This window comes from Enterobacter sp. FW301-JW81 (genome assembly GCF_058788735.1).
Genome location: NZ_JBYTBA010000008.1, coordinates 57,672 through 114,634, shown reverse-complemented (window position 1 = coordinate 114,634; position 56,963 = coordinate 57,672). Strand labels below are relative to the sequence as shown.

Genomic DNA, 56,963 nt, shown 5'->3' with positions numbered 1-56,963 from the left:
ATGAAGAAAGGGATGTTCTCCGTTATGAACTACCTGCTGCCGCTGCGGGGCATCGCCTCTATGCACTGCTCGGCGAACGTCGGGGAAAAAGGCGACGTGGCGGTGTTCTTTGGCCTTTCCGGCACCGGGAAAACTACGCTGTCCACCGATCCAAAACGTCGTCTGATTGGCGATGACGAACACGGCTGGGATGACGACGGCGTATTCAACTTTGAAGGCGGCTGCTACGCGAAGACCATTCGCCTGTCCGAAGAGGCCGAGCCGGATATCTTCCACGCCATCCGTCGCGACGCGCTGCTGGAAAACGTCACCGTGCGTGCCGACGGCTCTATCGACTTCGACGATGCGTCGAAAACGGAAAACACCCGCGTCTCTTACCCGATCTACCACATCGACAATATCGTCAAGCCGGTGTCAAAAGCGGGCCATGCCACGAAGGTCATTTTCCTGACGGCAGATGCGTTCGGCGTGCTGCCTCCGGTATCTCGCCTGACCGCCAGCCAGACGCAGTACCACTTCCTCTCCGGCTTCACCGCGAAGCTGGCGGGTACCGAGCGCGGCGTGACGGAGCCAACTCCGACCTTCTCCGCCTGCTTCGGTGCGGCCTTCCTGTCGCTGCACCCGACGCAGTACGCTGAAGTACTGGTGAAACGCATGCAGGCATCCGGCGCGCAGGCATACCTGGTGAACACCGGCTGGAACGGCACTGGCAAACGTATCTCCATCAAAGATACCCGCGCGATTATCGACGCCATTCTGGATGGTTCTCTGGACGACGCCGAAACCTTCACGCTGCCGATGTTTGACCTGGCCATCCCAACGTCGCTGCCGGGCGTGGATACGCATATCCTCGACCCGCGCAATACGTACGGTTCGCCGGAGCAGTGGCGCGAGAAAGCGGAATCGCTGGCGAAGCTGTTTATTGAAAACTTCGAGAAGTATACCGATACCCCGGCAGGTGAAGCGCTGGTGAGTGCTGGACCGAAGCTGTAGCCCTTCTCCCTCTCCCTGTGGGAGAGGGTCGGGGTGAGGGCATCAGGCCGCAAAGACCGTACCTTGTCGGGTGGCGGCTTCGCCTTACCCGACCTACGAAAAAGGGTGGCAAAAGCCACCCTTTTTTAACCCTCTTTCACCTGCCCCCGCGTGACCGGCACCGGCAACCAGGCGCGTATGCTCAAACCACCCCGCTCGCTGGTACCAATCTCCAGCAACCCGTTATGGTTATCCACAATACGCTGCACAATCGCCAGGCCTAAGCCTGTACCGCTGGTGCTACGCGCGCTGTCGCCGCGCACAAACGGCTGGAACAGATGCTTACGCTGCTCGGGCTTAATCCCCGGGCCATCGTCTTCCACCTGGAACCAGGCGCGGTTGAGTTCAGACCCGCTGCTGACCTTAATCCAGCCATTGCCGTAGCGCGCCGCGTTGACCACCATGTTCGCCACCGCGCGCTTAATGGAGAGCGGGTGCATGCGCACCTGAATTTCGCCCGCCTGAAGGTCAGTATCAATTTCACGTTCATAGCCACTTTCCGCAGCCACCACTTCGCCCAGCACCGCGTTCAGATCGGCCATCTCCATCGGCATCTCCTGCCCGGTGCGCAGGTAGTCAATAAACTGCTCGATGATGGCGTTACACTCTTCGATGTCCTTGTTAATGGACTCGGCAAGGTAACCGTCCTCTTCCCCCATCATCTCCGTCGCCAGGCGAATACGCGTGAGCGGCGTGCGCAGGTCATGGCTAACCCCCGCCATCAGCAGCGTACGGTCATCCGCCAGCTGCTTCACACCTGCCGCCATATGGTTAAACGCACGCGTTACCGAACGGACCTCCGAGGCGCCATACTCGCGCAGCGGAGGAGGTATAATCCCTTTACCGACCTGCAGCGCAGCGTGCTCCAGGTCGACCAGCGGTCGGTTCTGTATACGAATAAACAGCCAGGCGCCGCCTATCGCCAGCAGCATAATCGCCAGGGTATAGCGGAACAGCGGCGAGAAATCGCCCTGATGGATCTCGGTCAGCGGGACGCGCACCCAGATGTTGGGTGACAGCCAGGTTTTCAGCCAGACGACAGGCGAGCTTTTGTTTACCTCAACGCGCACTTCCGTTGGGCCGCCCAGCTGCTGCGCCATCTGCTGGCTGAGAAATTCGTAGTGCTGCGCCCAGCGCAGCCCCGCGTCTTCTGCCGCTTCATTGGAGTAGAGCGAGATGCCGAGCTCACGGTAGATTTCACGACGAAACGCCGGGGGAACAACCAGCTGCGTGCCGTCTTCCAGCTGCAGCTTATCGGTCATCAGCATACGGACTTCGTATGCCAGGACCTTATTAAACTGCTGGAGGCTCGGCAGAATCGCAAAGTTCAACACGACCAGGTAGGTCGTCACCAGGCTGACGAACAGCAAGGTGACGATCAGTAACAGGGTACGGGCAAACGAGCTTCGCGGCGAGAAGCGCATTCGCCTCATGCTTTAGAGCCGTCCGGGACGAATACGTAGCCCAGACCCCAAACGGTCTGAATATAACGAGGATGCGCCGGATCTTCTTCCACCATGCGGCGCAGACGGGAGATCTGCACGTCGATGGAGCGCTCCATTGCGGAATATTCGCGGCCACGCGCCAGATTCATCAGCTTGTCACGGGAAAGCGGTTCACGCGGGTGGCTGACCAGCGCCTTCAGTACCGCAAACTCGCCGCTGGTGAGCGGCATAGGCTCGTCTTCACGGAACATCTCGCGCGTGCCGAGGTTCAGCTTGAACTTACCGAATGCGATAACGGCTTCTTCCTGCGACGGTGCGCCAGGCAGTTCGTTCGCCTGACGACGCAGCACGGCGCGAATACGCGCCAGCAGTTCACGCGGGTTAAACGGTTTTGGAATGTAGTCATCCGCGCCGATTTCGAGGCCAACGATACGGTCAACTTCCTCGCCCTTCGCCGTCACCATGATGATCGGCATCGGGTTGCTCTGGCTGCGCAGACGGCGACAGATAGAGAGCCCGTCTTCGCCAGGCAGCATCAGGTCGAGAACCATCAGGTGGAAAGATTCACGGGTCAGCAGACGGTCCATCTGCTCAGCGTTCGCGACGCTACGAACCTGGAAGCCCTGCTCGGTCAGATAACGCTCCAGCAGCGCACGCAGGCGCATGTCGTCATCCACGACCAGAATTTTGTAGTTCTCTTGCATTGTGTGTACTCCCAAAGGTTCGGATAGTCTAATAACAGCGTATTCTAAAAAAGTGCACGTGTTCGACCAGCTAATTCTGGTATAAATTCTAGTCGAAATTGTTACAAAGCATATTTAACAGCAGCTTATCTGCACATTTCATCACATAAATCATTATTAACGCTGTCTGTTACGCTATGTGATACGTAATGTGCGCAAGGTTTGCAATGATGTCGAGTCTGAAGGTCACCCAATGAAAACGCCCCTGATCACCCGCGAAGGGTACGAAAAACTCAAAAAAGAGATGGATTACCTGTGGCGCGAAGAGCGTCCTGAAGTGACCAAAAAGGTTACCTGGGCGGCAAGCCTGGGCGATCGCAGCGAAAATGCTGACTACCAGTACAACAAAAAGCGGCTGCGCGAAATTGACCGCCGGGTTCGCTATCTGACGAAATGCCTGGAGAACCTTAAAATTGTCGATTACTCCCCGCAGCAGGAGGGCAAAGTGTTCTTCGGCGCATGGGTTGAGATTGAAAACGACAACGGCGACACCCTGCGTTTTCGCATTGTCGGCTACGATGAAATTTTTGGCCGTAAGGATTACATCTCCATTGACTCCCCGATGGCCCGCGCGCTGCTGAAAAAGGAAGTGGGCGACCTGGCCGTCGTTCAGACCCCTTCCGGTGAAGCCAGCTGGTACGTGAACGAAATCGAGTACGTTAAATAGTCCGAGAGCGCCCTCCCCGGCTGGCATTTTGCCGTGTCAGCCCGTATAACTATCCCCTGATTTTTTCGACTCAACAGATGATAAAGCCATGATGAAAGATTCGCTCTGCCGCATTATTGCGGGTGATATTCAGGCCAGAGCCGAACAGGTAGAAGCTGCCGTTCGCCTGCTTGATGAAGGGAACACCGTGCCGTTTATTGCGCGCTATCGTAAGGAAGTCACCGGCGGTCTGGATGACACGCAGCTGCGTAACCTGGAGACCCGTCTGGGTTATTTGCGCGAGCTGGAAGAACGTCGTCAGGCGATCCTCAAATCCATCGGCGAACAGGGCAAGCTGACCGGCGAGCTGGAAAGCGCCATTAACGGCACCCTGAGCAAAACCGAACTCGAAGACCTCTATCTGCCATACAAGCCGAAGCGCCGCACGCGCGGGCAGATTGCGATTGAAGCGGGTCTTGAGCCGCTGGCAGACCTGCTGTGGAACGCGCCGTCGCACGATCCGGAAACCGAAGCGGCGAAATTTATCGACGCCGACAAAGGCGTTGCGGACACGAAGGCCGCACTCGATGGCGCACGCTACATTCTGATGGAGCGCTTCGCCGAAGACGCTGCCCTGCTCGCCAAAGTGCGTGATTACCTGTGGAAGAACGCACACATCGTCTCTACCGTCGTTGCGGGCAAAGAGGAAGAGGGCGCGAAATTCCGCGACTACTTCGATCACCACGAACCGATTTCTACCACCCCTTCTCACCGCGCGCTGGCGATGTTCCGCGGCCGCAACGAAGGCGTGCTGCAGCTCTCCCTGAACGCCGACCCGCAGTTTGACGAGCCGCCGAAAGAGAGCCACTGCGAGCAGATCATCATCGACCATCTTGGCCTGCGCCTGAACAACGCCCCGGCAGACAGCTGGCGCAAAGGCGTGGTGAGCTGGACCTGGCGCATCAAGGTGCTGATGCACCTGGAAACCGAGCTGATGGGTACCGTGCGCGAGCGCGCCGAAGATGAAGCCATCAACGTCTTCGCCCGTAACCTGCACGACCTGCTGATGGCCGCCCCTGCCGGCCTGCGCGCGACCATGGGTCTCGATCCGGGCCTGCGCACCGGCGTGAAGGTGGCCGTGGTTGACGGCACCGGCAAGCTGGTGGCTACCGATACCATCTATCCGCACACCGGACAGGCAGCGAAAGCGGCCGTCGTGGTGGCGGCGCTGTGCGAGAAGTATAACGTGGAGCTGGTCGCCATTGGCAACGGCACGGCGTCCCGCGAAACCGAACGTTTCTACCTCGACGTGCAGAAGCAGTTCCCGAAAGTGACGGCGCAGAAAGTGATCGTCAGCGAAGCGGGGGCGTCCGTCTATTCCGCGTCTGAGCTGGCGGCGCAGGAGTTCCCGGACCTGGACGTTTCCCTGCGCGGTGCGGTCTCTATCGCTCGCCGCCTGCAGGATCCGCTGGCGGAACTGGTGAAGATCGACCCGAAATCCATCGGTGTGGGCCAGTATCAGCACGACGTGAGCCAGACTCAGCTGGCGCGCAAGCTGGATGCGGTTGTGGAAGACTGCGTAAACGCCGTCGGCGTTGACCTGAACACCGCTTCCGTTCCTCTGCTGACCCGCGTGGCGGGCTTAACGCGCATGATGGCGCAGAACATCGTCGCCTGGCGCGATGAGAACGGCCAGTTCCAGAACCGCCAGCAGTTGCTGAAGGTAAGCCGTCTCGGACCAAAAGCGTTTGAGCAGTGCGCGGGTTTCCTGCGCATCAACCACGGCGATAACCCGCTCGATGCCTCCACCGTTCACCCGGAAGCGTACCCGGTGGTGGAACGCATTCTGGCCGCCACCCAGCAGGCGCTGAAAGACCTGATGGGCGACAACAGCGCCCTGCGCAACCTGAAAGCCGTGGATTTCACCGACGATAAATTTGGCGTGCCAACCGTCACCGACATTATCAAAGAGCTGGAAAAACCAGGTCGCGATCCGCGTCCTGAGTTCAAAACGGCGACCTTTGCCGACGGCATCGAAACCATGAACGATCTGCTGCCGGGCATGGTTCTGGAAGGCGCGGTAACGAACGTTACCAACTTTGGCGCGTTTGTGGATATCGGCGTGCATCAGGATGGTCTGGTGCATATATCATCCCTTGCCGACAAGTTCGTTGAAGACCCACACACCGTGGTCAAAGCGGGCGACATCGTGAAGGTTAAAGTGCTGGAAGTGGATCTGCAGCGCAAGCGTATCGCCCTGACCATGCGTCTGGACGAGCAGCCAGGCGACACCAACGCGCGCCGTGGCGGCAATGGCGGTGGCCGCGAGCAGCAGCGCCCGGCCGCTAAAGCCGCGAAACCGCGCGGACGCGATGCCCAGCCAGCAGGTAACAGCGCGATGATGGATGCGCTGGCGGCAGCGATGGGTAAGAAACGCTAAACCCTCACCCTAACCCTCTCCCCACAGGGGAGAGGGAATATTATTGTGCCGTAATATATGAAACCGATTGCACAGCCATATTTAAACCACTAATTATCACCCCGTTAACAAATAATCCCCTTTTCGTTTTCCCTTCATTTCAGCAAATATTGAGCAAGGTCAAACAGGCCGTAAATTAATACCGCAAACAACATTCCGTCACAGTTTTAATATTGCTGATAAAAACTATTCTCATTATCATCCCATAGTAGATAATTTAACCTTTCGTGGAATCAGGCATTATGCAATTCACTCCAGACAGTGCATGGAAGATTACCGGTTTTACCCGCGAAATTAGCCCTGCCTATCGGCAGAAGCTGCTGTCACTGGGCATGCTGCCCGGCTCGTCATTCCAGGTGGTACGCGTGGCGCCGCTCGGCGATCCGGTTCATATCGAAACCCGCCGCGTGAATCTGGTACTGCGTAAGAAAGACCTCGCATTAATAGAAGTCGAAGCCTTATCCCGATAACAAGCCAGCGGTTTCAGTGAGTCTAAAAAAATGAAAAAGTTAACTATTGGCTTAATTGGCAATCCTAATTCCGGCAAGACTACGCTTTTTAACCAGCTGACGGGAGCTCGCCAGCGCGTAGGAAACTGGGCCGGCGTGACGGTCGAACGTAAAGAAGGCCAGTTCACGACAACCGACAACCAGGTCACGCTGGTTGACCTCCCCGGCACCTATTCCTTAACCACCATTTCGTCGCAAACCTCGCTTGATGAGCAAATTGCCTGTCACTATATTCTTGGCGGCGACGCGGACCTGCTGATCAACGTGGTCGATGCCTCCAACCTCGAGCGTAACCTTTATCTCACGCTGCAGCTGCTGGAGCTGGGGATCCCCTGCATCGTGGCGCTCAACATGCTCGACATTGCGGAAAAGCAAAAGCTGCGCATCGACGTCGATGCCCTCTCCGCGCGCCTCGGGTGCCCGGTCGTTCCGCTGGTTTCGACGCGCGCTCGCGGGATTGATGCGCTGAAGCTGGCCATCGATCGCCACGCGGGCAACCGCGACGTTGAGCTGGTGCATTACGCAAAGCCCCTCCTGCGCGAAGCCAATATGCTGGCGCAGAAGATGGACAACAGCATGCCTGCGAAACAGCGCCTGTGGCTCGGTCTGCAGATGCTGGAAGGCGATATCTACAGCCGCGCTTACGCCGGACATGCGGCTGATAAACTGGACGTAACGATAGCCCGTCTTCGCGACGAGCTGGACGACCCGGCGCTGCACATCGCCGATGCGCGTTACCAGGCCATCGCCTCGATCTGCGACGTGGTCAGTAACGCCCTCACGGCGGAACCCAGCCGCTTTACGGCTGCGGTGGATAAGGTCGTGCTTAACCGCTTCCTCGGCCTGCCCGTCTTCCTGCTGGTAATGTACGTGATGTTCCTGCTCGCCATTAACATCGGTGGCGCACTGCAGCCCATTTTCGATGCCGGTTCCGTGGCGGTCTTCGTGCACGGAATTCAGTGGGTGGGTTACACCCTGCACTTCCCGGAATGGCTAACCATCTTCCTCGCACAAGGGCTCGGCGGCGGTATCAACACCGTTCTGCCGCTGGTGCCACAGATCGGCATGATGTATCTGTTCCTCTCGTTCCTGGAAGACTCCGGCTACATGGCGCGCGCCGCGTTCGTGATGGACCGTCTGATGCAGGCGCTGGGCCTGCCGGGTAAATCCTTCGTCCCGCTGATTGTCGGCTTCGGCTGTAACGTCCCGTCGGTGATGGGCGCACGCACGCTTGATGCGCCGCGCGAGCGTCTGATGACCATCATGATGGCGCCATTTATGTCCTGCGGCGCCCGTCTGGCAATCTTTGCCGTCTTTGCGGCAGCCTTCTTTGGTCAGCAGGGCGCGCTGGCGGTCTTCTCGCTGTATGTGCTGGGCATCGTGATGGCGATCCTGACCGGCTTAATGCTGAAACACACGATCATGCGCGGTGAAGCCTCGCCGTTTGTGATGGAGCTGCCGGTGTATCACGTGCCGCATCTGAAAAGCCTGGTGATCCAGACCTGGCAGCGCCTGAAAGGCTTTGTGCTGCGCGCCGGTAAGGTGATTGTCATCGTCAGTATTTTCCTGAGCGCGCTGAACAGCTTCACCCTCAGCGGGCAGGCGGCAGACAACATCAACGACTCGGCCCTTGCCTCCGTCAGCCGCGTCATCACCCCGGTCTTCAAACCGATTGGCGTGCATGAGGATAACTGGCAGGCAACCGTCGGGCTGTTCACCGGCGCGATGGCGAAAGAGGTGGTTGTCGGCACTCTGAACACGCTCTACACCGCAGAGAACATTCAGGAGCAGGAGTTTAATCCAGCAGAGTTTCATCTCGGTCATGAACTGCTGGGTGCCGTAGAGGAAACCTGGCAGAGCCTGAAAGAGACCTTCAGCCTGAGCGTGCTGGCCAACCCGATTGAAGCCAGCAAAGGCGACGGTGAAATGGCGACGGGTGCCATGGGCGTGATGAGCGAGAAATTTGGCAGCGCGTCCGCGGCCTATAGCTACCTCATCTTTGTTCTGCTCTACATTCCGTGCATCTCCGTGATGGGGGCGATTGCCCGCGAGTCCAGCCGCGGCTGGATGGGCTTCTCCATCCTGTGGGGGTTAAACATTGCGTACTCGCTGGCGACGCTCTTCTATCAGACCGTTAACTTCAGCCAACACCCGCGCTACAGCCTGGTCTGCATCCTCGCGGTGGTTCTGTTTAACGCGATCGTTCTCGGCCTGCTGCGGCGCGCGCGCAGCCGCGTCGATATCGACCTGCTGGCTAATCGTAAAACCGCCGCGACCTGCTGCAGCAGCCCGGCGGGCGACTGTCACTAAGGAGCACACGATGGCATCGTTGATTCAGGTTCGTGACCTGCTGGCGCTACAGGGGCGGATGGAGGCCAAACAATTAAGCCTCACCCTGCATACGCCGCAGCCGATGATCGATGCCATGCTGGAAAGGCTTGAAGCGATGGGGAAAGCCGTGCGGATTCAGGAAGACGCGGACGGTTGCCTCTCCGGCAGTTGTAAAAGCTGTCCGGAAGGCAAAGCCTGCCTCAGGGAGTGGTGGGCACTGCGCTAATAGAGCCGGGCATCGCTGCCCGGCTTTATCGTATTACTTATACACGTCCGCCGTTGCGCGCACGTTTTTGGTCTGCTTTTCAGCACTGGTAACAACGTAGTACGTCCCACCCAGCTCATCCGCTTTCTTCGACAGCTCTGCTCTTGCATCCATCGGCGCGGTGGTGTCAGACGTAGAAATCTCACCAACTTTGGTCAGATTCATTCCTGCAACTTTATCTTTTTCCAGCTCTTTTGCCGCAAAGGCGCCAAATGAAAGTGACCCAATAACCAGAGAAGTGACAATACCTGTAACAAGTTTCATAGCCTGACTCTCCATAGGATTGTTGTTTTGATTATCGTAGGCAGAACAACCGCAACGACAACTGGAGTATGGTTGCGGTGTGTTACTTTTTCCAGGCTGGATGGAAAATAATCAGTCGAAACGTTGACTTAACGCAATGAGCGCTGAACAAAATTCGACCGGATGAGAGATAAACGGGGCATGCGCGGCTTTGGCAATGACCTGCGATTCGCTGTCCGGCCAGAGCGCATCCAGGAGCGGCACCACTTTGCGCGGCACAAGGCCGTCGAGGTAGCCATAGATGCGCAGGTGCGGCACTGCCAGCGAGGCCAGCGGCTCGCGCAGGTCAACGGTTTTCAGGATCTCCAGCCCGCCGTTAAGCACCTCTACGTCCGGCATCGGCAGGGAAAGCACGGTCTGCTTCAGCGTTCTCGCATCCTGACGCGCGGTTTCCGTGCCCATCGTCTGCAGGGCGAGGAAGCGCTCTACGGTCCGCTGGAAATCCTCGCTCAGCTGCTGCTGGAAGCTCGCCAGAACGTCAGGCTTTATGCCCGGCCACGCCTCTTGCGCGCTAAAACATGGCGATGACGCCACGGTCACCAGCGCCTTCACGCGTTCGGGCTGCGACAGCGCAATCTGGCTCGCCACCAGCCCGCCCAGGCTCCAGCCGAGCCAGATGGCGTTTTGTGGCGCTGCGTCCAGAACCTGTTGCGCCATCTCATCAAGCGACATCGCCCCAAAACCGCGGCTGCGGCCAAAACCGGGTAAGTCCACCAGATGCAGCGTGAAATGCGAGGCAAGTTCCTCACTTATGCAATGCCATACTTCTGCATTCAGGCCCCATCCGTGCAGCAGCACAAGATGGCAATTTCCTGTCCCTGCAGTCTGCCACCACAGCGTCTTCATCAGTTACTGTTCTCTTTTTTCACATGGAGGTTGCACATGCTAACAGTGCCCGGCGCGTGCTGGCTATGCCAAATGCCGCTTGCACTCAGCGGATGGGGCATCTGCTCCGTCTGCACGCGATCGCTGGAAGGGCGAATCGCGACCTGCCCACAGTGTGGTTTACCGGCCACGAACCCCGTTCTGCCCTGCGGCCGTTGTCTGAAAAAATCCCCACCGTGGAGCGCGCTGGTGGCCGTGGATGATTATGTTCCGCCGCTGAGCAGGCTTATTCACGCGCTGAAATTTTCCGGCCAGAGTTCCCTGGCACAGCCCCTTGCCCGCCTGCTATTGCTGGCGGTTTTGCAGGCGCGTCGTCACCGGGGACTACCGAAAATCGACAGGGTGATGAATGTGCCCTTATACCGACGCCGACACTGGCGGCGCGGCTATAACCAGAGCGATCTGATCTGCCGCCCCCTCGCCCGCTGGCTCGGCTGTCGGTATGACGCCAGCGCGCTTACGCGCGTCCACGCCACCGCCATTCAGCACCAGCTCAGCGCCCGGCTTCGCAAAAGAAACCTCAAAAATGCCTTTCGCCTTGAATTGCCGGTCGACGGTCTCCATATCGCGATTGTGGATGATGTCGTCACCACGGGCAGCACCGTTGCTGAACTTTCCCGACTGCTTTTGCGAAGCGGCGCCGCGTCGGTTCAGGTATGGTGTCTGTGCCGTACCTTGTAGCCCTTCTTCAATGGGCGTATGATTATACCCAGGTAATTTAGTCAACTATTAGGCCAAAGCTATGATCCGTATTTCCGATTCTGCACAAGCGCACTTTGCCAAACTGCTGGCAAATCAGGAAGAAGGGACGCAGATCCGCGTGTTTGTGATTAATCCAGGCACTCCGAATGCAGAATGTGGTGTTTCTTATTGTCCTCCGGACGCTGTGGAAGCCACCGACACTGCCCTTAAGTTTGAACAGCTCACCGCCTACGTTGATGAGCTGAGCGCACCGTATCTTGAAGATGCGGAGATCGACTTCGTCACCGATCAGCTGGGTTCTCAGCTGACCCTGAAAGCGCCAAACGCGAAAATGCGTAAAGTGTCTGACGATGCCCCACTGATGGAGCGCGTTGAGTATCTGCTGCAATCCCAGATCAACCCGCAGCTGGCTGGCCACGGCGGCCGTGTTTCCCTGATGGAAATCACGGAAGACGGTCTGGCGATCCTGCAGTTCGGCGGCGGTTGTAACGGCTGTTCCATGGTGGATGTGACCCTGAAAGAAGGGATCGAGAAGCAGCTGCTGAACGAATTCCCGGAACTGAAAGGCGTGCGCGACCTGACCGAACACCAGCGCGGCGAGCACTCTTACTACTAATTCAGTGCCCGTCTGTATTGCCCGGTGGCGCTGCGCTTACCGGGCCTACAAAACAGTTACTGCATCCGAATCGTAGGCCGGGTAAGGCGAAGCCGCCACCCGGCTTTTGTTTTCCCGCCGCTCCCCCTCTATATGTTGACCTGCGTCTCATAATTCAAATTTAGCCTCCCAGGGTGATTCTCAATCGCGTCATGTTACCCGTATCATTCTCGTGGGCACTCAGCATCCTTATAACAGCCGACTAAACTTAATGGTTTCGAAGGCACCAGTATGAGTGCCGTTAACGCTCTGTTCCCAGTTGGGACAATCGGAATTTGTCGTTGAAACAATGACGTTACCCATAACAATTCAAAGGCCAGGTAAATCATGCCATTAGTCATCGTTGCTATCGGTGTTGTGTTATTACTGCTCTTGATGATCCGTTTCAAAATGAACGGATTTATCGCTCTGGTTCTGGTGGCACTTGCAGTCGGTCTGATGCAAGGGATGCCGCTGGTTAAAGTTATCAGCTCGATTAAAGCCGGCGTCGGCGGCACGCTCGGCAGCCTGGCGTTGATCATGGGCTTCGGCGCTATGCTCGGCAAAATGCTGGCGGACTGCGGGGGCGCGCAGCGTATTGCCACCACGCTTATTGAAAAATTTGGCAAAAAGAACATTCAGTGGGCAGTGGTGTTAACCGGTTTTACCGTCGGTTTTGCGCTGTTCTATGAAGTGGGCTTCGTGCTGATGCTGCCGCTGGTGTTCACCATCGCCGCCGCGGCCAACATCCCGCTGCTGTTCGTCGGTGTGCCAATGGCTGCGGCGCTGTCCGTTACCCACGGCTTCCTGCCGCCGCACCCGGGCCCAACCGCTATCGCCACCATTTTCCACGCAGATATGGGTAAAACCCTCCTGTTCGGTACGATTCTGGCGATCCCAACGGTAATCCTGGCAGGCCCTGTTTATGCCCGCTTCCTGAAAGGCATTGATAAGCCGATTCCTGAAGGTCTGTACAGCGCGAAAACCTTCACCGAAGAAGAGATGCCTGGCTTTGGCGTCAGCGTCTGGACTTCTCTGGTACCGGTTATTCTGATGGCGATGCGCGCCGTGGCGGAGATGATCCTGCCTAAAGGTCATCCGTTCCTGTCAGTCGCCGAGTTCCTGGGTGACCCGGTGATGGCGACCCTGATTGCGGTCCTGATCGCGATGTTCACCTTCGGTCTGAACCGCGGTCGTTCAATGGATCAGATCAACGACACGCTGACCTCGTCCATCAAAATCATTGCCATGATGCTCCTGATCATCGGCGGCGGCGGTGCGTTCAAGCAGGTTCTGGTCGACAGCGGCGTGGACAAATACATCGCGGCCATGATGCACGAAACCAACGTGTCACCGCTCCTGATGGCCTGGTCTATCGCCGCGGTGCTGCGTATTGCGCTGGGCTCCGCGACCGTTGCGGCGATCACCGCAGGCGGCATCGTTGCCCCGCTGATTGCCACGACAGGCGTGAGCCCTGAGCTGATGGTTATCGCGGTGGGTTCCGGTAGCGTGATTTTCTCTCACGTAAACGATCCGGGCTTCTGGCTGTTCAAGGAGTACTTCAACCTGACCATCGGTGAAACCATCAAGTCGTGGTCCGCGCTGGAAACCATTATTTCGGTGTGCGGTCTGGTCGGGGTTCTGCTGTTGAATATGGTGGTTTGATGCCATAAGTCGGGTGGCGGCTTCGCCTTACCCGACCTACATGAGCGCTACCGGATAATAAAAAACCCGCCACTGGCGGGTTTTTTTATCACTTCTTCGCGGCTGCTTTTCGCCGCTTGTCCAAATCCTTAATCAGCCTGTTCACCCCGTCATCGGCAAACATCGTCTCAAGCGTGATGGACAGCTTGCGGCGCCAGTTCTTGTACTGATAGCTGGTGCCCGGGATGTTGACCGGTTCCGCCATATCAATCCAGTCTTCCGGCTGCAGGCCCAGCAGGGCACTGTTGCTGTCGGCAATGTAGCGCTGCAAACCACGGTTGAGCGTGGAGGTCATGGACATCAGCGACGCCTTATGCCCGGCACGTTTCGGCAGGCAGCCCTGCTTGTGCAGCGCATCCAGCAGCCCCTGTTTGGAGAGCTCACGATCCTGATACAGACCGCGCAGGACCTCTTCATCAGGATACAGGCCCAGCGTTTTGCCAAGGGTTAGATCGCCGCTTTCCCAATAGCCACGAAGCGTAGGAAGGTCATGCGTCGTCGCGACTGCCATTGACTGTTCAGGGTACGCTTTCGGCGCGCGGAAGGTTTTCTCATGGTCGTTTTCAAAATAGAGCACTTTATAGGAGTAAACGCCGCTGTCGCGGAGCTTGCTGACAATTTCCACCGGCACGGTGCCGAGATCTTCACCGATCACCATGCACTGATGACGCTTGCTTTCCAGCGCCAGGATCGACAGCAGATCGTCAACCGGATACTGCACGTACGCCCCGTGATCCGCCGTTTCACCGTACGGGATCCACCACAGGCGCAGCACGGACATCACGTGGTCAATACGCAGCGCGCCGCAGTTCTGCATGTTGGCGCGCAGCAGGTCGATAAACGGCTCGTACGCGCGCGCCGCCATCACGTGTGGATCCATCGGCGGCAGGCCCCAATTCTGGCCGAGCGGGCCCAGGATATCCGGCGGCGCACCGACGGACGCCTTCAGGCAGTAGAGTTCTCGGTCGCACCAGGTTTCCGCGCCGCCCTCGGCCACGCCGACGGCCAGGTCTCGATACAGGCCGACAGGCATCTTATAGCCCTGGCTCACCTGCCAGCAGGCGGCAAACTGGCTGTACGCCAGCCACTGCAGCCACAGGTAGAAGTCCACTTCATCCGCGTATTTTTTACAGAACGCTTTCACTTCCGGCGTGTCGACGGATTGATACGCTTCAGGCCAGACCGGCCAGCCCCAGCGCATTTCGTCCTCTTTCACCTGATACGCGTGCAGCGCATCAAATGCCGCCTGCCAGTACAGGCTCTCACCCTCTTGCGTGACAAACTGGCGGAACGCGGCCATCTGCTCGTCATCGCGCTGCGAAAAGCCTTTCCACGCCAGGCGCAGCGCGGCCATTTTCAGCGCCGTGACGGTAGAATAGTCCACCCAGTCCGCGTCGCGCGCCTGCTTCAGCGCCTGCTGCGTGGTGCTGAGGTTCCACCACGCCTGTGCCTCTTTGCTGTTTGTGAAGTCGTCTAACGCATTAACGTCGATGTAAATCACGTTCAGCCAGCGGCGGGATGACGGGCTATACGGGCTGGCACTCTCCGGGTTAGCCGGATAAAGCGCGTGGATCGGGTTGAGGCCGATAAACGCGCCGCCGCGCTCCCCCACAGAGGCCAGCATCTTTTTCAGATCGCCAAAATCACCAATGCCCCAGTTGCTTTCGGAACGCAGGGTGTAGAGCTGCACGCAGGCGCCCCACAGCTTTTTGCCCTCAAGCAACGCCTGCGGCTCATAGCAGCGTTTTGGCGCGACGATCACCCGGCAGTGAAAACGCTGATCATCCTGGGTGAGCGTTAAGGTGTGGTAGCCCTCCGGCAGCTTCGCCGGAAGGTTAAGGGTTTTGCCGCCGGTGGCGTGGCCTTTGTGCTGCTGGCCGTCTTCGGTGGTGAGCAGCCAGTTAAACTCGCCGCGCCCCTCCACCGTCAGCGGCATCTTTTTACCCGAGGTGAAAACCTTCACGTTCGGGACCGGCGCAGCCGACGCTTTCGCGTCGGTTTTGTGCATGGCATCCAGCAAACGTCTTTTGGTGTCGGCGCCAATAGACTGCGGTTTGCCGTGAGCATTAATGTAACTGAGGCTGATCCCCGCCGCCTGCGCGGCGCTGTCCAGACGTTTACTCTCCATCGCGCTTCCTTAGCGTTTTGCCTGCCAGATACGGGCCTGATAATCACGGATTGAGCGGTCAGAGCTGAACATACCGCAGCGGGCAGTATTCAGAATGCACGCCCGGGTCCACGCTTCCTGGTCGCGATACAGCACGTCGACCTGTTTTTGCGCTTCAACGTAGGCCGTGAAATCGGCCATCACCAGATACGGGTCACCGCCGTGTTTGTCCATGCTGTGCAGCATCTGGTCAAACGCGTGCTTGTCGCCGTCGCTGTATTTACCGCTTTCCAGCTCTTTCAGTACCGCATCGAGCACTTTGTCTTTCTTACGCCATTTCACCGGATCGTAGCCTTTGGCCTTAATGGCTTTCACCTCTTCTACGGTATGGCCGAAGATAAAGATATTCTCTTCACCCACCTTCTCGGCGATTTCGACGTTGGCCCCGTCGAGCGTGCCGACGGTCAGCGCGCCGTTCAGCGCCAGCTTCATGTTGCCGGTACCGGAGGCTTCTTTCCCTGCGGTCGAGATCTGCTCGGAGATATCCGCCGCCGGGATCAGCATTTCAGCCGCAGAGACGCAATAATCCGGCAGGAACACCACCTTCAGCTTGTCGCCTACTTTCGGATCGTTGTTGATCGCCGCCGCCACTTTATTAATGGCGAGGATGATGTTTTTCGCCAGGTAGTAGCCCGGAGCCGCCTTTGCGCCGAACAGGAACACGCGCGGCACGCGGTCGGCCTGCGGGTTCTCACGGATCTCTTTGTACAGTGCCAGAATGTGCAGCAGGTTCAGGTGCTGGCGTTTGTATTCGTGCAGGCGCTTGATCTGAATATCGAAAATAGCATTCGGGTTGATCTCAATCCCGGTACGCGCTTTCACAAACGCCGCCAGGTGAACTTTGTTTTCCCGTTTGATGGCGCGGTACTGCTCGCGGAACTTCGCGTCATCAGCGTATTTTTCCAGGTTGATCAGCTGGTCCAGATCGTTGGCCCACTCTTTCTTCAGGGTTTTGTCCAGCAGACCGGCCAGCAGCGGGTTGCACTGCTTGATCCAGCGACGCGGCGTGATGCCGTTGGTCACGTTGTGGAATTTGGTCGGCCACAGCTGGTGGTATTCTGGGAAGAGATCTTTGACCACCAGGTCCGAGTGCAGCGCGGCCACGCCGTTAACGGCAAAGCCGCTGACAACGCACATGTTCGCCATGCGCACCTGCTTATCGTGAACCACCGCCAGCTTCGCCCAGACCGCTTTGTCGCCCGGCCAGGTTTTATCCACCAGTTTTTTAAACTGGTCGTTAATCTTGTTGACGATCTGCATGTGGCGCGGCAGCAGCGCTTTCACCAGCTTCTCATCCCAGCACTCCAGCGCTTCTGGCATCAGGGTGTGGTTGGTGTAGGCGAAGGTGCGGCTGGTAATCGCCCAGGCGTCATCCCAGCTCAGCTGATGCTCGTCGATCAGCACGCGCAGCAGCTCTGGGATGGCAATGGTTGGGTGCGTGTCGTTGAGCTGAATCACTTCGAAGTCCGGCAGCTGCGCCAGCTTGCGGCCCGCCAGGTGATGGCGACGCAGAATGTCCGCCACGGAGCAGGCGCACTGGAAGTACTGCTGCATCAGACGCAGCTTTTTACCCGCCAGATGGTTGTCGTTCGGGTAGAGCACTTTGGTCAGCTTCTCGGCGTCGATACCCTGCTGCTCGGCGCGCAGGAAATCCCCGTCGTTGAATTTGGTCAGGTTAAAGGGATGCGCATGCTTCGCCTGCCACAGGCGCAGCGGCTGCGCCACGCCGTTACGGTAGCCGAGCACCGGCAGGTCCCAGGCTTCGCCGGTAATGGTGAACGCCGGTTCCCAGAGGCCCTGCTTCGTGACTTTTCCGCCAATGCCGACCTGCACATCCAGCTGCGCGTTATGGCGGAACCACGGGTAAGTGTTGCGATGCCAGTCGTCCGGCGCTTCCATCTGATGGCCATCGGCAAATGACTGACGGAACAGGCCGTACTGATAGTTCAGGCCATAGCCGATCGCCGACTGGCCGACGGTTGCCATGGAGTCAAGGAAACAGGCCGCCAGACGCCCCAGACCACCGTTGCCCAGCGCGGGGTCAATCTCTTCTTCCAGCAGGTCGGTCAGATTAATATCGTGCTCTTTCAGCACATCACCCACCTCCTGATACCAGCCGAGGTTCAACAGGTTGTTGCCCGTCAGACGGCCAATCAGGAACTCCATTGAAATGTAGTTTACATGGCGCTGGCCTTTTACCGGTTTTGCCAGAGGTTGAGCATCCAGCTGCTCTGCGAGCGCACCGCTCACTGCCTGCCACCACTGGTGAGGCGTCATTTCGTTTGCAGCATGAAGGCCAAAACGCTGCCACTGACGCGTCAGGGCAGCCTGGAATTGAGCTTTGTTGAAGGTAGGCTGTGACATAGGGGATCGGCATCCTTTAGAAAGAAAACACAAGTTGGCGCTAGTGTGCCTGGCTCATTTCACCTCTTCCTCCTCCCGCAGGGGATTAGACAGGGAGGAGTAGCGGGGATGAGCATAAAAGTGTGATCGAGGCCACTCTCAGAGCATAGTTCGAGTGTGCCCTGAAGATAAAAAAGTAACCGCGGAGAATGTCAAAGAAATGAAATGCGGTTTCGGGTGAAATTAAAACGCGCTGAAATGATTACTTACGTAGAATAATATTTCTGCAATCGGGTAATAACTAAGGAGATTATTAATCTCCCTTAACTTTACCCGGAGTATATTAAATTTGATGTCACTATCCCTTTCTGAAACCAGTTTCAGCGCAGCCGCAGCACAGCCATACAAGCCAGCATTGACGGGGCGTCAAAGACCTTTCCAGAAAGTTCCATCATCTGTCTGAATGTTTTGTGACAGAGTGCAAATTCAGAGCCACCAAATCCAGACATAACTTGCAATAGTTAACTTATTGGCCGACCTTATATCCATTAATTACGAAGCGCAAAAAAAATAAAATCTCTCGTTCCCCACAGTGAAGTGAAACCTATGTTGATTCCGTCTAAATTAAGTCGCCCGGTTCGCCTTGACCATACCGTGGTCCGCGAGCGTCTGTTGGCTAAACTTTCCGGCGCGCATAATTTCCGACTGGCGCTGGTTACGAGCCCTGCAGGTTATGGAAAAACAACGCTCATTTCGCAATGGGCCGCAGGTAAAAGCGATCTTGGCTGGTACTCCCTTGACGAGGGCGATAACCAGCAGGAGCGCTTTGCCAGCTATCTGATTGCCGCTATTCAGCAGGCCACCAATGGACACTGCGTCGCCAGTGAGGTGATGGTGCAAAAGCGCCAGTACGCCAGCCTGTCCTCCCTTTTCTCTCAGCTGTTTATCGAACTGGCCGAATGGCATCGCCCGCTGTACGTGGTGATTGATGATTACCATCTCATCACTAACCCGGTTATTCATGAATCGATGCGCTTCTTCCTGCGCCATCAGCCGGAAAACCTGACCTTAGTGGTGCTGTCCCGCAACCTGCCGCAGCTGGGCATTGCCAACCTGCGCGTGCGCGACCAGCTTCTTGAGGTGGGCAGCCAGCAGCTGGCCTTTACCCACCAGGAAGCGAAGCAGTTCTTTGACTGCCGCCTGACATCACCGATTGAAGCCGCCGAAAGCAGCCGCCTGTGCGATGACGTCGCCGGCTGGGCCACGGCACTGCAGCTCATCGCTCTTTCAGCCCGACAAAACAACAGCCCGGCGCATCAGTCTGCGCGTCGCCTGGCCGGCATCAACGCCAGCCACCTGTCGGATTACCTGGTGGATGAAGTACTGGACAGCGTCGATCCGTCGACCCGCAATTTCCTGCTGAAAAGCTCGCTGCTGCGCTCCATGAACGATGCGCTGATCGTGCGCGTGACGGGGTGTGAAAACGGTCAGCTGCAGCTCGAAGAGATTGAACGTCAGGGCCTCTTCCTGACGCGCATGGATGACCCGGGCGAGTGGTTTAGCTATCACCCGCTGTTTGGCAGCTTCCTGCGCCAGCGCTGTCAGTGGGAGCTGGCGGTTGAACTGCCGGAAATCCACCGCGCCGCCGCCGAAAGCTGGATGGCACAGGGCTTCCCGAGCGAGGCCATTCACCACGCGCTGGCCGCCGGCGACGCCAGCATGCTGCGCGATATCCTTCTCAACCACGCGTGGGGCCTGTTTAACCACAGCGAGCTGACCCTGCTTGAAGAGTCCCTCAAAGCGCTGCCGTGGGAAAGCCTGCTGGAGAACCCGCGCCTGGTCCTGCTTCAGGCCTGGCTCATGCAGAGCCAGCACCGCTACAGCGAAGTGAACACCCTGCTGGCCCGCGCGGAGCAGGAGATGGAAAGCAACATGGATACGCCCCTGCACGGTGAATTTAACGCCCTGCGGGCCCAGGTGGCGATTAACGACGGCGACCCGGACGAGGCTGAACGCCTGGCGATGGTCGCGCTGGATGAACTGCCGCTCGCCAACTTCTACAGCCGGATTGTTGCCACGTCGGTACACGGCGAAGTGCTGCACTGCAAAGGCGAGCTGACGCGCTCCCTGTCGCTGATGCAGCAAACCGAACAGATGGCGCGTCGCCATGATGTCTGGCACTACGCGCTGTGGAGCCTGATCCAGCAAAGCGAAATTTTGTTCGCTCAGGGCTTCCTGCAGGCCGCCTGGGAAAACCAGGAAAAGGCGTTCCAGCTGATTCGTGAACAGCATCTGGAACAGCTGCCGATGCACGAGTTCCTGCTGCGTATTCGCGCTCAGCTACTGTGGGCCTGGTCGCGTCTGGATGAAGCCGAAAGCTGCGCCCGTCAGGGTGTAAACGTCCTCTCCGGCTTCCAGCCGCAGCAGCAGCTACAGTGCCTGGCGCTGCTGGTGCAGTGCTCGCTGGCGCGCGGCGATCTCGATAACGCCCGCAACCATCTTAACCGCCTGGAAAACCTGCTCGGCAACGGTCAGTATCATAGCGACTGGGTCTCGAACGCCGATAAGGTCCGGGTGATTTACTGGCAGATGACCGGCGACAAAAAATCCGCCGCCAACTGGCTGCGTCAGACGCCAAAACCGGAGTTTGCCAACAACCACTTCCTGCAGAGCCAGTGGCGCAACATCGCCCGCGCGCAGATCCTGCTCGGTGATTTAGAGCCCGCAGAGATTGTGCTGGAAGAGCTGAACGAGAACGCGCGCAGCCTGCGCCTGATGAGCGACCTGAACCGCAACCTGCTGCTGCTTAACCAGCTTTACTGGCAGGCGGGCCGTAAAAACGACGCGCAGCGCGTGCTGCTGGAAGCGCTGCAGCTGGCTAACCGCACCGGGTTTATCAGCCACTTTGTGATTGAAGGTGAAGTGATGGCGCAGCAACTGCGTCAGCTTATTCAGCTCAATACGCTGCCGGAACTGGATCAGCATCGCGCCCAGCGCATTCTGCGCGAGATTAACCAGCACCATCGCCACAAGTTTGCGCATTTCGATGAGAACTTCGTTGAACGTCTGCTGAACCACCCGGAAGTGCCGGAGCTTATCCGCACCAGCCCGCTCACCCAGCGCGAATGGCAGGTTCTGGGGCTGATCTATTCGGGCTACAGCAATGAGCAGATTGCCGGCGAGCTGGCGGTGGCGGCCACCACCATCAAAACGCATATCCGCAACCTGTATCAGAAGCTGGGCGTGGCGCATCGTCAGGATGCGGTGCAGCATGCGCAGCAGCTTTTGAAGATGATGGGGTACGGCGTGTAATTCATTGCCCCGCGGCGCTACGCTTGCACGGGCCTACGGGGTTTTGTAGGTCGGGTAAGCGCAGCGCCACCCGACACAACTTCTAGCACAGTTCCAGCTGCAAATTATTATCTTTAATCACCTGCATCACGCCCGCTGGCGGCATCACATCGGTATAAACCGCATCCACCATGCTGATGCTGCCCATGTTGACCATCGCGTTACGGCCAAACTTGGAATGGTCTACCACCAACATCACGTGGCGTGAGTTTTCAATAATCGCGCGCTTGGTGCGCACCTCGTGGTAATCAAACTCCAGCAGCGAGCCATCGCTGTCGATGCCGCTGATCCCCAGAATGCCGAAGTCGAGGCGGAACTGAGAGATAAAGTCGAGGGTCGCTTCGCCAATAATTCCGCCGTCGCGGCTGCGCAGTTCGCCGCCTGCGAGAATGATGCGGAAATCGTCTTTCTGCATCAGGGTGTTGGCCACGTTCAGGTTGTTGGTCACCACGCGCAGGTTCTCGTGATCCAGCAGCGCATGGGCGACCGCTTCCGGCGTGGTGCCGATATCAATAAACAGCGTTGCCCCGTTGGGGATCTGGCTGGCGACCTTGCGGGCGATGCGCTCTTTCTCTGCCGTCTGCGTGGCTTTACGGTCATGCCAGGAGGTGTTGACCGAGCTGGACGGCAGCGCCGCGCCGCCGTGGTGGCGCAGAATGCGGTTTTGATCGGCCAGGTCGTTCAGGTCACGACGGATGGTTTGCGGGCTGACGGCAAACTGCTCAACCAGCTCTTCGGTGCTGACGTATCCCTGTTTTTTTACCAGTTCGATAATGGCGTCATGGCGTTGTGTTTGTTTCATCAATTATCCCTGAGAATTATGTTCGTTTTCGCGCATGGAGCGTGTCGGCAAAGGCCATCGCCAGCCCGATGGCCAGCCCGGTAACGTGCGCACCATTGGCGATAGACATACCAAACAGATCAAACCATCCGGCAATCAGCCATATTAACGCAAAGGTTATTAATCCGCGCTGCAGATAGATGCCGCTTTCCGGGTCGCGTTCCCCGCGAAGCCAGACATAGCCCATCAGGGCATACACGACGCCGGACAGCCCGCCAAACCACGGGCCGCTGAATTTGTGCTGCACGTAGCCGCTCAGCAGCGCGCTAATAATGGTGATAACGATCAGCTTGCCGCTCCCCAGGCGCTTCTCAACGGCGCCGCCGAGATACCACCACCAGAGCAGGTTAAAGAGGATATGCATCACCGAGAAGTGCATCAGCGCGTGGGTAAAGTAGCGCCAGACGTCAAACTCAAGAGACGGGTCATACGGCCACGCCAGGGCAATCATCACGCTCTGGTCGCCCACCACGTTCATAATAATAAAGACGATGATGCAGGCGGCCATCAGCAGCAGCGTAAACGGGCCCGCGCGTTCGCGGATGGTGGCAAGGAAAGGAAAACGGCTATAGTGCAGCCCGGTGTCCGTCTGGCCGGACTGCCAGCTTGCCGCCAGATAGCGCGGGTCGCCGGGGTTCTCAAGAAAACGCGCCAGCTCCTCGTTTACCCGCCCGGCCTGGCTCTCGTCGGCCAGCCAGACGTCGGTCTGATGATGTTGCTGGATGGTCAGAATAACGCCCTGCGTCGCCATATAATCGACAAACGCCTGGGCGACGCGCGGGTTGGTAAAAGAGGTGATCATCAACATGGGCAGCGGTCGCTTATTTCCACACAAAAGGGGACAGTATAGCGGGATCAGCGCTCAAAAGCGTATTCCACTTCTGCCGGGAAATGACGATGCCAGGCATCGAAACCGCCGTCGACGCTGTACACCGCGTCGTAACCCTGCTGAAGCAGATACTGCGCAGCGCCTTTGCTGCTGTTGCCGTGGTAGCACATGACCATCACCGGCGTCTCGAAGTCGTTATCGCGCATAAACGCGCCCAGCGTGTCGTTGGTGAGGTGGAACGCGCCTGGCGTATGGCCCATCGCAAAACTCTGCGGGTCGCGGATGTCCACCAGCACCGCTTTTCCCTGGTGCATCTTCTGGTGGGCTTCTTCTACGTTAATACATTCAAACTGATCCATGGTGTTCTCTTTCTGTTGTTCAGGTTGGGTGCGCTCTGATGCCCTCACCCCAGCCCTCTCCCACGGGGAGAGGGAGAAAAGTTAGTCGCACTATTTTACCCCGTAGTGTACGTCCTGGCGGCGGGTAAACGCCATTATGTTATCCATATCACTCTAAATTGTTTTTTTGATGTTACCAAAAGCGCGTTCCTTTGCTATTATGAGCGATATCGAACATTTCTGAGCTTTAACGAAAGTGCGTGAGGGTGTTATGGAAACCAAAGATCTGATTGTGATAGGCGGTGGCATCAACGGTGCCGGTATTGCGGTCGACGCCGCAGGACGCGGATTATCCGTGCTGATGCTGGAAGCTAACGATCTCGCCTGCGCGACGTCGTCCGCCAGCTCCAAACTGATTCACGGTGGCCTGCGCTACCTGGAACACTACGAATTCCGCCTGGTCAGTGAAGCACTGGCCGAACGTGAAGTGCTGCTGAAAATGGCGCCGCATCTGGCTATTCCGATGCGCTTCCGCCTGCCCCATCGCCCGCATCTGCGTCCGGCGTGGATGATCCGAATCGGTCTGTTTATGTACGATCATCTGGGTAAACGCACCAGCCTGCCGGGGTCGACCGGTTTGCGTTTTGGCTCAGAATCGGTCCTTAAGCCTGAAATCGTGCGCGGTTTCGAATATTCCGACTGCTGGGTGGACGATGCCCGCCTGGTGCTGGCCAATGCGCAGATGGTCGAGAAGAAAGGCGGCGAGGTGAAAACCCGCACCCGCGCGACCGCTGCCCGTCGTGAAAACGGCCTGTGGATTGTCGAAGCGGAAGATATCGATACCGGCGAGAAGTTCAGCTGGAAAGCGCGCGGCCTGGTGAACGCCACCGGTCCGTGGGTGAAGCAGTTCTTTGACGACGGCATGCATCTGCCTTCGCCGTACGGCATTCGCCTGATCAAAGGCAGCCATATTGTGGTGCCGCGCGTGCATACGCAGAAACAGGCCTACATTCTGCAGAACGAAGACAAGCGCATCGTGTTTGTGATCCCGTGGATGGACGAGTTCTCGATCATCGGTACCACCGACGTGGAGTACAAAGGCGATCCGAAAAACGTCGAGATCGACGAGAGCGAAGTGAATTACCTGCTCAAAGTGTATAACGCGCACTTTAAGAAACAGCTGTCGCGCGATGACGTGGTCTGGACCTACTCCGGCGTGCGTCCGCTGTGCGACGACGAGTCGGATTCACCACAGGCCATCACCCGCGACTATACGCTCGATATTCACGACGTGGACGGCCAGGCGCCGCTGCTGTCGGTGTTTGGCGGCAAGCTCACCACCTACCGCAAGCTGGCCGAGCACGCGCTGGAGAAACTGGCGCCGTACTACAAAGGCATTGGCCCGGCATGGACCAAAGGCGCGGTACTGCCCGGCGGTGATATCGGCGATAACCGCGATGATTACGCCGCGAAGCTGCGTCGTCGCTTCCCGTTCATCACCGAAGGAATGGCGCGTCACTATGCCCGCACCTACGGCAGCAATACCGAGCTGTTGCTGGGCGATGCAAAAGAGATTGCGGATCTGGGCGAACATTTCGGCCACGAGCTGTACGAAGCCGAACTGCGCTATCTGGTCGAACACGAATGGGTTCGTCGCCTGGACGATGCAATCTGGCGTCGTACCAAAGAAGGGATGTGGCTCAACGCCGAGCAGCAGTCCCGCGTGGCGCATTGGTTGCTGCAGAACGCGGGGAAGCGTGAGCTGTCGTTAGCATCGTAATTGAAAAAAGCCCGGTGGCGCTGCGCTTACCCGGCCTACTCGATCCCGTAGGCCCGGTAAGCGCAGCGCCACCGGGCTTTGTTTTTACAACCTCACCGGATCAATATGCCAGATCGTATCGGCATACTCCTTGATGGTCCTGTCGGACGAGAAATAGCCCATATTGGCGATGTTATACATCGCGGCACTGGTCCACTTCTCCTGCTGACGGTACAGATCGTCCACCTTATCCTGACAGTCCACGTAGCTGCGATAATCCGCCAGCACCTGATAGTGATCGCCAAAGTTAATCAGCGAGTCCACCAGATCGCGATAGCGGCTCGGCTCGTCAGGGCTAAACACGCCGGTTGCGATCTGCGTCAGCACCTGGCGTAACTCCTCATCCTCTTCGTAATATTGACGCGGCGAGTAGCCTTTCCTGCGCAGCGCCTCCACCTCTTCCGTCGTATTACCGAAGATAAAGATATTTTCTTCCCCCACATGCTCCAGCATCTCGACGTTCGCCCCGTCCAGCGTGCCGATGGTCAGGGCGCCGTTAAGGGCAAACTTCATGTTGCTGGTGCCGGACGCTTCCGTACCCGCCGTGGAAATCTGCTCGGAGAGATCCGCCGCCGGGATGATCAGCTGCGCCAGGCTGACGCTGTAGTTCGGGATAAACACCACCTTCAGCTTGTCGCCAATCTCCGGGTCCTGGTTAACCACCTTCGCCACGTCGTTGATGAGATGAATAATGTGCTTCGCCATGTAGTAGGCGGAGGCCGCCTTGCCGGCAAAGATCTTCACGCGCGGCACCCATTCCGCCGTAGGATCGGCCTTGATGCGGTTGTAGTGGGTGATCACGTGCAGCACGTTCATCAGCTGACGCTTGTATTCGTGAATGCGTTTGATCTGCACGTCGAACAGCGCTTTCGGGTTTGCCACCACGTTGAGGTGCATCGCCAGCCAGACCGCCAGGCGCTTTTTGTTCAGCAGCTTGGCTTCGCGCACGGCTTTATTCACCGTCGGGAAATCGATGTGCTGTTCAAGCTCGCTCAGCTGGCTCAAATCGGTACGCCAGGTGCGGCCGATATTCTCGTCCAGCACCTCAGACAGCGGCTGGTTGGCCAGCGCCAGCCAGCGGCGCGGCGTAACGCCGTTTGTCACGTTGCAGAAGCGCGTCGGGAAGATCTTCGCGAAGTCCGCAAACAGCGACTGCACCATCAGGTTCGAGTGGAGTTCAGACACCCCGTTTACCTTATGGCTGATCACCACCGCCAGCCAGGCCATGCGCACGCGGCGACCGTTCGATTCATCAATGATGGACGCCCGGCTCAGCAGGCCGGTATCGTTCGGGTACTGCTCCTGCAGGGTCTTGAGGAAGTAGTCGTTAATCTCAAAGATAATCTGCAGATGGCGCGGCAGGATTTTGCCGAGCATATCCACTGGCCACGTTTCCAGCGCTTCGCTCATCAGCGTGTGGTTAGTGTAGGAGAACACCTGACAGGTCACTTCAAACGCGTCATCCCAGCTGAACTTATGCTCGTCGATGAGCAGGCGCATCAGCTCCGGAATGGAGAGCACCGGGTGGGTGTCGTTAAGGTGAATCGCGGTTTTCTCCGCCAGGTTGGCGTAGGTTTTGTGCAGCTGATGGTGGCGGCTGAGGATATCCTGAATCGTCGAGGAGACGAGGAAATACTCCTGACGCAGGCGCAGCTCGCGGCCGGAATAGGTCGAGTCGTCCGGGTACAGCACGCGGGACACGTTCTCGGAGTGGTTTTTATCTTCCACCGCCGCAAAGTAGTCACCCTGGTTGAATTTACCGAGGTTGATTTCGCTACTGGCCTGAGCGCTCCACAGGCGCAGCGTGTTGGTGGCATCGGTGTCGTAACCGGGGATAATCTGGTCGTAGGCCACGGCCAGGATCTCTTCGGTTTCCACCCAGCGGGATTTTTTCCCTTCCTGCTGAATACGCCCGCCAAAGCGCACCTTGTAACGCGTGTTGTGACGTTTAAACTCCCACGGGTTACCGTACTCCAGCCAGTAGTCCGGGGACTCTTTCTGACGCCCGTCGACGATGTTCTGTTTGAACATGCCGTAGTCGTAGCGAATACCGTAGCCGCGGCCCGGCAGCGCCAGCGTCGCCAGCGAGTCGAGGAAGCAGGCGGCAAGACGCCCCAGACCGCCGTTACCGAGGCCCGGGTCGTTCTCTTCGTCGATCAGTTCTTCTAAATCTAACCCCATCTCTTCCAGTGCGGTTTTGACGTCGTCATAAATACCGAGCGACAACAGCGCATTGGACAGCGTGCGGCCAATCAAAAATTCCATCGACAGGTAGTAAACCTGACGCGTTTCCTGCGAGAGCTGGGCGCGGTTTGAGCGCAGCCAGCGTTCCACTAAACGGTCGCGCACCGCAAACAGGGTGGCGTTCAGCCACTCGTGCTTGTTGGCAATAACCGGATCTTTCCCGATGGTGAACATCAGCTTGTAGGCGATGGAGTGCTTTAATGCCTCAACGCTGAGCGTGGGTGAAGAGTAGCTAAATGGAGCGTTCATATCAGTAACTTCGCCTCGTTACATCAAGCGTTGATAGAGATCGCGGTACGACTGCGCCGCGACGTGCCAGCTAAAGTCCATGGACATCGCCTGACGTTGAACGTAACGCCACAGCGATGGACGGGACCACAAGACGAAAGCACGCCGAATCGCCCGAAGCAGCGACCAGGCATTACTGTCCTCGAAGACAAACCCGCTGGCGATACCGTCCGCCAGGTTTTCCAGAGAGCTATCGGATACGGTATCCGCCAGCCCGCCCGTGCGGCGTACCAGCGGCAGGGTGCCGTATTTCAGGCCGTAAAGCTGCGTCAGGCCGCAGGGTTCGAAACGGCTTGGCACCAGGATGACGTCCGCGCCGCCCATAATGCGGTGCGAGAAGGCCTCGTGGTAACCAATCTGCACGCCCACCTGGCCAGGATGTTCCGCGGCGGCGGCAAGGAAACCTTCCTGCAGCACCGGGTCGCCCGCGCCGAGCAGGGCCAGCTGTCCGCCCTGTTCCAGTAAACCGGGCAGCGCCTCCAGCACCAGATCCAGCCCTTTCTGGCTGGTCAGGCGGCTCACTACCGCAAACAGCGGCACTTTGTCGTTAACCTTCAGGCCCATCGCAATCTGCAGCTGGCGTTTGTTCTCCGCTTTGTCCTCCACGGAATCACGACCGTAGCGCGCCGCCAGCAGAAGATCGGTTTCCGGGCTCCAGATCTGTTCATCCACGCCGTTCAAAATACCCGACAGGCGCCCTTCACGATGGCGCTGCTGCAGCAGGCCTTCCATACCGTAGCCAAACTCCGGCTGGGTAATTTCGCGGGCGTAGGTTGGGCTCACCGCCGTGATGTGATCGGCGTAGTACAGGCCCGCTTTCAGGAACGAAATTTGCCCGTTAAACTCCAGCCCGTGCATGTTATAGAAGGACCATGGCAGATCGATGTCATTCATGTGATGGGCATAGTACATGCCCTGATACGCCAGATTATGCACGGTAAAGACGGATTTGGCCGGGTGGCCGCGCGCGGCGAGATACGCCGGGGCAAGACCGGCGTGCCAGTCGTGCGCGTGCACCACGTCCGGGCGCCAGAACGGATCCAGCCCCGTCGCCATTTCTGCCCCGACCCAGCCAAGCAGCGCAAAGCGCAGCACGTTGTCGGTATAGGCGAACAGGTTCGTATCGTGATACGGGCTGCCCGGTCGGTCGTATAAGTGCGGCGCGTCGATCAGGTAAATCCCTACGCCATTGTAATGTCCAAACAGCAGGGTGATGCGTCCGGCGAAGGTCTCACGACGCGACACGACTTTTGCATCGGGAATACCGCGCCGAATATCCGGGAAGGCGGGCAGCAGAACTCGGGTATCCACTCCTCCGGCGATTTGCGCCGCCGGTAATGCACCAAGGACATCTGCCAGACCGCCCGTTTTTAACAACGGGAACATCTCAGAACATACGTGTAAAACCTGCATCATCGCTCCTGTTTGATCTGCAGCTTCCGCAACATTTCCCGTGTGACTAACACGATCCCCTCTTCCGAACGGTAGAAACGACGCGCGTCTTCTTCCGCGTTCTCGCCAATGACCATCCCTTCCGGGATGACGCAGGCACGATCGATAACGCAGCGACGCAGACGACACGAGCGCCCTACCCAGACATCCGGCAATAAGACTGCCGAATCGATATTACAGAATGAATTTATCCGCACGCGGGGGAACAGTACCGACTGCACCACCACCGAGCCTGAAATAATGCACCCGCCGGACACCAGCGAGTTCAGCGTCATACCATGGCTGCCGGAGCGGTCCTGAACGAATTTGGCCGGCGGTAGCGATTCCATATGGGTACGAATCGGCCAGTTCTGGTCGTACATGTCCAGCTCAGGCGTAACCGACGCCAGGTCGAGGTTCGCTTTCCAGTACGCTTCCAGCGTTCCCACGTCGCGCCAGTAAGGTTCTGCATTCGGGTCTGACTGCACGCAGGACAGCGGGAAAGGATGTGCATACGCCATGCCAGCTTTGGTGATTTTCGGAATGATGTCTTTACCGAAGTCGTGGCTGGAATTTTCGTCTTTGTCGTCGTCTTCCAGCAGCTCATAAAGATAGTCTGCATCAAAGACATAGATCCCCATGCTGGCGAGCGATTTGGTGTCGTCTCCCGGCATGGTTGGCGGGTTAGCCGGTTTTTCAACGAAGTCGATAATTTTGTCGTCCGCATCCACGTGCATGACGCCAAACGCCGTCGCTTCCGCAACGGGCACCGGCAGACACGCCACGGTGCAGCGTGCCCCTTTTTCGACGTGGTCGATGAGCATATGGGAGTAATCTTGCTTGTAGATGTGGTCCCCGGCGAGGATCACGATGTATTCCGCGCTATAGCGACGAATGATATCGAGGTTCTGCGTGACCGCATCTGCCGTCCCGCGATACCAGTTTTCGCCGTGAACGCGCTGCTGCGCAGGAAGGAGATCGACAAACTCGTTCATCTCTTCGCTGAAGAATGACCAGCCGCGCTGAATATGCTGAACCAGCGTGTGCGACTGATACTGCGTAATGACGCCAATGCGGCGAATACCTGAGTTCAGGCAGTTGGAGAGCGCAAAGTCAATAATGCGGAATTTACCACCAAAGTGAACAGCCGGCTTGGCGCGCTTGATGGTCAAATCTTTCAGACGGGTACCACGCCCGCCCGCAAGTATCAGGGCAACCGTTTTTAATGGTAGCTGGCGTGCCAACATTAAGGGATCGTTTTTCTCTAATCTAACCATGACTAACTCCTTTTTTATCATCTTTGGAATACGCACACTCCGTGCGCAGGCCCGTGCCAGACAGCCATTACTACCGGATTATCCGCTCCGGCAAAGGGGGGAACGGCGCGCCATTCCCCGTCAGGTAAAACAATCTCTGCGACGTCATCCGTCGCGTTCAGCGTGACCAGCCACTTATCCGAGAGCAGGATTTGCAGGCGCGGTACGCCGTGTTGCCACTCTTGCGCGCTTAGCGGTTGCGCGTCTTGATTCAGCCAGCGGACGTTCCCGTCACCCTCTTCCCACCAGCGGTCAGCGGTCAGCGCAGGGATGTGCTGGCGAAGATGGATCAGCGCCGCGGTGAAGTGGATCAACCCGCTGTTCGCTTCTCCCCAGTCGAGCCAGGTTAAGGTGTTGTCCTGGCAATACGCATTGTTGTTACCGTGCTGGCTGTGGCCGTGCTCATCACCCGCCAGCAGCATCGGCGTGCCCTGCGACAGTAAAAGCGTTGTCAGCAGCGCATGAACGCTGGCGCGTCGCCGCTCGATAACGTCCAGACTTCCGCCTAACCCTTCTATACCATGATTAAAGCTATGGTTATTGTTAGTGCCATCGCGATTCTCCTCGCCGTTTGCCTCATTGTGTTTCTGATTGAAACAAACGCAGTCCCGGAGCGTAAAACCGTCGTGCGCCGTTAACAGATTGACGGTGGCCGACGGGCGTTTACCGTCACGCTTAAAGAGATCGCTGGATGCGGCAAAGCGTCCGGCAAATTCCCCCAGCGACAGATTCCGCTCCAGCCAGAAGCGGCGCACGGCATCGCGATAGTGATCGTTCCACTCGGCAAACAGCGGCGGGAAATTCCCGACCTGATAGCCGCCTTCACCTATGTCCCACGGCTCCGCGATGAGCTTCACCTGCGAGAGCACCGGGCAGTTTTTTATCGCCTCAAACAGCGGCGCCTGCTGGCTAAACGCCGGCGTGCGCCCCATCACGGGCGCCAGGTCGAAACGAAAACCGTCGACGTGGAACGTTTCCACCCAGTATTTCAGGCATTCATAAGCAAAATGCGTGACCGCCGGATGGCTGAGATTGAGCGTGTTGCCGCAGCCGGTCCAGTTCTCGTAATCGCCATCCTGCCTGATCCAATAATAGCTACGGTTATCAATTCCGCGCATGGAGAGCGTTGGTCCATCGAGATCGCTTTCGGCGCTGTGGTTCAGCACCACGTCCAGAATGACCTCAATACCCGCCGCGTGGAGCGCCTTCACCGCATCGCGAAACTCGTCCCGCGCCTTCTCCGGATGGACGGCATAGCGGGGCTCGAGCGCGAACATGGCCAGCGGGTTGTAGCCCCAGTAGTTGCTCAGCCCCAGCCGCTGCAGACGGGGCTCGCTGGCGAAATGCGCCACGGGCAGCAGCTCCAGGGCGGTGATGCCAAGGTGTTTCAGGTAGGCGACCATCGTCGGATGCCCGAGCGCCTTGTAGGTGCCGCGCATCTCTTTGGGGATCGACGGGTGCAGGTACGTCAGCCCTTTGACGTGAGCTTCATAAATGACGGTATTTCCCCACGGCGTGCGCGGCGGGGCATCGTCTTCCCAGTCGTAGAGATCGTTCACCACCACGCTTTTTGGCACGACGGGCGCGCTGTCGCGGTGGTCAGGCTCGCCGTAGCCCACGTGGAACAGCGGGTCGTCTTTAAACTCGCCGTCCACGCGGTGCGCGCACGGGTCAATCAGCAGCTTCGCCGGGTTAAACCAGTGCCCCTGAGAAGGATCCCAGAGACCGTGAACGCGAAAACCGTAGTGTATCCCCGGCCGTCCTCCGGCCAGGTAGCCGTGCCAGGTCTCCCCCGTGCGCGCCGGTAAATCGTAACGGTGCTCGTTACCTTCCCCGTCAAACACGCACAGTTCCACCCGCTCCGCGTGAGCGGAAAAGAGGGTGAAGTTCACCCCCTTTCCGTCAAAGCTCGCCCCGAGCGGTTCGGGTTTACCTGCCGTGAGCTGCGTCATTCGCCCTCCCGCACCAGCCAGATAGTGCTAAGCGGCGGCAGCGTCAGGCTCAGGGAGTTGGGCCGCCCGTGGCTTTCGACGGCATCGCTCTGTACCAGCCCGCCGTTACCGGCATTGCTGCCGTGGTAATGCATGGAGTCGGTATTGAGGATTTCGCGCCATTTACCCGGCTGGTTAATGCCAAAGCGATAGTGCTGGCGCGGCACCGGCGTGAAGTTGCTGGCGACGATAATCTCGTTACCCGCTTTGTCACGGCGCACAAAGACAAACACCGAGCGCTCGTGGTCATCCACCACCAGCCACTCAAAGCCGTACGGATCGAAGTCCAGCTCGTGCAGCGCTTTGTGATGGCGATAGGTCAGGTTCAGGTCCCGGACCAGACGCTGCACCCCGTGGTGCCAGTTGTCGCCGCCCTCCAGCAGATGCCAGTCGAGGCTGGTGTCGTGGTTCCACTCGCGTCCCTGAGCGAACTCGTTGCCCATAAACAGCAGTTTTTTGCCCGGGAAAGCAAACATCCAGCCGTAGTAGGCGCGCAGGTTGGCAAACTTCTGCCACGCGTCGCCCAGCATGCGGTCGAGAATGGATTTCTTGCCGTGCACCACTTCGTCGTGGGACAGCGGCAGCATGAAGTTTTCGGTGTAGTTGTAGAGCAGCCCGAACGTCAGCTTGTCGTGATGGTACTGGCGATAAACCGGATCGAGCTTCATGTAGTCGAGCGTGTCGTGCATCCAGCCGAGGTTCCACTTGTACCAGAAGCCCAGGCCGCCCATTGACGGCGGACGGGACACGCCGGGGAAATCAGTGGACTCTTCAGCCATGGTGACGGCACCGTCGACCTGCTCGCCGATAATGCGGTTGGTGCTGCGCAGAAACTCAATCGCTTCCAGGTTTTCACGGCCGCCAAACTCGTTCGGGATCCACTCGCCCTCTTTGCGACTGTAGTCGCGGTAGATCATCGACGCCACCGCATCGACGCGCAGGGCATCAATGCCGAAGCGCTCGATCCAGTACAGCGCGTTCCCGACCAGGTAGTTCGACACTTCACGGCGACCGTAGTTGTAGATCAGCGTATTCCAGTCCTGGTGATAGCCTTCGCGCGGGTCGCTGTGCTCGTACAGCTTGGTGCCGTCAAACTCTGCCAGCGCAAAATCATCCGACGGGAAGTGACCCGGCACCCAGTCGAGGATCACGTTCAGACCAGCGGCGTGCGCGGCATCAATGAAGTAGCGGAAGTCATCGCGCGTGCCGAAGCGGCGCGTCGGCGCATACAGCCCGGTGGGCTGATAGCCCCAGCTGCCGTCGAACGGGTGTTCATTGACCGGCAGCAGCTCCAGGTGGGTAAAGCCCATCCATTTGGCGTATGGAACAAGCTGGTCGGCCAGCTCCCGGTAGCTCAGCCAGAAGTTGTTATCGGTGTGGCGACGCCATGAGCCGAGATGGACCTCATAGACGGAGATCGGCGCATCAAAGCGGTTGGCCTGCTTGCGTTCCTCCGTCTGGACGACTTTCTCCGGCAGGCCGCAGATCAACGACGCGGTCTCCGGGCGCATCTGCGCTTCAAAGGCATAAGGGTCGGATTTGATGCGCAGCTTGCCGTTGGCGTCGATCATCTCGAACTTATAGAGCTGCCCGTTGTGCGCCCCGGGGATAAACAGCTCCCAGATGCCGGTTTCGCGGCGCAGGCGCATCGGGTGACGGCGCCCGTCCCAGTAGTTGAACTGTCCGACAACGGAGACGCGCTGGGCATTTGGCGCCCACACGGCAAACCGCGTGCCGGTGATACCGTCCATCGTGTCCGCATGGGCACCCAGCGTTTCATAAGGTCGCAGGTGGGTCCCTTCAGACAGCAGCCAGGCGTCCATCTCTTTTAAGAGCGGGCCAAAACTATAGGGATCGTCAATCAGGTTTTGCTGGCCGTGCCAGATGACGGCGAGCTGGTAACGAAAGGGGTTTTTACGACGGGGCATTACCCCGGAGAAGAAGCCACGTGAATCGAGGCATTCCAGATTACCCACCTTGCGGCCGGTTTTGGGTTCAATGACCCACACTTCGGTGGCATCCGGTAACAATGCCCGAACTTCCAGACCAGCCTCAGTATGATGCATCCCAAGCACGGAAAAGGGGTCGGCAAAATGACCCGCAATAAGCGCATTAATCACGTCTCTATCCACACGATCGGACATGGTATTCATCCTGTTTTTTTATGTCGTCCTTTTTTAGCGCCTGGGACGACTTTAATGTGACCTGAACGGGCATCCTGTCAGCCCGTCCTAACCTCAGGTAAGAAATGACTCTTCCTTAAAGCATAGCCAACGCTCTACACGACTCCTGATAAAAATAAGACATATGCGTTTTACTCCATGTAGTACGCAAAAAAAGGGGGTGAAAATCACCCCCTCGTAGTTAACAAATTATTACGCTAGCTGGCGCAGCATGCGGCGCAGCGGTTCTGCCGCGCCCCATAAGAGCTGGTCACCCACGGTGAACGCGGAGAGATACTCCGGCCCCATGTTCAGCTTACGCAGACGGCCAACCGGCGTGGTCAGCGTGCCGGTAACGGCCGCAGGGGTCAGTTCGCGCATGGTGATATCGCGATCGTTTGGCACCACTTTCGCCCACGGGTTGTGCGCGGCCAGCAGCTCTTCCACGGTCGGAATAGACACATCTTTTTTCAGTTTAATGGTGAAGGCCTGGCTGTGGCAGCGCAGCGCGCCGATGCGCACGCACAGGCCGTCAACCGGAATGGTGTTCGCGGTCGCGAGAATTTTGTTGGTCTCTGCCTGACCCTTCCACTCTTCGCGGGTCTGGCCGTTATCCAGCTGTTTGTCGATCCACGGGATCAGACCACCGGCCAGCGGTACGCCAAAGTTATCCACCGGCAGCTCACCGCTGCGGGTCAGCTGAGTGACTTTACGCTCGATATCCAGAATCGCGGACGCCGGGTTTGCCAGCTCGGTCGCGACGCTCTGGTGCAGCTGGCCCATCTGGGTCAGCAGCTCGCGCATATGACGCGCGCCGCCGCCGGACGCCGCCTGGTAGGTCGCCACGGAGACCCACTCCACCAGGTCCTGCGCGAACAGGCCGCCCAGCGACATCAGCATCAGGCTGACGGTACAGTTGCCTCCGACAAAGGTTTTCACGCCGTTGTTCAGGCCGTCGGTAATGACGCCCTGGTTAACCGGGTCGAGAATGATGATGGCATCGTCTTTCATACGCAGCGAAGAGGCCGCGTCAATCCAGTAGCCCTGCCAGCCGCTTTCACGCAGCTTTGGATAGATTTCGTTGGTATAATCGCCGCCCTGGCAGGTGACAATAATGTCGAGTGCCTTCAGCGCTTCCAGATCGTACGCATCCTGCAACGTGCCTGTGGTACCACCAAAGGACGGAGCAGCCTGGCCGAGCTGGGAAGTGGAGAAGAAGACCGGGCGGATAGCGTCGAAATCGCGCTCTTCAACCATGCGTTGCATGAGTACAGAGCCGACCATACCGCGCCAGCCGATAAAACCAACGTTTTTCATAGCATTTTTTTCCTGCTGAGGGTGTGTGCTGTTTGTGCAAGCCAGTATTGAACTGGGATATGCTTCACATTACAAAATGCTGCCAAAGTCGCAAGCGAAATTAATCGATGATTGCCCGGCAATCAGAAATACAGCTAATCATCATAATAACCATAGAGAGTTTCAGGGATAATTTACATGAGTGAAATCATTTCCGCCGCGGTTTTATTGATCCTGATAATGGATCCGCTGGGCAACCTGCCAATCTTCATGTCGGTGCTGAAGCACACCGAGCCGAAGCGCCGCCGGGCGATCATGATCCGCGAGCTGCTTATCGCCCTGCTGGTGATGTTTATCTTCCTGTTTGCGGGGGAAAAAATCCTCGCGTTCCTGAACCTGCGTGCCGAAACCGTGTCGATTTCCGGCGGGATTATTCTGTTCCTGATTGCGATTAAGATGATTTTCCCGAGCGCGGAAGGCAGCAGCAGCGGCCTGCCCGCGGGTGAAGAGCCGTTTATTGTGCCGCTGGCGATTCCCCTCGTTGCCGGGCCGACCATTCTGGCCACGCTGATGCTACTGTCGCATCAGTATCCGAATCAGATGAGCCATCTGGTGATTGCCCTGCTGATTGCCTGGGGCGGGACATTTATTATCCTGCTGCAGTCGTCGCTGTTCCTGCGCCTGCTCGGGGAGAAAGGGGTAAACGCGCTGGAGCGTCTGATGGGGCTGATTCTGGTGATGATGGCGACGCAGATGTTCCTGGACGGGATCCGGGCATGGATGAAGGGCTAGGTAAAAGCAAAATGGCCACTACGTGGCCATTTTTAGTGTTTGCTCCCTCTCCCTGTGGGAGAGGGCCGGGGTGAGGGCATCAGGCCGCAGAGGACAGCCCATCTAACCCTTACGAATCAAATACCGGTACGGCAGCGCGTCGGTTTGCTGGGCCACCAGCTCATGCTCCATAAAGGTACAAAAACCGGGGATATCGCGCGTGGTGGCCGGGTCGTCAGCGACGATCAGCAGCGTTTCACCGGTCTGCATGTTGCGCACGGTTTTACGTACCATCATTACCGGTTCCGGGCAGCGAAGGCCCTGGGCATCAAGGGTGTGGTCTGGGCTGGAAAACAGGTCGGTCATGATCTTCTCGGTCAGGTAAAAACGGCTGTAGTTTACGCCCCGTTGCAGTCAAAGCAAACCAGGTTAACGATTGCGTAAAAACTAACCATTGCAATGTCCTGCCAAAGCAGTATCATGCTGCGGTTTTTATTGGGTTCCCTCACCCCAACGTATAAAAAGGTCACAATATGACGCAGTTTTCTGAATCGCAGCGCGTAAAAGCGTTGTTCTGGCTTTCCCTTTTTCACCTGCTGGTGATTACCTCCAGTAACTATCTGGTGCAGCTCCCCATCTCCATTTTTGGTTTTCACACCACCTGGGGCGCGTTCAGTTTTCCGTTTATTTTCCTCGCCACGGATTTAACCGTACGTATTTTTGGCGCACCGCTGGCCCGCCGCATTATTTTTGCCGTCATGCTTCCGGCGCTGTTCATCTCGTACGTGGTGTCCTCCCTGTTTTATATGGGAAGCTGGCAGGGCTTCGAGGCGTTAACCCACTTCAACCTGTTTGTTGCCCGTATCGCCGCGGCGAGCTTTATGGCCTACGCGCTGGGGCAGATCCTCGACGTGCACGTGTTTAACCGCCTGCGTCAGAATCATCGCTGGTGGATGGCGCCCACGGCCTCGACGCTGTTCGGTAACGTGAGCGATACGCTGGCCTTCTTCTTCATCGCCTTCTGGCGCAGCCCGGATGCGTTTATGGCCGAGCACTGGATGGAAATCGCGCTGGTGGACTACTGCTTCAAGGTGCTCATCAGTATCGTCTTCTTCCTGCCTATGTACGGCGTGCTGCTGAATATGCTGCTGAAAAGGCTGGCAGATAAATCTGAAATCACGGCATTGCAGGCTGGTTAAGGGTTCGCTTTATCAGTTGTGATAAGATGATCGAATGAGCCGTTATGGCCGTTTATCGAAAGGAAGAAGTCAATGCGCAATCTGGTTAAATATGTCGGGATTGGCCTGCTGGTTGTGGGTCTTGCAGCCTGTGATAACAGCGACACGAAAACGCCTGCTCAGGGCGCATCCGCAGAGAGCAATGCGACCGGTCAGCCGGTGAATCTGATGGATGGCAAACTCAGTTTCTCTCTGCCAGCCGATATGACTGACCAGAGCGGCAAGCTGGGCACCCAGGCAAACAATATGCACGTTTACTCCGACGCAACCGGGCAGAAAGCGGTCATTGTGATTGTGGGCGACGACACCAGCGAAGACCTGGCCGTACTGTCCAAACGTCTGGAAGATCAGCAGCGCGGCCGCGATCCACAGCTGCAGGTGGTTACCAATAAGTCCATTGAACTGAAAGGCCACACGCTGCAGCAGTTGGACAGCATCATCTCCGCTAAAGGCCAGACCGCCTACTCTTCCGTGGTGCTGGGCAAGGTTGATAACAAACTGCTGACCCTGCAGATCACCCTGCCTGCGGAAAACCAGCAGAAAGCGCAGACGGCTGCTGAAAACATCATTAATACCATCGTGATCCAGTAACGTTTCACGATGATGACGTGGCCTCCGGTGCCTGCACCGGGGGCCATTTTTTTAGCCGCCACGTCAGCATCAGGGCGATAACCACCAGGCCCGCCGCGGCAAGATAGATAACCGGAACCCCTGCCCAGCTCATCACCAGCCCCGCCAGCGGGCCGGTAATCCCTAAAGACATATCCATAAAGACCGTATAGGTCGCCAGCGCCGCCCCCTGGTTCTGCTGCGGCACGGCTTTGACCGCCACCACGCCCAGCGCCGGGAAGACCAGTGAAAAACCCGCCCCCGCGAGGAAGACGCCCACTTTCGCGACCCACGGCACCACGGCGATGCCGGTCAACAGCAGCCCGACAATCTCGACCGCAAAACAGATCATCGCCACATTCAGCCCGCCCAGGCGGTTGATACCGTTAGGGAAAAGTAAACGCGCGCCCACAAAGGCGCAGCTGAACAGGGTTAGCGCAAAGGCTGCGCCGTCCCAGCCTTTGGCGTCGTAGAACAGGGTAATGAAGGTCGCAATGACACCGAAGCCGGTGGTCGCCAGCGCCAGCGCCATACCGTACGGCCAGACGCGCCCCAGCACCGCCCGAAACGGCAGCGGCTTGCCCTTGCTGGCCTTCACCTTCGGGCGCGGCAGCGCAAAGAGGATCGCCAGAAGCGCGACCGCCATAATGGTGATAGCCAGCCCGTACAGGCCGCCAAACGCATAGCAGACCACGCCGAGCGGCGCACCGAGCGCCATCGCGCCGTAGGTAACAATACCGTTCCAGGAGATCACCCGGCCAATGTGCGGCGCGCCGACTACCCCCACGCCCCACAGGGTTGACCCGGTTCCCGCCAGGCTTTGACCAATACCCAGGATAACGCGCCCCAGGCAGAGCAGCACCAGGCTGACCAGCGGCCAGTGGCTGGTTGTGGCAGCCAGCAGGTAGCTCAGGCCGCTGAGGAAACAGCCGCACAGCCCGACTACCACGATGCTTTTTGGACCGAACGCGTCCGCGTAGCGCCCGGCATGCGGGCGGCTCAGGAGCGTTGCGAAATACTGCAGGCTAATCACCAGCCCCGCCCAGAAGGCGCTAAAGCCCATGACGTCATGGACATAGCCCGGCAAGACCGCCAACGGCAGGCCAATGGTCAGATAGCTGGCAAAGTTGAAAATAACGACGGAAACGATGCGCAGATTGAGGCGCAGTCCGCTCAGTGCCGGTTCAGCGGCAGGTTCGGGCATGGGGTTCTACCTGATTTTTTGCAACAGTGTTTCACTATTACCACGCCACAATAAGAAAATCAGCACCGACTTTCAGATTAACGGATCCAGACGAAGCGAAGCCCGGGCACTACACTTACCGGGTCATCACACTAAGGAACGCGCATGACTCCTAATCCGTCCGACAAAGCAGGACTCCACATCTTATTAAAACTCGCCTGTCTGGTGGTTATTCTTGCGGGTATCCATTCTGCCGCCGACATTATTGTTCAGCTCCTGCTGGCGCTCTTTTTTGCCATTGTGCTTAATCCCCTGGTCACCTGGTTTTTACGCCGGGGCATCAGCCGACCGGTGGCGATCACCATCGTAGTTATCGTCATGCTGATTGCCCTGACGGCGCTTTTCGGCGTGCTGGCGGCCTCGCTGAGCGAGTTCTCAACGATGCTGCCGCAGTACAACAAAGAGCTGACGCGGAAGATCGTGGCGCTGCAGGAGATGGTGCCTTTCCTTAATCTGCATATCTCACCCGAACGGATGCTGCGCCGGATGGATTCAGAGAAGGTCATGACCTACGCCACCACCTTGATGACGGGGCTTTCCGGCGCGATGGCCAGCATTCTTCTGCTGGTCATGACGGTGGTGTTTATGCTGTTCGAAGTGCGCCACGTTCCCTATAAGCTGCGCTTTGCGCTGAATAATCCACAAATTCACATTGCCGGCTTGCACCGGGCGCTGAAGGGCGTTTCCAAATATCTGGCGCTGAAAACGCTCCTGAGCGTATGGACCGGGGTCATTGTCTGGCTGGGGCTGATGCTGATGGACGTGCAGTTCGCGCTGATGTGGGGCGTGCTGGCCTTTCTGCTGAACTACGTGCCGAATATTGGCGCGGTGCTCTCTGCCGTACCGCCGATGATTCAGGCGTTTCTGTTTAACGGTTTCTACGAATGCATGCTAGTCGGCGCGTTGTTCCTCGTGGTGCACATGGTGCTGGGCAATATTCTTGAGCCGCGCATGATGGGGCACCGGCTCGGCATGTCGACGCTGGTGGTGTTTTTATCCTTACTGGTTTGGGGATGGCTGCTGGGCCCGGTCGGCATGCTGCTCTCGGTCCCTCTGACCAGCGTGTGTAAGATCTGGATGGAGACCACCAAAGGCGGCAGCAAGCTGGCCATTCTGCTTGGGCCAGGCAGACCTAAAAGCCGGCTTCCGGGTTAAGCGTCTGGGGTAGAACGGAACATTACTCTACGGGAAATTTTTAGGAGAAACGTTATTCGCAAGCCTGCGACAACACTGTACGATGTACGCTGAAACATCGCGCTTGCGAAGAAAACATTACAGAAACAGGTTTATCGCGGACGCGCTTAGATGAAATTCACACTCTCTATTATCGACTGGCAGGCAAGAGCGCCAGGACTCAGCGATGCCGATGCATGGCAGGCATGGTCGCGCCAGTCCGAAGCCATCGATCCCGCCGCGCCGCTTGCGAAACCGACCGAACTGCCGATGATGACCGCCCGCCGCCTTAATTCAGGCAGCAAGCTGGCGGTCGACATCGGCCTTGCGATGCTTCGCAAACATCGTATTGATGCCGTGGTCTACAGCAGTCGCCATGGCGAACTTGAACGCAACTATCGTATTCTGCACGCGCTGGCGACGGAGCAACCCGTCTCCCCCACCGATTTTGCGATGTCCGTCCACAATGCCGCGGTAGGCAATCTCACGATTACCGCGGGTCAGCCGATTGTCTCATCCTCGGTCTCCGCCGGTATGGACACTTTCCAGCAAAGTTTGTGCGAAGTGTTGAGCTTGCTCCACGCGGGCTACGCCCGCATTTTGCTGGTAGATTTTGACGGCGTACTGCCCGAGTTTTATCAAACCGCACTCCCGCCGCAGATGCCCGTCTGGCCTTACGCCCTTGCGCTGGTGATTGAAGCCGGAGACACGCTCTGCTGTGAAACCCGCCCCGCAAGCGCAGGTGAAGAGCCGGCGCTGCCGCAAAGCCTGCAGTTCCTTCGACATTATCTGAGCGACGCGCAGCAATTTGCCCTTGCGGGCGAGCGTTTGCAGTGGCAGTGGACGCGCTAATGAGCCGGTTCCTGTCCCGTCTCGATCGGTTATGGCGCATGCTGATGACCGGATTCTGCTTCGCGCTGTTTGGCCTCGGCGGGCTGCTGCTGTCGCTGGTCTGGTTTAACCTACTGCTGGTTTTCCAGCGCGATCGCGCGAAGCGCCGCCGACTGGCACGACGCAGCATTTCCGCCAGCTTTCGGCTGTTCCTGGCGGTCGTTCGCGGGACTGGCGTACTGGATTACCGCTTTACTAACCTGGACGTTCTGCGCGCCGAGCGCGGCTGCCTGGTGATAGCGAACCACCCTTCGCTGCTGGACTATGTGATCCTCGCGTCGGTCATGAACGAAACCGACTGTCTGGTGAAAAGCGCGCTGCTGCGTAACCCCTTTGTCAGCGGCGTGATCCGCGCGGCCGACTACCTGATCAACAGCGAAGCAGAAACGCTGCTTCATGCCAGCCAGCAGCGTCTGGCGCAGGGGGAGACTCTGCTTATCTTTCCGGAAGGCACCCGCACCCGCGTGGGCGAAGCCATTACCCTGCAGCGGGGAGCGGCGAATATCGCCGTTCGTTGCAACCGCTCCCTGCGCGTGGTGGTGATCCACTGCAGCGAACGCATGCTGGATAAACAGAGTCGCTGGTACAATGTGCCGCCCAAAAAACCTGTTTTTACCGTGGATGTTCGCGAACGCATCAACATTCATGATTTTTACGATGCAAGCCAGCATGAACCTGCGCTGGCGGCAAGGCAGTTAAACCGGCATATGCAGCAGCAATTAACATCCGGTCTTCAATCTTTGTCAGGAATGAAAGATGCAAGCGCTCTACCTTGAAGTTAAGAATCTCATTATCTCTACGCTGAATCTGGAAGAACTTACCCCAGAGGATATCGATACCGACGCTCCGCTGTTTGGCGACGGACTGGGTCTGGACTCTATTGATGCCCTGGAGCTGGGGCTGGCCGTGAAAAATCAGTACGGCGTAGTGCTTTCTGCCGAAAGTGACGAGATGCGTCAGCACTTCTATTCCGTCGCCACGCTCGCTGCTTTTATCCATCAACAACGCGCCTGAGAATGACCCGCTATGACAGAACAAGAAACGATTTATCAGGAAGTCTCTGCGCTTCTTATTAAGCTGTTTGAACTCGACCCTGAGGACATCACACCACAAGCCCGGCTTTACGAAGATCTGGATCTCGACAGCATTGATGCCGTCGACATGGTGGTTAACCTGCAGAAGAAAACGGGTCATAAAATTAAACCTGAAACCTTCAAAGCGGTGCGTACCGTTCAGGACATCGTGAACGTTGTGGAACAGCTCCAGCGCGAAGCCTGACGTGCCTTCCCTTCCGCTCATCCCGATACTGACGGGCCTGATGCTGCTGGCATGGCCGTTTTTGATTGGCTATGGCCTTGCAAGCCACCGTTTGCAGTGGATATTGCCCGTCATGGCGCTGGCGCTACTGCTGCGTTTATATCAGGCGCGCCGGCATCGCGGTCCTCTGCGCTACGTGCTCCTGAGCGTGACCCTGGCCGGGGTGGTGCTGTGCATGGCGAGCGCGCTTATGCACGCTCACCAGTGGGTACTGTTTTATCCGGTGGTCGTCAATCTGGTGATGCTGTTGGTGTTTGGGGGGTCGCTATGGACAACCATGCCGATGGTAGAACGGCTGGCGCGGATACGTGAACCCCATCTGTCGCCGGCAGGGGTTCGCTACACCCGCAAGGTCACTCAAGTCTGGTGCGGCTTTTTTATCGGCAACGGGGCAATCGCGCTGTTTACCGTGCTGTACGCCGACATGCGCCTGTGGACGCTGTGGAACGGGGTAATTGCCTACATCCTGATGGGAACGCTGATGGCCTCCGAGTGGCTGGTGCGCCAGCGGGTAATGAAAAGAGAGAACGATGCGTAAACCTCTTCCTCTTAGCCAATGGCTAAATGCCCCGCGTCCAGATGACGCGCCGATCGCCTGGCTCGACGAACGAGTCTGGACGCTCGGCGACCTGCGCCACGATGTGACTCAGCTGGTCGACATGCTGCGTCAGGAGGAGGGCGAACGCTGGGCGCTCTGTTTTGAAAACGGCTACCTTTTTATCGTCGCCCTGCTGGCGACGCTGCATGCGGGTAAAACGCCCGTGCTCCCCGGCCACAGCCGGGCTGCGCAGCTTAACGAACAGCGGGCCATGTTCAGCGGCGTTCTGAGCGACGCCACGCTCGACTTTTCGGGGCGCCAGCGGCTGGTGGTTTCCACGCCGCGGACAGACAACGCCTTTTCTCCCCTGCCCGCCATTGACGATACGCGCGCTATCGAGCTTTTCACCTCTGGCTCCACCGGCTCGCCGCAGCGGGTCATTAAGCCGATTATCAGTCTGGATCGTGAAGCCTGTTTACTCGCCGAACGGTTTGGCGAGCGGCTGGCGGGCTGTAGCGTCGTGGCTTCCGTGGTGCTGCATCACCTGTATGGCCTGACGTTTCGCGTCGTCTTACCCATGGCGCTCGGCCTGCCGGTGCATGCCCGCCTGCTTAACTATGCCGAGCAGCTCTCGGCCCTGCCCCACGATAAACGCTATCTTTTCATCAGCAGCCCGGCGTTCCTCAGGCGGCTGGATACGGCACTGGCGGCGCCCCCTGTTGCCCTGCTCTTCTCCGCAGGGGGCGTGCTGCCCTGGCGGGATATCACCGCGTTTCAGGGCTGGCTCAACGTCTGGCCGGTTGAAATCTACGGCAGCACCGAAACGGGAGTGATGGGCTGGCGTCACCGTCAGGAAGAGACGACGCTCTGGCAGCCGTTCCCCGGCGTGACGTTCCACGGCGATCGCGTGACGTCGCCGCTGATCCACGAACCGGAGGGGGAGGTGCTAAATGATATTCTCCATTTCACGGCGGACGGGCAGTTCACCCTCGTCGGGCGCCGAGATCGGATAGTCAAAATTGAGGATAAACGCGTTTCGCTCGATGAGATCGAGCAGCGGCTGCGGGCGCTGGACGGCATCTGCGACGCCGTCGCGCTGGCGGTCACGCGTGGGGGACGCCAGAGTATTGGCGTGCTGCTGGTGCTCAGCGACGCGGCGCGTTTGCACAGAGATAACGTGGGTAAAAATGCGCAGGAATCCGCCTGGCGTCGCGCGCTTCGCCCCTGCCTTGAACCGGTTGCCGTGCCCCGCTACTGGCGGATTGTCGATGAAATCCCGGTCAACAGCATGAACAAGCGTGTTTATGCTCAGCTACAGGAGCTGTTTCATGAAACCCCATGAAATTGAACGCCGCCAGACCCATCCGGCGCATCTGGAGATAACCCTTTATCTCGATCCTGACCTGCTCTGGTTTAAGGGGCATTTTGCCGTCCAGCCGCTGCTTCCGGGCGTTGCACAACTCGACTGGGTGATGCATTACGCCACCACCCTGCTGGCACCGGGCTACCGTTTTCACAGCATCCAGAATGTGAAGTTTGCTGCCCCGCTTTTGCCGGACAACACGGTGACGCTGATCCTGGCCTGGCAGCCCGAACGCCAGATGCTGACCTTCAGCTACCAGCGCCATGCCGGTGACGAACGCCATACTGCCAGCAGCGGGAAGATTCGCCTATGTCAGTAACCTTCCGTCCCTGCGTGCTGATCCCGTGCTACAACCACGGGGCGATGATGCCAGCGGTGCTCTCACGCCTGGCGCCGCTTGACCTCCCGTGCCTGGTGGTGGACGACGGCAGCGAAGAGAGCACGGGCCGCGCGCTTGCGCACCTGGCGGAGCAGTATCCTCAGGTCACGCTACTGCGTCTGGCGAAAAACAGCGGCAAAGGCGCGGCGGTAATGGCGGGACTGAAAGCCTGCGCAGAGCGCGGCTTCAGCCATGCGATCCAGGTGGACGCCGACGGCCAGCACGCCATTGAAGATATCCCCCGCTTTCTGGCGCTTGCGCAGCGTCACCCTGATGCATTGATTTCCGGTCAGCCCGTTTACGATGACTCCATTCCACGCGCGCGCCTCTACGGACGCTGGATAACCCACGTCTGGGTCTGGATTGAAACCCTGTCCCTGCAGCTGAAAGACAGCATGTGCGGCTTTCGGGTCTACCCGATTGCGCCGACTATGCAGCTTGCCGCACGGACGCCGCTCGGCAAGCGGATGGACTTTGATACGGAAGTGATGGTCCGTCTCTACTGGCAGGGCAATCCGAGCTATTTTCTGCCCACCCGCGTCACCTACCCGCCAGACGGTCTATCCCACTTCGATGCGCTAAAAGACAACCTGCGCATCTCGCTGATGCATACCCGCCTGTTCCTGGGCATGCTGCCGCGCATCCCTTCCCTGCTGATGCGCCGTCGCCCGCAGCACTGGGCGCAACAGCGGGAAGTCAAAGGGCTGTGGGGAATGCGCCTGATGCTACGCGTCTGGCAGCTGCTTGGGCGCAGGGCCTTCACCCTCCTGCTGTGGCCGGTCACGGCCGTTTACTGGCTAAGCGCCCGTTCAGCGCGTCAGGCGTCGCGGCAATGGCTGAGGCGCGTTAAGCAGGTTATGGCCCAGCGGCAGATCCCTCAGCCGCCCCGGCTGCACAGCTTTTTCCACTTCCTGCATTTTGGCCAGGCCATGCTGAATAAAGTGGCCAGCTGGCGCGGGGAGATGCACCTTCATCGCGATCTGGCGTTTGCGCCGGGTGCCAGCGAGGCGCTGGGGCTGGACGATCCTCAGGGCAAACTGCTGCTGGCTTCGCATCTTGGCGATGTGGAAGCCTGCCGGGCGCTGGCCCAGCGTGAAGGGGGGAAAACCATCAACGCGCTGGTCTTTAGCGATAACGCCCAGCGCTTTAAGCAGATCATGGAGGAGATGGCTCCGCAGGCGGGCATTCACCTGATGCCCGTCACCGACATCGGCCCGGAGACCGCTATCCTGATCAAAGAAAAACTGGATGGCGGAGAGTGGGTAGCCATCGTGGGCGATCGTATCGCCGTCACGCCACAGCGCGGCGGCAGCTGGCGCGTGGTCTGGAGCGATTTTATGGGCCAGCCCGCGCCGTTCCCGCAGGGACCATTTATCCTGGCCTCCATTTTACGCTGTCCGGTGGTGCTGATTTTTGCCCTCAGCCAGCAGGGGAAGCTTACCCTGCACTGCGAACCGTTTGCCGACCCGCTGCTCCTGCCGCGCGGTGAACGCCAGCAGGCGCTGCAACAGACTGTCGATCGCTACGCGCAGCGGCTGGAGTATTACGCCCTGCTGTCGCCGCTCGACTGGTTTAATTTTTTCGATTTCTGGCAGCTGCCCGAGATCGCCGAGAAGGAGTAAAGGGTGCTGACCGATCCCCGCTTTACGACGGAAGTTGAATTAACCGTCCCGTTCCACGACGTCGACATGATGGGCGTAGTCTGGCACGGCAACTATTTCCGCTACTTTGAGATCGCCCGCGAGGCGCTGCTCAATCAGTTTGACTATGGCTATCGCCAGATGAAGGCCTCGGGCTACGTCTGGCCGGTTGTCGATACGCGTGTGAAATACCGCGATGCGGTGACGTTTGAGCAACGCATTCGCGTCCGCGCGCACGTTGAAGAGTATGAAAACCGCCTGCGGATTGCCTATCAAATTTTCGACGCGCAGACCGGTAAACGGACCACCACCGGCTACACCATCCAGGTAGCGGTAGATGAAGCCACCCGTGAGATGTGCTTCGTAAGCCCGGCAATACTGTTTGAACGAATGGGAGTGACGCCATGAAATGGTTGCTTTTGCTGGCTCTGACGATCAGCCCGCTGGTCAGTGCCGTGACGCTGGATGAACTACAGCAGCGGTTCACAGAGCAACCCGTGGTGCGGGCGCACTTCGAGCAGGTTCGCACCATTAAAGATATGCCGCAGCCGCTGCGTTCGCAGGGCGAGATGCTGATCGCCCGCGATAGCGGCCTGCTGTGGGATCAAAAAGCCCCGTTCCCCATGACGCTGCTGCTGGACGACAAACGGATGGTTCAGGCGATCAACGGCCAGCCGCCGCAGACCATTACCGCCGACAATAATCCGCAGATGTTCCAGTTCAACCACCTGCTGCGGGCGTTATTCCAGGCCGACCGCAAGGTGCTGGAAGACAACTTCCGCATCGATTTTAAAGACCTGGGAGAAGGCCGCTGGTCGCTGGTGCTGACCCCAAAAACGACGCCGCTGGACAAGATTTTCGCTACCCTCGATTTGGGCGGTGCAACGTATCTGGAATCTGTTCGTCTCAACGACAAGCAGGGCGACCGCACGGATATCACCCTCACCCGCCACCAGCTAACGCCCGCCAGCCTGACCGATGAAGAACGCCAGCGCTTTGCCGCACCGTAAATCCCTCCGCCCGGCGCTGCTGTGGGCCACGGTATGCCTGATTCTGCTGGGCGTGCTGCTGTCGCTGCTGCCCGGCGCGCGCCTGAACAGCAGCGTGCTGGCCATGCTGCCGAAACAGACCCTGGGGGCCATTCCTCCGGCGCTTAACGACGGGTTTATGCAGCGGCTCGACCGCCAGCTGGTCTGGCTGGTCAGCCCCGGCAAGGATCCGGACCCGCGCGTGGCGCAGCAATGGCTGGAGCTGCTGCAAAGCAGCGGCTCGCTCAGCGAGGTCAAAGGCCCGATGGACGCCGCCGGGCAAAAAGCCTGGGGAGAATTCTTCTGGCAGCATCGAAATGGCCTGATCGATCCGGCCACACGCGCCCGCCTGCAAAACGGCGGCGAAGCGCAGGCGGAGTGGATTTTATCCCAGCTCTACTCGGCCTTTTCCGGCGTGAACGGCAAGGAGCTGCAAAACGATCTGCTGATGCTGATGCGCGGCTCGCAGCTCGCCCTCGCGCAAAACGGCCAGAAAATGCGGCTGATGGACGGTTGGCTGGTCACTAAAGATGAGGCGGGGAATACCTGGTATCTGCTGCACGGCGAACTGGCGGGCTCGTCGTTCGATATGCAGCAAACCCACCGGCTGGTAACCACCCTTAAGGCGCTGGAGGGGAAGCTGAAAGCGCACTATCCGCAGGCGCAGCTGCTGTCTCGCGGCACCGTCTTTTACAGCGATTACGCCAGCCAGCAGGCCAAACGAGATATTTCAACGCTCGGCGTCACCACCCTTCTGGGCGTGCTCCTGCTGATCGTGGCGACGTTTCGCTCCCTGCGGCCGCTGCTGCTGTGCGCCATCTCGATTGCCGTTGGCGCGCTGGCGGGCACGGTCGCCACCCTGCTGCTGTATGGAGAGCTGCACCTGATGACGCTGGTAATGAGCATGAGCATCATCGGTATTTCGGCAGATTACACCCTCTACTACCTGACCGAGCGGATGGTGCACGGTAGCGAAAGCTCGCCGTGGCAAAGCCTGGACAAAGTGCGTCATGCCCTGCTGCTGGCGCTCCTGACGACCATCGTGGCGTACCTGATCATGATGCTGGCCCCCTTCCCGGGGATCCGCCAGATGGCGCTGTTTGCCGCCGTGGGGCTGAGCGCGTCCTGTCTGACCGTTATCTTCTGGCACCCCTGGCTGTGCCGCGGTTTGCCGGTGCGCCCGGTTCCGGCCAGGGGATTACTGTCGCGCTGGCTGGCCGCCTGGCAACGTAAAAAAACGCTGGCCGTTGGCCTGCCCGTCACGCTGGCGCTCCTTTCCGCCGCAGGGATCAGCACCCTGAAGGTAGACGACGATATTGCCCAGCTGCAGGCGCTCCCGAAAGCGATTCTGGCGCAGGAGAAGGCCATTACCGCCCTGACCGGCCAAAGCGTCGATCAGAAGTGGTTTGTGGTTTACGGCGCGTCGGCCCAGCAAACGCTGGAGCGGCTGGAGGCCTTCACCCCGGCGCTGGCGCAGGCGCAAAAAATGGGTGAGCTTGCAGGCTGGCGAACCCTGCCGCTGAACTCGATGGCGCGTCAAAAAAGCGATCTTGCGCTGTTGCACAACGCCGCGCCTGCGGTCACGAACGCGCTGCACAAGGCGGGGCTGAATGCCGTCTCACCGAATCTGACAGCCATGCCTGTCAGCGTGGACGCGTGGCTTGCCAGCCCTGCCAGCGAAGGCTGGCGTCTGCTCTGGCTGACCCTGCCAGGTGGCGAAAGTGGCGTGCTCGTCCCGGTGGACGGCGTCAAAAACAGCGCGGCACTCAGCGAGCTGGCCGCCCGCCATAACGGGGTTGCCTGGGTCGATCGCAAGGCAAGCTTTGACAGCCTGTTTGCCCTTTACCGCACGCTGCTGACGGGGCTGCTAGCCGTGGCGCTGGCGGTGATTGCCTGCGGCGCGCTAATTCGCCTTGGCTGGCGCCGGGGGCTTATTAGCCTCGTGCCCTCGGTGCTGTCGCTCAGCTGCGGGCTGGCGGCGCTGGCCGTCGCCGGGCATTCGGTTAATCTGTTTTCACTGCTGGCGCTGGTGCTGGTACTCGGCATCGGCATCAACTACACGCTGTTTTTCAGCAACCCGCGCGGCACGCCGCTGACGTCGATGCTGGCCATCACCCTCGCGATGATGACCACGCTGCTGACGCTGGGCATGCTGGTCTTCAGCGCGACGCAGGCCATCAGCAGTTTTGGTATCGTGCTGGTAAGCGGTATTTTTACTGCCTTCCTGCTGGCTCCGCTGGCGATGCCGGTTAAGAACGAGAGAAAAGGATAATGAACGCTTTTTACCGCGCCGCCGCGCTGGCCGCGGCGCTGCTGCTGGCAGGCTGCAGCCATTCGACCGATACTGAAGGGACGCGCCCGCAGGCCTGGATCCAGCCAGGAACCAAAGTCACGCTGCCGCCGCCCGGCATTACCCCGGCTATCCGCTCACAGCAGTTACTGACCGGCCGGTTTAACGGTCAGACCCAGTCGCTGCTGGTTCTGCTGAACGCTGACGAGCAAAAGGTGACGCTTGCCGGGCTCTCCTCGGTTGGGATCCGCCTGTTCCTCGCGACCTATGACAGCACCGGGATCCATACCGAGCAGTCTGTCGTTATGCCGCAGCTGCCGCCCGCCAGCCAGGTGCTGGCGGATGTAATGCTCAGCCACTGGCCGCTCAGCGCCTGGCAGCCGCAGTTGCCGAAAGGCTGGACGCTAAACGATACTGACACCCGACGCGAACTGCGTAACCCCGACGGCAAGCTGGTGACCGAGATTGTCTACCTGCAGCGCAACGGTAAGCGCGAGCCGATCAGCATCGAGCAGCACGTTTTTAAATACCACATCACCATTCAATATCTGGGTGACTGAGATGATTTACATTTCCGCGGTTGGCATGGTCAACGCGCTGGGCAACTCGGCCGACGAGATCGCGGCAAACCTGAACGCCGGGGTAGCTCCCGGTATGCGTCCTCGCGCCGGGTGGCTACAGGGGTTGCCCGACGCCGTGCTGGGCGGTGTTGAGGGTGAACTGCCGCCAATACCGGATAGCCTGTCAGCGCACCGCAGCCGTAACAATCAGCTTTTGTTGGCCGCGCTGGCGCAAATTCAGCCCGCCGTCGAGGCAGCCATTGCGCGCGTGGGTCGCGACCGCGTGGCGATAGTGCTCGGCACCAGCACCTCCGGGCTGGATGAAGGCGATGAGTACGTGCGCCTTTCCCTGAACGGAGAACCCAGCCCACAATGGCAGTATCCGCAGCAGGAGCTGGGCGACCCCTCCCGCTTCCTGGCCGACTGGCTGCAGCTGGACGGTCCGGCGTATACCATCTCGACAGCATGCTCCTCCAGCGCCCGGGCGATTATCAGCGGGCAGCGTCTGATCGACGCAGGACTGGTGGACGTGGCGATTGCTGGCGGCGCAGATAGCTTAAGTCGGATGCCGGTCAACGGATTCAACAGCCTTGAGTCGCTCTCATCCACGCGATGCGAACCGTTTGGCCGCGACCGCCGGGGGATCACTATCGGTGAAGCGGCGGGATTAATGGTGCTGACCCGCGAACCGGATCGGGTTGCGCTGCTGGGCGCGGGGGAATCGAGCGATGCTTACCATATCTCTGCCCCACATCCGCAGGGGGAAGGCGCCCTTCGCGCCATTACCCAGGCGCTGAATGAGGCGGGAATGACGGCGGATGACGTGGGCTATATCAACCTGCACGGCACCGCTACCCCTCTTAACGATCGGATAGAGGCGACCGTGATTAACGCCCTCTTTGGCGACCGGGTACCGTGCAGCTCCACCAAACATCTTACCGGCCATACGCTTGGCGCGGCCGGGATCACCGAAGCGGCGTTAAGCTGGCTGATCCTGACCCGTGACCTGCCGCTGCCGCCTCAGGATTTTGCCCGCTACGCGCCAGACGACACGCTGCCGCCCTGCGGCTTACTGCACGGGAGCGTCGCGCTGAAAAAACCGGTGATTTTATCGAACTCATTCGCCTTCGGCGGTAACAACGCCAGCCTGCTGCTGGGGAGAGTGTCATGAGCTATTTATCCCCCAGCGACTACCTTCCTCACGACGCGCCCATGATGCTGCTGGAGCGCGTTGAGAATATTACCGACAGCGGCGCGGCGTGCAGCGTCACGGTCGACGGGCACGGTGTGCTTGCCCCTTTCCTGAAAGCTGACGGCGATCTGCCTGGCTGGTTTGCGCTGGAACTGATGGCCCAGACCGTGGGCGTCTGGTCGGAATGGCAACGGCTGCAGAAAGGCCTGCCCCACAGCGCACTTGGCATGGTGCTGGGCGCGCGCGAGCTGGTCTGCGGTGCAGGACGCTTTGCCGCCGGTACCGCGTTGACCATTTCCATCGAACGCCTGATGCAGGATGAACGCTTTGGCAGCTTTGAATGCATCATTCAGGCAGATAACGTCCCTCTTGCCACGGGCCGCGTGAATACCTTCCAGCCCAGCGAGGAAGAATTAACCTCACTTTTCACTCAGGGAGCTCCATCATGACACGTTCCGTACTGGTCACCGGTGCCAGCAAAGGCATTGGCCGCGCAATCGCCCGTCAGCTTGCGGCCGACGGTTTCTCCGTGGGTGTGCATTACCATCGTGATGCTGACGGCGCCAGAGAGACGCTGGATGAGATTATTCAGGCCGGTGGAACGGGCCGTTTGCTTACGTTTGACGTGGGCAATCGCGAGCAGTGCCGTGAGGTTCTGGAACAGGAAATCAGTACGTTTGGCGCGTGGTATGGCGTGGTCAGTAATGCCGGGATTGCCCGCGATGGCGCGTTTCCGGCACTCAGCGAAGAGGACTGGGACAGCGTCATCCACACCAACCTCGACAGTTTTTATAACGTCATTCATCCCTGCATTATGCCGATGATAAGCACCCGCAAAGGCGGGCGAATTATCACCCTGTCATCCGTTTCGGGCGTGATGGGCAACCGTGGACAGGTAAACTACAGCGCCGCCAAAGCCGGTATTATCGGCGCCACCAAGGCCCTGGCCATTGAGCTGGCAAAGCGCAAAATCACCGTGAACTGCATCGCACCCGGGCTGATTGATACCGGCATGATCGAGATGGAAGAGGCCGCACTGAAAGAGGCCATGTCCATGATTCCTATGCAACGCATGGGTCAGGCAGACGAGGTGGCCGGGCTGGCGAGCTATCTGATGTCGGACCGGGCAGGCTACGTGACTCGCCAGGTTATCTCGATCAACGGAGGGATGCTATGACGCGTCGGGTGGTGATTACGGGGATGGGGGGCGTGACCGCCTTTGGCGAGGACTGGCTGTCCATTTCACAGCGGCTGCTCGGCTACGAAAACGCCGTGCGCACCATGACCGAGTGGCGGGAGTATGATGGCCTGCAAACGCTGCTGGCCGCCCCCATCGAGGATTTCACCCTCCCGGCACACTATACCCGTAAGCGCATTCGCGCCATGGGCCGCGTATCGCTGCTCTCGACCCGCGCCACCGAACGGGCGCTTGAGCAGGCGGGATTGATCGATGACGCGGTGCTGACCCAGGGTCAAACCGGCATCGCCTACGGGTCGTCGACGGGCAGCACGGGGCCGGTCAGCGACTTCGCCTCCATGCTTATGGAAAAACACACCAATAACATCACCGGCACCACCTATGTGCAGATGATGCCGCACACGACCGCGGTCAATACCGGCCTGTTCTTTGGCCTGCGGGGGCGCGTCATTCCCACGTCGAGCGCCTGTACCTCCGGCAGCCAGGCAATGGGTTACGCCTGGGAAGCCATTCGCCACGGCTATCAAACCGTCATGGTCGCCGGGGGAGCCGAGGAGCTTTGTCCATCAGAAGCGGCGGTATTTGATACGCTGTTCGCCACCAGCCAGCGCAACGACGCGCCGAAAACCACGCCGTCACCGTTCGATACAGAGCGCGATGGCCTGGTCATTGGTGAAGGGGCCGCCACGATTATTCTGGAAGAGCTGGAGCACGCCAGAGCGCGCGGGGCGACCATCTATGGCGAAATCGTGGGCTTTGCCACCAACTGCGATGCGGCGCATATCACCCAGCCACAGCGTGAAACCATGCAGATTTGCATGGAGCAATCGCTGGCGATGGCGGGCTTAAGCGCCACGGACATAGGGTATATTTCCGCCCATGGTACCGCCACCGATCGCGGCGATATTGCCGAAAGCCAGGCCACGGCTGCCATCTATGGCGAAAGGGTGCCGATCTCTTCGCTGAAGAGCTATTTTGGCCACACGTTAGGGGCCTGCGGCGCGCTGGAAGCGTGGATGAGCGTGCAGATGATGCGTGAAGGCTGGTTTGCCCCGACGCTCAATTTAAAGCAACCGGATGAGCAATGCGGTGCTTTAGATTATATTATGGGAGAAGCCCGCCAGATTGACTGCGAGTATCTGCAAAGCAATAACTTCGCGTTTGGCGGCATCAACACCTCGATTATCATTAAACGCTGGGCGTAACTATGTACCAGTTTGTACTGGGAAAAATCTCCACCCTTTGCGCGGACCCGCTGGCGTCAACGCTCGCAGACAGAGCACCTCAGGGTGCCCGACGTGCCTCCTGGCTGGCAGGCAGGACGCTGCTCGCCAGAACGTTATCCCCTCTCCCGCTCCCCGACATCATCTACGGCGAGCAAGGAAAACCGGCCTTTGCGAAGGGGGATCCGCTGTGGTTTAACCTGAGCCACAGCGGTGACGATATCGCCTTACTGATGAGCGATGAAGGCGAAGTCGGTTGCGATATTGAAGTGATTCGGCCCCGGCAAAACTGGCAGGCGCTGGCCAATGCCGTCTTCAGCATGACAGAGCACGATGAGCTGGAGCGAGCTGCCCCGGAGGAACAGCTTTCCGCGTTCTGGCGGATCTGGACACGGAAAGAGGCGATTGTGAAGCAGCGTGGCGGCAGTGCCTGGCAGATTGTCAGCATTGATAGCACGGCGCAGACACACGCGGTCAGCCAGTTACAGGTAGGCTCGCTGAGCCTGGCGGTCTGTACGTCGACCCCTTATACCCTGACCACCGAGTCGATTATTCACTTTGGGACGTTCGGGGCAGAAAAATCACCAGCACACCCAGAATAATAAACCCGACGCCCACCAGCCCGTGCCAGGAGAAGCGCTCCCCCCAGCCTGGCAGCAGGATCGCGGCGCCCCACACCAGAATATAGCTGAGGCTCAGCAGGGCGTACGCTTTGCTGAGCGCCATTCGATGCAGCGCCAGATACCAGCAGCCCATCGAGGCCACGTACCCTATCAACCCCAGCAGCAGCGCGCCGGTTCCGTACGAGAAGTGCCACAGTGCAGAGATAAACACCGGGATATCGTTTACGGACGGCAGAGCCTGCATGGCGCTTCGCAGCAGCAGCTGCGCGGCGCTGACTAACAGCACGCTGCATAAAGCCCAGAACGCTCCTTTCACAGACTCCCTCCCAGCACAATAATCCCAATGATGATAAACCCAACCCCCAGCCAGTGATGCGGCGCGACGTTCTCACGCCAGAATGCCTTCGCCGCCAGCGTCACCCAGACAAAATTGAGGCTCAGCATAGGATAGGCAATGCCAACGGGCAGGCGTTGCAGCACCACCAGCCAGACCAGCATCCCGCTGCCCAACGACAGCAGTGCGAGTCCAAGCCACAGCGCGATATGCGCGCCACGCCGCCCGGCTTTGGCCGGACGGGTGGCTTGCTTCTGGCACAGTTGCCCCGCGCAGCTCAGCAGGCTTGCCAGTATCAGCCAGATCCAGGTCATCACTTCGGCAGATACTGCAGGTAGGCCAGACGACCCTGGATATACAGGCTGTCCGGTTCAGGCAGATTCGCCCGCGAAAGGTCATCGCGTTTTGACAGCAGGATAACCAGCGATACGCGTCCCTGCTGACGATGCTCCGCCAGCCACTGCGCGAAGTCATCTTTACCGACAAAACGATCTTTCACGTCGGGATAATCCAGCCCGTAGCGCAGTTCGCCACTCTGACCAAACAGCGTGATGTCACTACGCTTCAGCTCCCACGCCAGGCCAGCGGCCAGGCCAACGTTATTGGCCAGCACAAATCGGCTGTCCTGAAGCAGCTCGCGCACGGTATCGACCAGCGACTGCGGCTGTTTGGAATCCACCACCAGGTTAGGAATGGCAAAGCCTATCAGCAGCGCCAGGCCCGCAGGACACAAGGCAGCCAGCCACCAGCGCTGCTGGCTCTGCCTGAACGTAAACCAGCCTACCGCGGCCCAGATGAGGAACGCCACCACCGCACAGAAGACTTTATACAGTTCCACCGACGTCCAGACCGGGTGCTTAGACAGCCCCCACGGCGAGACCACCAGCGCCGCTATCACGCCGATAACGCCAAACGCCAGGTTAATTCCGCCGTTAATGCGCAACGCTCTGGCGCCTTTTTCCGCCGCGAGGCAGGCATAGCGCGCCATCAGGATAGCCAGCGGGGCAAAGCACGGCAGGATATAGGTCGGCAGCTTGCCTTTGGCGATGCTGAAGAACAGCAGCGGCATCACCACCCACCCCAGCAGGTAGAACCCGCCACCGGCGTTTTGCCTGTCATTCCAGCCGAGACGAAACGCGCCGGGCAGCAGCGCCAGCCACGGCAGGCTGCCCGCAATCAGGAACGGCAGGTAATACCAGAACGGTGCTTTATGCTGCGCGTCGCTCTGGGCAAAACGCTGAATATGCTCAACCCAGAAG

52 protein-coding genes (2 of these 52 cut by a window edge) are annotated in these 56,963 nt (G+C 58.6%); 32 read left to right on the top strand and 20 right to left on the bottom strand.

Going from position 1 to position 56,963, the window contains the following annotated elements; genetic code table 11:
- Nucleotides 1–993 carry the 3' portion of a phosphoenolpyruvate carboxykinase (ATP) gene (gene pckA, locus AC3WOK_RS21145; RefSeq protein ID WP_047345740.1) on the top strand. Its footprint begins 627 nt before the window's first position, so only the last 993 of its 1,620 coding nucleotides appear in the window; its start codon lies off the left edge, out of view; the stop codon is at nt 991–993.
- Between the two features lie 125 nt (nt 994–1,118).
- Here pckA and envZ read toward each other — a convergent pair whose 3' ends face one another.
- Both envZ and ompR read right to left on the bottom strand, forming a co-directional pair.
- The gene (envZ, locus tag AC3WOK_RS21140) at nt 1,119–2,465 is read right to left on the bottom strand and encodes a two-component system sensor histidine kinase EnvZ (RefSeq protein WP_029882169.1); all 1,347 of its coding nucleotides are present in this window, start codon (nt 2,463–2,465) and stop codon (nt 1,119–1,121) included.
- A complete protein-coding gene (gene ompR, locus AC3WOK_RS21135) occupies nt 2,462–3,181 on the bottom strand; it encodes an osmolarity response regulator transcription factor OmpR (RefSeq protein WP_001157751.1) in 720 nt (239 codons plus the stop codon). Before ompR ends, envZ begins: the two co-directional genes overlap by 4 nt.
- A gap of 232 nt (nt 3,182–3,413) precedes the next feature.
- Between ompR and greB the strand changes: the two genes are divergently transcribed.
- The 5 genes from greB to feoC all read left to right on the top strand — a co-directional run bounded on the left by greB (nt 3,414) and on the right by feoC (nt 9,411).
- Nucleotides 3,414–3,887: a transcription elongation factor GreB gene (gene greB, locus AC3WOK_RS21130; protein ID WP_059311227.1), complete on the top strand. Its 474-nt coding sequence runs from the start codon at nt 3,414–3,416 to the stop codon at nt 3,885–3,887.
- An 88-nt stretch (nt 3,888–3,975) separates the two neighbouring features.
- Nucleotides 3,976–6,306, top strand: a complete 2,331-nt coding sequence (locus AC3WOK_RS21125) for a Tex family protein (protein ID WP_063958045.1) — start codon at nt 3,976–3,978, stop codon at nt 6,304–6,306.
- A gap of 281 nt (nt 6,307–6,587) precedes the next feature.
- A complete protein-coding gene (gene feoA, locus AC3WOK_RS21120) occupies nt 6,588–6,815 on the top strand; it encodes a ferrous iron transporter A (protein ID WP_008503050.1) in 228 nt (75 codons plus the stop codon).
- A 30-nt stretch (nt 6,816–6,845) separates the two neighbouring features.
- On the top strand, nt 6,846–9,164 hold the full coding sequence (gene feoB / locus AC3WOK_RS21115) for a Fe(2+) transporter permease subunit FeoB (protein WP_492355078.1): 2,319 nt from the start codon (nt 6,846–6,848) through the stop codon (nt 9,162–9,164).
- 10 nt (nt 9,165–9,174) lie between these two features.
- Nucleotides 9,175–9,411 (top strand): [Fe-S]-dependent transcriptional repressor FeoC, encoded by a 237-nt coding sequence (feoC, locus tag AC3WOK_RS21110; protein WP_492355077.1) that lies wholly within the window; start codon nt 9,175–9,177, stop codon nt 9,409–9,411.
- 33 nt (nt 9,412–9,444) lie between these two features.
- On the opposite strand, the gene AC3WOK_RS21105 is transcribed toward feoC, so the two are convergent.
- Nucleotides 9,445–9,714, bottom strand: coding sequence for a YdgH/BhsA/McbA-like domain containing protein (locus AC3WOK_RS21105; RefSeq protein WP_047345736.1), 270 nt, complete (start codon nt 9,712–9,714; stop codon nt 9,445–9,447).
- 111 nt (nt 9,715–9,825) lie between these two features.
- Nucleotides 9,826–10,599, bottom strand: coding sequence for a pimeloyl-ACP methyl ester esterase BioH (bioH, locus tag AC3WOK_RS21100; protein ID WP_063958044.1), 774 nt, complete (start codon nt 10,597–10,599; stop codon nt 9,826–9,828).
- A 36-nt stretch (nt 10,600–10,635) separates the two neighbouring features.
- Here bioH and gntX point away from each other — a divergent pair, with 36 nt between their 5' ends.
- The 3 genes from gntX (at nt 10,636) to gntT (ending at nt 13,639) form a co-directional block, all read left to right on the top strand.
- Nucleotides 10,636–11,319, top strand: coding sequence for a DNA utilization protein GntX (gene gntX, locus AC3WOK_RS21095; protein WP_059311222.1), 684 nt, complete (start codon nt 10,636–10,638; stop codon nt 11,317–11,319).
- 61 nt (nt 11,320–11,380) lie between these two features.
- Complete coding sequence (nfuA, locus tag AC3WOK_RS21090; RefSeq protein ID WP_003861601.1) at nt 11,381–11,956, top strand: Fe-S biogenesis protein NfuA; 576 nt, start codon at nt 11,381–11,383, stop codon at nt 11,954–11,956.
- Between the two features lie 366 nt (nt 11,957–12,322).
- Nucleotides 12,323–13,639, top strand: coding sequence for a gluconate transporter (gene gntT / locus AC3WOK_RS21085; RefSeq protein ID WP_047345733.1), 1,317 nt, complete (start codon nt 12,323–12,325; stop codon nt 13,637–13,639).
- A gap of 88 nt (nt 13,640–13,727) precedes the next feature.
- Here the strand turns inward: gntT and malQ are convergent, their stop codons facing one another.
- Together malQ and malP are read right to left on the bottom strand one after the other, a co-directional pair.
- Nucleotides 13,728–15,806 (bottom strand): 4-alpha-glucanotransferase, encoded by a 2,079-nt coding sequence (gene malQ / locus AC3WOK_RS21080; protein ID WP_492355076.1) that lies wholly within the window; start codon nt 15,804–15,806, stop codon nt 13,728–13,730.
- A 9-nt stretch (nt 15,807–15,815) separates the two neighbouring features.
- Nucleotides 15,816–18,209, bottom strand: a complete 2,394-nt coding sequence (malP, locus tag AC3WOK_RS21075; protein WP_047345731.1) for a maltodextrin phosphorylase — start codon at nt 18,207–18,209, stop codon at nt 15,816–15,818.
- A 585-nt stretch (nt 18,210–18,794) separates the two neighbouring features.
- Between malP and malT the strand changes: the two genes are divergently transcribed.
- A complete protein-coding gene (gene malT, locus AC3WOK_RS21070) occupies nt 18,795–21,500 on the top strand; it encodes an HTH-type transcriptional regulator MalT (protein WP_047345730.1) in 2,706 nt (901 codons plus the stop codon).
- An 82-nt stretch (nt 21,501–21,582) separates the two neighbouring features.
- Here the strand turns inward: malT and AC3WOK_RS21065 are convergent, their stop codons facing one another.
- The 3 genes from AC3WOK_RS21065 to glpE are packed head-to-tail and all read right to left on the bottom strand — an operon-like array spanning nt 21,583 to nt 23,568.
- Nucleotides 21,583–22,341, bottom strand: a complete 759-nt coding sequence (locus AC3WOK_RS21065) for a DeoR/GlpR family transcriptional regulator (protein WP_008503060.1) — start codon at nt 22,339–22,341, stop codon at nt 21,583–21,585.
- A gap of 16 nt (nt 22,342–22,357) precedes the next feature.
- The gene (gene glpG / locus AC3WOK_RS21060) at nt 22,358–23,188 is read right to left on the bottom strand and encodes a rhomboid family intramembrane serine protease GlpG (protein WP_059311220.1); all 831 of its coding nucleotides are present in this window, start codon (nt 23,186–23,188) and stop codon (nt 22,358–22,360) included.
- Between the two features lie 47 nt (nt 23,189–23,235).
- Nucleotides 23,236–23,568 (bottom strand): thiosulfate sulfurtransferase GlpE, encoded by a 333-nt coding sequence (gene glpE, locus AC3WOK_RS21055; RefSeq protein ID WP_006177908.1) that lies wholly within the window; start codon nt 23,566–23,568, stop codon nt 23,236–23,238.
- 250 nt (nt 23,569–23,818) lie between these two features.
- Between glpE and glpD the strand changes: the two genes are divergently transcribed.
- Entirely contained in the window at nt 23,819–25,327 is a 1,509-nt protein-coding gene (gene glpD, locus AC3WOK_RS21050) for a glycerol-3-phosphate dehydrogenase (RefSeq protein WP_492355075.1), read from the top strand.
- A gap of 84 nt (nt 25,328–25,411) precedes the next feature.
- On the opposite strand, the gene glgP is transcribed toward glpD, so the two are convergent.
- The 6 genes from glgP to asd form a co-directional block, all read right to left on the bottom strand.
- Complete coding sequence (gene glgP, locus AC3WOK_RS21045) at nt 25,412–27,859, bottom strand: glycogen phosphorylase (protein WP_047345727.1); 2,448 nt, start codon at nt 27,857–27,859, stop codon at nt 25,412–25,414.
- 18 nt (nt 27,860–27,877) lie between these two features.
- Entirely contained in the window at nt 27,878–29,311 is a 1,434-nt protein-coding gene (gene glgA / locus AC3WOK_RS21040; protein WP_059311218.1) for a glycogen synthase GlgA, read from the bottom strand.
- Nucleotides 29,311–30,606, bottom strand: a complete 1,296-nt coding sequence (gene glgC, locus AC3WOK_RS21035; protein ID WP_023309510.1) for a glucose-1-phosphate adenylyltransferase — start codon at nt 30,604–30,606, stop codon at nt 29,311–29,313. Before glgC ends, glgA begins: the two co-directional genes overlap by 1 nt.
- 17 nt (nt 30,607–30,623) lie before the next feature.
- Nucleotides 30,624–32,597, bottom strand: coding sequence for a glycogen debranching protein GlgX (gene glgX, locus AC3WOK_RS21030; protein WP_492355074.1), 1,974 nt, complete (start codon nt 32,595–32,597; stop codon nt 30,624–30,626).
- Nucleotides 32,594–34,780 carry a 1,4-alpha-glucan branching enzyme gene (glgB, locus tag AC3WOK_RS21025; RefSeq protein ID WP_492355073.1) on the bottom strand — a complete coding sequence of 729 codons (2,187 nt, stop codon included), beginning with the start codon at nt 34,778–34,780 and terminating at the stop codon, nt 32,594–32,596. The genes glgX and glgB overlap by 4 nt, the downstream gene beginning before the upstream one ends.
- Nucleotides 34,781–35,011: 231 nt before the next feature.
- Entirely contained in the window at nt 35,012–36,115 is a 1,104-nt protein-coding gene (asd, locus tag AC3WOK_RS21020; RefSeq protein ID WP_033146834.1) for an aspartate-semialdehyde dehydrogenase, read from the bottom strand.
- A 177-nt stretch (nt 36,116–36,292) separates the two neighbouring features.
- On the opposite strand from asd, the gene yhgN reads away from it, so the two are divergent.
- Nucleotides 36,293–36,886, top strand: coding sequence for an NAAT family transporter YhgN (gene yhgN, locus AC3WOK_RS21015; RefSeq protein WP_003861574.1), 594 nt, complete (start codon nt 36,293–36,295; stop codon nt 36,884–36,886).
- Nucleotides 36,887–36,988: 102 nt separating this feature from the next.
- On the opposite strand, the gene tusA is transcribed toward yhgN, so the two are convergent.
- A complete protein-coding gene (tusA, locus tag AC3WOK_RS21010; RefSeq protein WP_025759645.1) occupies nt 36,989–37,231 on the bottom strand; it encodes a sulfurtransferase TusA in 243 nt (80 codons plus the stop codon).
- A gap of 167 nt (nt 37,232–37,398) precedes the next feature.
- Between tusA and AC3WOK_RS21005 the strand changes: the two genes are divergently transcribed.
- Complete coding sequence (locus AC3WOK_RS21005; RefSeq protein ID WP_047345723.1) at nt 37,399–38,064, top strand: 7-cyano-7-deazaguanine/7-aminomethyl-7-deazaguanine transporter; 666 nt, start codon at nt 37,399–37,401, stop codon at nt 38,062–38,064.
- Nucleotides 38,065–38,136: 72 nt separating this feature from the next.
- Nucleotides 38,137–38,694, top strand: coding sequence for a DcrB family lipoprotein (locus AC3WOK_RS21000; RefSeq protein WP_047345722.1), 558 nt, complete (start codon nt 38,137–38,139; stop codon nt 38,692–38,694).
- A gap of 4 nt (nt 38,695–38,698) precedes the next feature.
- On the opposite strand, the gene AC3WOK_RS20995 is transcribed toward AC3WOK_RS21000, so the two are convergent.
- Complete coding sequence (locus AC3WOK_RS20995) at nt 38,699–39,916, bottom strand: MFS transporter (protein WP_063958035.1); 1,218 nt, start codon at nt 39,914–39,916, stop codon at nt 38,699–38,701.
- A 144-nt stretch (nt 39,917–40,060) separates the two neighbouring features.
- On the opposite strand from AC3WOK_RS20995, the gene AC3WOK_RS20990 reads away from it, so the two are divergent.
- From AC3WOK_RS20990 to acpT, 18 genes are all read left to right on the top strand, one after another.
- Complete coding sequence (locus AC3WOK_RS20990; RefSeq protein WP_059311407.1) at nt 40,061–41,110, top strand: AI-2E family transporter; 1,050 nt, start codon at nt 40,061–40,063, stop codon at nt 41,108–41,110.
- A gap of 150 nt (nt 41,111–41,260) precedes the next feature.
- On the top strand, nt 41,261–41,980 hold the full coding sequence (locus AC3WOK_RS20985) for a beta-ketoacyl synthase chain length factor (RefSeq protein WP_059311408.1): 720 nt from the start codon (nt 41,261–41,263) through the stop codon (nt 41,978–41,980).
- The gene (locus tag AC3WOK_RS20980; protein WP_063428540.1) at nt 41,980–42,795 is read left to right on the top strand and encodes a lysophospholipid acyltransferase family protein; all 816 of its coding nucleotides are present in this window, start codon (nt 41,980–41,982) and stop codon (nt 42,793–42,795) included. Before AC3WOK_RS20985 ends, AC3WOK_RS20980 begins: the two co-directional genes overlap by 1 nt.
- Nucleotides 42,776–43,033, top strand: a complete 258-nt coding sequence (locus tag AC3WOK_RS20975; protein WP_047345717.1) for a phosphopantetheine-binding protein — start codon at nt 42,776–42,778, stop codon at nt 43,031–43,033. Before AC3WOK_RS20980 ends, AC3WOK_RS20975 begins: the two co-directional genes overlap by 20 nt.
- A gap of 12 nt (nt 43,034–43,045) precedes the next feature.
- On the top strand, nt 43,046–43,297 hold the full coding sequence (locus AC3WOK_RS20970; protein ID WP_492355072.1) for an acyl carrier protein: 252 nt from the start codon (nt 43,046–43,048) through the stop codon (nt 43,295–43,297).
- Complete coding sequence (locus AC3WOK_RS20965) at nt 43,269–43,874, top strand: COG4648 family protein (RefSeq protein WP_492355071.1); 606 nt, start codon at nt 43,269–43,271, stop codon at nt 43,872–43,874. The genes AC3WOK_RS20970 and AC3WOK_RS20965 overlap by 29 nt, the downstream gene beginning before the upstream one ends.
- Complete coding sequence (locus AC3WOK_RS20960) at nt 43,867–45,216, top strand: AMP-binding protein (protein WP_492355070.1); 1,350 nt, start codon at nt 43,867–43,869, stop codon at nt 45,214–45,216. The genes AC3WOK_RS20965 and AC3WOK_RS20960 overlap by 8 nt, the downstream gene beginning before the upstream one ends.
- Nucleotides 45,203–45,556: an ApeI family dehydratase gene (locus tag AC3WOK_RS20955; RefSeq protein WP_492355069.1), complete on the top strand. Its 354-nt coding sequence runs from the start codon at nt 45,203–45,205 to the stop codon at nt 45,554–45,556. Before AC3WOK_RS20960 ends, AC3WOK_RS20955 begins: the two co-directional genes overlap by 14 nt.
- Nucleotides 45,547–47,238, top strand: coding sequence for a glycosyltransferase family 2 protein (locus tag AC3WOK_RS20950; RefSeq protein WP_492355068.1), 1,692 nt, complete (start codon nt 45,547–45,549; stop codon nt 47,236–47,238). Before AC3WOK_RS20955 ends, AC3WOK_RS20950 begins: the two co-directional genes overlap by 10 nt.
- 3 nt (nt 47,239–47,241) lie before the next feature.
- A complete protein-coding gene (locus AC3WOK_RS20945; RefSeq protein ID WP_047345712.1) occupies nt 47,242–47,664 on the top strand; it encodes an acyl-CoA thioesterase in 423 nt (140 codons plus the stop codon).
- Nucleotides 47,661–48,266: a LolA family protein gene (locus AC3WOK_RS20940; protein ID WP_063428547.1), complete on the top strand. Its 606-nt coding sequence runs from the start codon at nt 47,661–47,663 to the stop codon at nt 48,264–48,266. Before AC3WOK_RS20945 ends, AC3WOK_RS20940 begins: the two co-directional genes overlap by 4 nt.
- Complete coding sequence (locus AC3WOK_RS20935; protein WP_492355067.1) at nt 48,235–50,556, top strand: MMPL family transporter; 2,322 nt, start codon at nt 48,235–48,237, stop codon at nt 50,554–50,556. The genes AC3WOK_RS20940 and AC3WOK_RS20935 overlap by 32 nt, the downstream gene beginning before the upstream one ends.
- Nucleotides 50,556–51,134 carry a DUF3261 domain-containing protein gene (locus AC3WOK_RS20930; protein WP_059311416.1) on the top strand — a complete coding sequence of 193 codons (579 nt, stop codon included), beginning with the start codon at nt 50,556–50,558 and terminating at the stop codon, nt 51,132–51,134. The genes AC3WOK_RS20935 and AC3WOK_RS20930 overlap by 1 nt, the downstream gene beginning before the upstream one ends.
- Before the next feature lies 1 nt (nt 51,135).
- Nucleotides 51,136–52,305 carry a beta-ketoacyl-[acyl-carrier-protein] synthase family protein gene (locus AC3WOK_RS20925; RefSeq protein ID WP_492355066.1) on the top strand — a complete coding sequence of 390 codons (1,170 nt, stop codon included), beginning with the start codon at nt 51,136–51,138 and terminating at the stop codon, nt 52,303–52,305.
- Entirely contained in the window at nt 52,302–52,775 is a 474-nt protein-coding gene (locus AC3WOK_RS20920; protein WP_492355065.1) for a hotdog family protein, read from the top strand. Before AC3WOK_RS20925 ends, AC3WOK_RS20920 begins: the two co-directional genes overlap by 4 nt.
- Complete coding sequence (locus AC3WOK_RS20915; protein ID WP_059311419.1) at nt 52,772–53,503, top strand: 3-ketoacyl-ACP reductase FabG2; 732 nt, start codon at nt 52,772–52,774, stop codon at nt 53,501–53,503. Before AC3WOK_RS20920 ends, AC3WOK_RS20915 begins: the two co-directional genes overlap by 4 nt.
- Nucleotides 53,500–54,729, top strand: coding sequence for a beta-ketoacyl-ACP synthase (locus tag AC3WOK_RS20910; RefSeq protein ID WP_492355064.1), 1,230 nt, complete (start codon nt 53,500–53,502; stop codon nt 54,727–54,729). Before AC3WOK_RS20915 ends, AC3WOK_RS20910 begins: the two co-directional genes overlap by 4 nt.
- A 2-nt stretch (nt 54,730–54,731) precedes the next feature.
- Nucleotides 54,732–55,349: a 4'-phosphopantetheinyl transferase AcpT gene (acpT, locus tag AC3WOK_RS20905; RefSeq protein WP_047345704.1), complete on the top strand. Its 618-nt coding sequence runs from the start codon at nt 54,732–54,734 to the stop codon at nt 55,347–55,349.
- Here the strand turns inward: acpT and arnF are convergent.
- The 3 genes in view from arnF to arnT are tightly spaced (each overlapping or abutting the next) and all read right to left on the bottom strand, a layout consistent with a single transcriptional unit that may run on beyond the window.
- Entirely contained in the window at nt 55,297–55,686 is a 390-nt protein-coding gene (arnF, locus tag AC3WOK_RS20900; protein WP_492355063.1) for a 4-amino-4-deoxy-L-arabinose-phosphoundecaprenol flippase subunit ArnF, read from the bottom strand. The two genes, acpT and arnF, sit on opposite strands and share 53 nt — an antisense overlap.
- Entirely contained in the window at nt 55,683–56,018 is a 336-nt protein-coding gene (arnE, locus tag AC3WOK_RS20895) for a 4-amino-4-deoxy-L-arabinose-phosphoundecaprenol flippase subunit ArnE (protein ID WP_059311422.1), read from the bottom strand. The genes arnF and arnE overlap by 4 nt, the downstream gene beginning before the upstream one ends.
- A protein-coding gene (arnT, locus tag AC3WOK_RS20890; RefSeq protein ID WP_492355062.1) for a lipid IV(A) 4-amino-4-deoxy-L-arabinosyltransferase crosses the window boundary here: on the bottom strand, nt 56,018–56,963 show its 3' portion. Its footprint extends 710 nt past the window's final position; 946 of the gene's 1,656 nt are visible here — the last part of the coding sequence; the start codon falls outside the window, past its right edge; the stop codon is at nt 56,018–56,020. The genes arnE and arnT overlap by 1 nt, the downstream gene beginning before the upstream one ends.

What these genes read in the sequence shown, in the direction of transcription:
- envZ (WP_029882169.1), bottom strand. Translation starts at nt 2,465, where the DNA reads ATGAGGCGAATGCGCTTCTCGCCGCGAAGCTCGTTTGCCCGTACCCTG.
- ompR (WP_001157751.1), bottom strand. Translation starts at nt 3,181, where the DNA reads ATGCAAGAGAACTACAAAATTCTGGTCGTGGATGACGACATGCGCCTG.
- greB (WP_059311227.1), top strand. Translation starts at nt 3,414, where the DNA reads ATGAAAACGCCCCTGATCACCCGCGAAGGGTACGAAAAACTCAAAAAA.
- AC3WOK_RS21125 (WP_063958045.1), top strand. Translation starts at nt 3,976, where the DNA reads ATGATGAAAGATTCGCTCTGCCGCATTATTGCGGGTGATATTCAGGCC.
- feoA (WP_008503050.1), top strand. Translation starts at nt 6,588, where the DNA reads ATGCAATTCACTCCAGACAGTGCATGGAAGATTACCGGTTTTACCCGC.
- feoB (WP_492355078.1), top strand. Translation starts at nt 6,846, where the DNA reads ATGAAAAAGTTAACTATTGGCTTAATTGGCAATCCTAATTCCGGCAAG.
- feoC (WP_492355077.1), top strand. Translation starts at nt 9,175, where the DNA reads ATGGCATCGTTGATTCAGGTTCGTGACCTGCTGGCGCTACAGGGGCGG.
- AC3WOK_RS21105 (WP_047345736.1), bottom strand. Translation starts at nt 9,714, where the DNA reads ATGAAACTTGTTACAGGTATTGTCACTTCTCTGGTTATTGGGTCACTT.
- bioH (WP_063958044.1), bottom strand. Translation starts at nt 10,599, where the DNA reads ATGAAGACGCTGTGGTGGCAGACTGCAGGGACAGGAAATTGCCATCTT.
- gntX (WP_059311222.1), top strand. Translation starts at nt 10,636, where the DNA reads ATGCTAACAGTGCCCGGCGCGTGCTGGCTATGCCAAATGCCGCTTGCA.
- nfuA (WP_003861601.1), top strand. Translation starts at nt 11,381, where the DNA reads ATGATCCGTATTTCCGATTCTGCACAAGCGCACTTTGCCAAACTGCTG.
- gntT (WP_047345733.1), top strand. Translation starts at nt 12,323, where the DNA reads ATGCCATTAGTCATCGTTGCTATCGGTGTTGTGTTATTACTGCTCTTG.
- malQ (WP_492355076.1), bottom strand. Translation starts at nt 15,806, where the DNA reads ATGGAGAGTAAACGTCTGGACAGCGCCGCGCAGGCGGCGGGGATCAGC.
- malP (WP_047345731.1), bottom strand. Translation starts at nt 18,209, where the DNA reads ATGTCACAGCCTACCTTCAACAAAGCTCAATTCCAGGCTGCCCTGACG.
- malT (WP_047345730.1), top strand. Translation starts at nt 18,795, where the DNA reads ATGTTGATTCCGTCTAAATTAAGTCGCCCGGTTCGCCTTGACCATACC.
- AC3WOK_RS21065 (WP_008503060.1), bottom strand. Translation starts at nt 22,341, where the DNA reads ATGAAACAAACACAACGCCATGACGCCATTATCGAACTGGTAAAAAAA.
- glpG (WP_059311220.1), bottom strand. Translation starts at nt 23,188, where the DNA reads ATGTTGATGATCACCTCTTTTACCAACCCGCGCGTCGCCCAGGCGTTT.
- glpE (WP_006177908.1), bottom strand. Translation starts at nt 23,568, where the DNA reads ATGGATCAGTTTGAATGTATTAACGTAGAAGAAGCCCACCAGAAGATG.
- glpD (WP_492355075.1), top strand. Translation starts at nt 23,819, where the DNA reads ATGGAAACCAAAGATCTGATTGTGATAGGCGGTGGCATCAACGGTGCC.
- glgP (WP_047345727.1), bottom strand. Translation starts at nt 27,859, where the DNA reads ATGAACGCTCCATTTAGCTACTCTTCACCCACGCTCAGCGTTGAGGCA.
- glgA (WP_059311218.1), bottom strand. Translation starts at nt 29,311, where the DNA reads ATGCAGGTTTTACACGTATGTTCTGAGATGTTCCCGTTGTTAAAAACG.
- glgC (WP_023309510.1), bottom strand. Translation starts at nt 30,606, where the DNA reads ATGGTTAGATTAGAGAAAAACGATCCCTTAATGTTGGCACGCCAGCTA.
- glgX (WP_492355074.1), bottom strand. Translation starts at nt 32,597, where the DNA reads ATGACGCAGCTCACGGCAGGTAAACCCGAACCGCTCGGGGCGAGCTTT.
- glgB (WP_492355073.1), bottom strand. Translation starts at nt 34,780, where the DNA reads ATGTCCGATCGTGTGGATAGAGACGTGATTAATGCGCTTATTGCGGGT.
- asd (WP_033146834.1), bottom strand. Translation starts at nt 36,115, where the DNA reads ATGAAAAACGTTGGTTTTATCGGCTGGCGCGGTATGGTCGGCTCTGTA.
- yhgN (WP_003861574.1), top strand. Translation starts at nt 36,293, where the DNA reads ATGAGTGAAATCATTTCCGCCGCGGTTTTATTGATCCTGATAATGGAT.
- tusA (WP_025759645.1), bottom strand. Translation starts at nt 37,231, where the DNA reads ATGACCGACCTGTTTTCCAGCCCAGACCACACCCTTGATGCCCAGGGC.
- AC3WOK_RS21005 (WP_047345723.1), top strand. Translation starts at nt 37,399, where the DNA reads ATGACGCAGTTTTCTGAATCGCAGCGCGTAAAAGCGTTGTTCTGGCTT.
- AC3WOK_RS21000 (WP_047345722.1), top strand. Translation starts at nt 38,137, where the DNA reads ATGCGCAATCTGGTTAAATATGTCGGGATTGGCCTGCTGGTTGTGGGT.
- AC3WOK_RS20995 (WP_063958035.1), bottom strand. Translation starts at nt 39,916, where the DNA reads ATGCCCGAACCTGCCGCTGAACCGGCACTGAGCGGACTGCGCCTCAAT.
- AC3WOK_RS20990 (WP_059311407.1), top strand. Translation starts at nt 40,061, where the DNA reads ATGACTCCTAATCCGTCCGACAAAGCAGGACTCCACATCTTATTAAAA.
- AC3WOK_RS20985 (WP_059311408.1), top strand. Translation starts at nt 41,261, where the DNA reads ATGAAATTCACACTCTCTATTATCGACTGGCAGGCAAGAGCGCCAGGA.
- AC3WOK_RS20980 (WP_063428540.1), top strand. Translation starts at nt 41,980, where the DNA reads ATGAGCCGGTTCCTGTCCCGTCTCGATCGGTTATGGCGCATGCTGATG.
- AC3WOK_RS20975 (WP_047345717.1), top strand. Translation starts at nt 42,776, where the DNA reads ATGCAAGCGCTCTACCTTGAAGTTAAGAATCTCATTATCTCTACGCTG.
- AC3WOK_RS20970 (WP_492355072.1), top strand. Translation starts at nt 43,046, where the DNA reads ATGACAGAACAAGAAACGATTTATCAGGAAGTCTCTGCGCTTCTTATT.
- AC3WOK_RS20960 (WP_492355070.1), top strand. Translation starts at nt 43,867, where the DNA reads ATGCGTAAACCTCTTCCTCTTAGCCAATGGCTAAATGCCCCGCGTCCA.
- AC3WOK_RS20955 (WP_492355069.1), top strand. Translation starts at nt 45,203, where the DNA reads ATGAAACCCCATGAAATTGAACGCCGCCAGACCCATCCGGCGCATCTG.
- AC3WOK_RS20950 (WP_492355068.1), top strand. Translation starts at nt 45,547, where the DNA reads ATGTCAGTAACCTTCCGTCCCTGCGTGCTGATCCCGTGCTACAACCAC.
- AC3WOK_RS20940 (WP_063428547.1), top strand. Translation starts at nt 47,661, where the DNA reads ATGAAATGGTTGCTTTTGCTGGCTCTGACGATCAGCCCGCTGGTCAGT.
- AC3WOK_RS20935 (WP_492355067.1), top strand. Translation starts at nt 48,235, where the DNA reads ATGAAGAACGCCAGCGCTTTGCCGCACCGTAAATCCCTCCGCCCGGCG.
- AC3WOK_RS20930 (WP_059311416.1), top strand. Translation starts at nt 50,556, where the DNA reads ATGAACGCTTTTTACCGCGCCGCCGCGCTGGCCGCGGCGCTGCTGCTG.
- AC3WOK_RS20925 (WP_492355066.1), top strand. Translation starts at nt 51,136, where the DNA reads ATGATTTACATTTCCGCGGTTGGCATGGTCAACGCGCTGGGCAACTCG.
- AC3WOK_RS20920 (WP_492355065.1), top strand. Translation starts at nt 52,302, where the DNA reads ATGAGCTATTTATCCCCCAGCGACTACCTTCCTCACGACGCGCCCATG.
- AC3WOK_RS20915 (WP_059311419.1), top strand. Translation starts at nt 52,772, where the DNA reads ATGACACGTTCCGTACTGGTCACCGGTGCCAGCAAAGGCATTGGCCGC.
- AC3WOK_RS20910 (WP_492355064.1), top strand. Translation starts at nt 53,500, where the DNA reads ATGACGCGTCGGGTGGTGATTACGGGGATGGGGGGCGTGACCGCCTTT.
- acpT (WP_047345704.1), top strand. Translation starts at nt 54,732, where the DNA reads ATGTACCAGTTTGTACTGGGAAAAATCTCCACCCTTTGCGCGGACCCG.
- arnE (WP_059311422.1), bottom strand. Translation starts at nt 56,018, where the DNA reads ATGACCTGGATCTGGCTGATACTGGCAAGCCTGCTGAGCTGCGCGGGG.